Below are 57,671 nucleotides of genomic sequence, written 5' to 3' on the forward strand. Positions count from 1 at the left end.
CCCATGATGCCCATGATGCCCATGATGCCCATGATGCCCATGATGCCCATGATGCCCATGATGCTGCAGCGTCGGGTGTCGTAGAGTATGAAGAGCGCTTGGCGCGTTTAACGTCCGAAAACTTGACGCTTAAAAGCGAGTTGGGCGAAGTTTTGGAAGAGTTACGGCGTTTAAGAAAACTTTTGCCGGTTTGAGTAAATCTGCCCCATTGCGCAATGGGGCAGACACTGCTACATAACCGCCACCGCAGGACGGGCAGTAGCGCAGCCTGGTAGCGCATCAGTCTGGGGGACTGGGGGTCGTGGGTTCGAATCCCGCCTGCCCGACCAGTCCTGCGGTAATTTTCTTACAAGTTATGCATTGTCAGAGACCTCATCGGGTGTACCGATGATCGTTTCTGTTTTGTCGCTGGTCCAGAGCATCCACAACAGATGCAGTGAGGCCATGATGGCTGGGCCAAGGAATAGGCCGAGCAGCCCCCAAGTTTCTGCGCCGCCGAGAATGCCGAGCAAGACCCAAAGGAAGGGTAGTTGTGTGCTGCCGCCAATAAGGGCAGGGCGAATGAAGTGATCGGCTACGAAGATAACAATTGAGCCTAATGCAGCGACGATGATTGCGCTGACCATTCCGCTTTTGATGAGCAGCAGAAGAACGACGATACCAACTGTAGGCCATGCCAGAAGAGGGATCATGGCAGCGACTGCGGTAATCATAGCAAAAATCAGAGGCTGTGGTGCGCCTGTGAGTGCGTACGCAATGCCCATGATCACGCCTTCGCCGAGGCCGACAAGAACAAGCCCGGATACAGTGCCGTGAACGGATGAGACGATTTGACGCGCGATGGTTTCGCCTTGTTTCCCGAAGAGGCGCTGTGAGCCTAGCAGGGCTTTGCGGATGACGTAGTCACCGTCTTTCAAAAGGAAAAAGAGCGTCAGCATCGAGAAGCTGAAGACCATACCGCGTTGGGCGAGTTGTGAACCTACCTGACGCGTGACCTGCATACTATGGCCGACATCCACGGAATGCATAAAATTAGAGACGCGTTCTGGACTTGTGAGATGTGCCTGCCACCAATTGGATGCTTGGGTGGAGAGGAAAGGTAGGCGGCCGAGCCATTCTGGGGCGGGAATGCCATTATGGCGTACATCATCGACCCATAGGAGAACGCTATGGGCTTCATCCGCGATTTTAACGCCGAGGAGTGACAAGGGGGCTAGGAAAATCAGCGCAACAGCAACGGTAAACAGCAGTGGAAGCCACTCGCCGGTACCGAATTTGCGTTCTAGATTTTTGTATAGTGGCCATAGGGCGATGGCAAAAACGCTGCCCCATAAGAGGGCCGGGAGGAAGTTGTGAAGAGTGTATAAAGCGATGGCGACGAAGAACAGAGCAAGAAAGCCGCGTGCTCGTCGCTGCAATACGCTTTTGGATACATCCTCGTTGATGGTCGAAGGTGTTTCGGTCATTGAAGCCTCATGTCAGTAAGCGCGCTATCAGCACTATCACAAAAGATAAGAACGCCTAAGAGTGGCTAGAGGCTGCAATGATATTCAGGTTGGATTAGAAAGAAGCGCACTCGTTTTCGATGGTTAAGCCAACGGATTGTTGATCAAAATCTTGCTTATAGCGCTCTCGAATGAGCGTGATGTCGTGCTGAAGATTGGGGCGATCAGGTGTTGCGATCCATAAGACGCGGGATGGTTCATGTGTGATGGCACCGGTCTGGGTATCGCGCCATTGTCCATCGGCCGAAAGAATAGAGTAACCCGCTGGGAAAAGGGGGGTGATGACATTTTGCGTAAAGCCTTGCCATTCTGCGTCTGAGATGGGCTGGCCATTAGGCTTTGTGAGGCCGAACATCATGTGAATATCCAGCATTTTGGTGGCCCTCATGGAGAGGCAAAGGCTGGGCACAACGTTTACAGGAGCAATGCAGCCGCCGAGGGTAAGGGGGAGAAGGCAGGCGGTGAGCAGGGAGCGTAATGTCATCATGATGCAATCGGATGTAGAGCGTTATGGATGAGGGTGTGATCTTGTGGTGAAAATAGGCCGCGGCGTAAAAAGAGATCAATCAGCACAAGATTAACGTTGAATTTGAAATCATGCGTGCTGCGTACGCGTTCGAAAACCTCCATCAGAGGGAGGAGGTGGAAGCTTTCAACTTCACCATCATTGGGGGTCGGGCGGAATGTTTCGGGCAAGATGAGGTCGTAGCAGTGGAGAACATCCCGTCTAAGCCCCTCAGGGCGCTCCATAGCGTATTGGATGCGACTAACGGGTTTAGCCTGCTGAGCTAAGCTGGGAGGGATGCCTGCCTCTTCTTCGGCTTCTTTGATGACGGTTGTCGAAGGGGTAAGGCCCGCACTCATTCCCCCGGCAACGAGATGATCCAGTTTTCCAGGGTCGAGCTTTTTGTCCATACTCCGGCGCGCAACCCAGAGATGAGGGCCACGATTGGTTTCTACGAGGCCGTTGAGGTGAATACCTTCTGCCGCGAGGCCAAGAATAGGGATGGCGCCGCGATCAACCTGCCCGATGATGTCACCCGCCTTATTGCGAATATCAAAATCTTCATGGTGCAGTTTATAGAGGCCACGCTGCGCAAGAGTGAGTGCTAGGGGGCGTAAGGCACCTGTGTCTTGAATGCCGAGAATATTGCCCGTGTTGGCATTTAGGCTACGGAGTTCATGTGCAATATCGGGGGAGACCCATCCGATTTGTTCATCACGCCAGAAAAAGGGGGCGCGTTGTCCGGGCAGTTGGGCCTGATTACAGGCATGAATATGTTCAAGGAAGGGGGTGATGTGTGAGGTCATCGTTGGGTTGGTACTCGTAGCGCCAAATGGCGTCATGTTTGCAAAGACGGGATAGGCTACGGCATTATATCGCTCATGCCCAAAACATTCGATGCCCCTAAGGCTCTTTCCCTCGTTCAGTTATGGCCTTTGATCCGTCCCGAGCGACTGAGGGGATGTGCGCTCCGTGTGGCTAGTGCCATTATATTGCTGGTTGTGGAGAGTGCGCTCACGGTTTGGGCACCGGTGGTGCTGAGTCGTATTGTTGGGGTGTTATCTGTGCGCCCTGAGATGAGAGCTGTATTGTGGCTTGTCGCAGAGTTTGCGGTGCTACGATGTGTGATCGCTTTAGCAACGCCTCTGCGGAATATCGTGTTTAAGCCGGTAGAATCAGAATTACAGCGCCGTTTGGCCTTGTTAGGTTTGCGGCATTTGCACGGCATGAGTGTGCGTTACCATTTGGACCGGCAGACGGGGGCTATTACACGAATTTTGGATCGTGGGGTTTCGGCTGTGGAGAGCGTATTGAACTTATTCTTGTTCAATGTGCTGCCCAATGTCTTAGAATTATTGATGACATTTGTGGTGATTATACGATTTTTTCACGCACGGTATTTGTTGGTTCTGTTGGCGGCTATCGCGGTGTATTCGAGCATTTCTTATGCTTTTACCCGTGCGCGTATGGCGGCGCGGCGGCGGCGCAATGTGTGTAGTGGTGCAGCGCAGCACCGTTTATTGGACAGTATTCTAAATTTTGAGACGGTACGCAGCTTCGGTAACGCGGATTATGAAATTCAGCGCTATGATAAGGCGCAAAAAGTCTTTCGTGATGCTGACATACGGCTTAACTGGTTGGTTAATCTGTCGCAGGCAACGCGGGGGCTTTTGATTGCGCTGACAACGGCAATTTTGTTCGTTTTTGCGGCGCAAGACGTGATGCACCATCATCTCGGTGTCGCGCAGTTTGTTTTGATTGGGGCGTATTTACGCAGTCTGTATTCGGCTGTCGGTTCATTAAATTATGTCAGTGCGGGTTGGCAAAATGCGCGCGTAGATTTGGAAAATTATTTGGAGTTGTTGGCGCAACGTTCTGAAATTGCCCCCCCCCAAAACCCTATTCATATTCCTGCGAGATTGAAGGATGGGGGGGCGGCGTCTGTCGTGTTTGATGATGTTGCGTTTGGATATGATACTGATCGGCAAATTTTGAAGGGTGTTACATTACGGGTGCCCGCAGGCTCGTCTTTAGCTGTGGTGGGGCATACGGGGTCGGGGAAGTCGACCTTAGGGCGTCTTTTGACGCGTGCGTTTGATGTATCTTCTGGGGTAGTGCAGGTCGATGGGCATGATGTGCGAGCGTTTGCAGAAGCGGATTTACAGCGCGTTATAGGAATCGTTCCGCAAGACACGGTTTTGTTCAATGCGGGGATTGGCGAAAATATTGCGTATGGTTTTCCCGGTGCGGCTCAAAGTGCCATCGAGGATGCGGCAAGGCGGGCGCAAATCCATGATTTTATCTGCACCTTACCTCAGGGCTATGAAACGGTTGTGGGAGAGCGTGGTTTAAAGCTCTCGGGTGGAGAGAAGCAGCGTGTGGCCATTGCGCGTGTATTGCTTAAAGACCCGCGTATTCTGCTGTTGGATGAGGCAACAAGCGCTTTGGATACGCAGACAGAGGCTGCCATACAACATGAGTTGGACGCTCTTTCACGGACGAGAACCACCGTGATTATCGCGCATCGTTTGTCCACGGTGGCCGGGGTTGATCAGATTATTGTTATGGATGAAGGGCGCATTATAGAGCGCGGAACCCATGCAGAATTATTGGATTTGGATGGGCAATATGCCAAAATGTGGCGAGCGCAGGGCGGCCAATTTACGATAAGGGCTTGACGGAAGGGCTATCTTTCGCCATAAGCCGCGCCTGATTTACGGAACGCGCCGGGCACAGACGTCCAGCGTCATCCAGCATCGAGGAAAGTTCTCATATGTCTCGCCGTTGCCAAGTCACGGGCAAGGGCGTGCTGACGGGCAATAACGTCAGCCACGCCAATAACAAGTCCCGCCGTCGTTTCCTTCCGAATCTGCAAGAAGCCACGCTGGTTTCTGACATTCTCGGAGCATCAGTTCGTATGCGTTTGTCAACAAACGGCATTCGTACCATCGAACACAACGGTGGTTTGGATTCGTTCCTGCTTGGTACGCCTGATCGCAAGCTTCCTGTCGAAGCTAAGGTTATTAAGCGTCGTATTCTGCGTGTGCAGGAGCGCAAGGCCGTCCAGTCCGCCTGAAGGCTCTCAATGCCTGATGGCGTGTCAAGCTGAAAAATTTTCAGTTATCGGCATTTTGGTATAGAGATTGCACTTGAAAACCGTGGCGGTCTGGGTCATTCCACCGCCACTGGGATATGTCAGGTTCAGCCCCTACGGGCTGCGGCGGAGGTGTTTCAGTTGAGGCTGAAGCACCTTTTATTGTATTTTGGAGGTTATCCGTGTCCGAAACCGTTCAGGAAGCCAAATCGGCTCTCTCGAAGATCCGCAATATCGGTATTACCGCGCATATTGACGCCGGCAAGACCACAACAACCGAGCGTATCCTGTACTACACGGGCGTGTCTCACCGTATTGGTGAAGTGCATGACGGTAACACCACCACCGATTACATGGCGCAAGAACGTGAGCGTGGCATCACGATTACGTCCGCTGCTGTGACGTGTGAGTGGAACGGTAACCGCATCAACATCATTGATACGCCGGGCCATATTGACTTCAACATTGAAGTGAACCGTTCGCTCCGCGTGCTTGACGGCGCTATCTTCGTGATTGAAGGCGTGGCCGGTGTTCAGCCGCAGTCTGAAACGAACTGGCGCTTGGCAGATCGTTACAACGTTCCGCGTATCATCTTCATCAACAAGCTCGACCGTACGGGTGCGAACTTCGACTACGCTTTCAGCACGCTGAAAGAAAAGCTCGATATCGTTGCTATCCCGCTGCAGCTGCCGATTGGTGCTGAAGAAAACTTCGTCGGCGTAGTCGATCTGGTTGAAATGCGTGCGATCGTATGGGAAGGCGGCGAACTCGGCGCTAAGTTCCATTACGAAGAAATCCCAGCTGACCTGAAGGAAAAGGCTGAGGAAGCTCGCCAGAACCTGCTCGACACAGCTCTGGCTGTTGATGATGCAGCTATGGAAGAGTACTTCGAAAAGGGTGAAGTGGACATCGCTACCCTGAAGAAGTGCATCAAGAAGGGTGCTGTCAGCGGCGAATTCCGTCCGGTCATGTGTGGTACGGCGTTTAAGAACAAGGGCGTTCAGCCTTTGCTTGACGCAGTAATCGACTACCTGCCAGCTCCGGATGAAGTTGAAGGTATTCGTATTGCTCCACCGGAAGACGAAGAAGTTGACGAAAACTTCCTGCCGATCGTTCCGGTTGACCCAGATGGTAAGTTCGCAGGTCTTGCGTTCAAGATCATCTCTGACAAATACGGTACGCTGACCTTCGTTCGCGTCTATCGTGGTGTTCTGAGCGTTGGTGATACAGTGCTGAACACGACGAAGGGCCACAAGGAACGTGTTGGCCGTATGTTCCAAATGCATGCTGACAAGCGTCAGGAAGTGAAGTCGGTTGGTGCCGGTGACATTGCTGCGTTCGTTGGTCTGAAGGACACGGTTACGGGTGATACGCTGGCAGACGCAGCTGACCCAGTTGTTCTGGAGCGTATGCAGTTCCCGGTTCCGGTGATCGACATTTCTGTTGAGCCGAAGACCAAGGATGCTGTTGAAAAGATGACGCTGGCTCTGCAGAAGCTGACGGCGGAAGATCCTTCCCTGCAGCTGAAGACAGACCAAGAAACGGGCCAGACCATTCTGTCCGGTATGGGTGAGCTTCACCTCGACATCATCGTTGACCGTCTGCGTCGTGAATACAACGTTGACGCGAACATTGGTGCGCCGCAGGTGGCATATCGTGAGACGATCACGAAGCCATATGTTCACACCTACACCCACAAGAAGCAGTCTGGTGGTTCGGGTCAGTACGCTGAAGTCAAGATTGAGTTCGCTCCTTCTGACAAGCCGGACGAAGTCATCTTCGAAAACAAGATTGTTGGTGGTGCGGTTCCTCGTGAATACATCCCGGCTGTTGAGAAGGGTATTCGTAACCAGTCCTCAACGGGTGTGATGGCAGGCTTCCCAACGGTGGACTTCAAGTTCACGTTGCTTGACGGTAAGTACCATGACGTTGACTCGTCGGCTCTGGCCTTCGAAATCGCGGCTAAGGCTTGCTTCCGTGAAGGTATGAAGCTGGCTGGTCCGGTTATTCTTGAGCCGATCATGGATGTGGAAATCACCACGCCGAACGATCACGTTGGTGACGTTGTAGGTGACTTGAACCGTCGTCGTGGTATCATTCAGAGCCAAGAAACGTCAGGTTCAACGGTTATGATCCGTGCGCAGGTTCCGCTGAAGGAAATGTTTGGTTACATTTCACATCTGCGTTCTGCAACGAAGGGTCGTGCATCCTTCACCATGCAGTTCCATCACTACGATCCAGTGCCGCGCAACGTGGCAGAAGAGATCATGGCGCAGTCTTCCTGATTGCTCCATCCTCTTTAGGATACGAAAAAACCCCGTCAGTACTGCTGGCGGGGTTTTTTTATGCAATGTGCTGTGGTCGCGTTATGTGCTGGCAGGTGAGAGGGCCTCACCTGCCATGATTGTTGCGTTAGTGTAGGTTATCCGTTTTGCGGATGAAGGTTGCGACATTGTCGTGCAGTTGCTGCAGAGATTTCGGGTCCACATACACCATATGGCCGGAATCATACTGAGCGTATTCGATGTTCTTTTGCAGTGCAGCCGGAATGGGTAGGTGTTTCATCTCATACATACCCTCAAAATATGGGGTTGCGAGATCGTAATAGCCCGCGTTGAGCATAACATGCAGGTTGGGGTTGGTTTTCATCGCCATGGCGAGGTCAGCCATAACATTCGGGACGCCTTCGGAGGGATAGCCGCTTGGTTGTGTGTGTTTGTTGTCCCAGTGTCCTGCTGCGGTATTGAACAGATGATATGCTTCATCTGAGCCATATTTGAGTGTTGTGCGGACATAGTCATTAAACAACGTGACGTAAGCAGAGCTAATGGCGCTAGATTGTGGATCGTATTCCACTTCCTTGCTCATGGGGTCGATTGTTGGGCTAGAATAGCGCGTGTCCAGACGGCCTGTTGCAGTGCCAGTCGTGGCTTGGAGTTGCTGCTCGAACTGGCCACCATTTACGCGCAGGTTAGATTTGAGAATATAATCTACAGGAAGGCCAGTATAATCGTGCAGTTTCTGAGCAATGGCTGTACGTTGTTGCTCTGACAGATCGCTGCCTTGTGCAAGTGCGAGTGTGTAGTCATTCAGAGCAAAGTGTTCGACTTCGGCAAGGAAGGTTTTGAGGTCCGGATGTGTGGCCGGGAGGGCCTTATGATACCATGCCGTGGCGGCATATGTTGGTAATGCTAGGACGTAAGGATTATCGATGCCGGGGTTGAATTGTGGTGTATCTGCGCTGTTGTCGTAATTAAGAATTTGGGACAGCAGGATAACCCCGTTGAAGTCGATATTCTGTTCTTGTTCTAAGTTATTGATGACCACAGCAGAACGCATTGTGCCGTAGCTCTCACCGAAAAGATATTTGGGTGAGTTGAAGCGGTCATATTTCCCTAAGAATTGCGCGATGAAATGCGTAAAGGCTTCGGCATCGCCATCAACGCCGAGGAAGGTTTTCGCAGCGTCTTTTCCGCCAATGCGTGAGAAACCTGTTCCGGGCGCATCAACAAAAACAACGTCTGATACATCGAGTAGAGATTGTGGGTTGTTGATGAGCTGGTATGGGGCAGCCGGAAGGTGTGTGTCACCTGGGGTATTCACGCGGCGTGGGCCAAATGTGCCCATATGTACCCATACAGAGGCTGATCCGGGGCCGCCATTATACAAGAACGTAATGGGGCGGCGTGCGGAAGGGGCGCCATCTTTGAAATATGCTGTGTAGAACATGGATGCGACGGGTGGGTTTTTCGCATCATCATCTTTTGGCTCAGGCAGTTTTACGCCGCGCTTGCTCAGTATGTCAGATGAGTCATCATATGAGGTGCCGTGGACGAGGATGGTCCCGGCAACGGCACGATAGGCAATGGTTGTCCCGTCCACCACAACAGTGCCGTGGGTTACGCTATCAGCGTTGGCGCTAACTGTTGATGCTGGCTGCTCAGGTGTAGCAGCCAGTACGGTGGAGGAAAGCATTGAAAATGCAAGACTAGAAAGAAGAGCTTTACGAAACATGGAGGTACTTCCGTGCTGACGTTAAGCTCTTTTCCTAGCAGACGTTACGCTGTCGACAAGATAGGTTGTGTGTCTTTATCTTAGCCGAAGGCACGGTTTGCATGCATGATAGCGATGCCAATTTCGCGCAGGAGTTCAAAATGGCGTGCTAGAGGGCGGAAAAGCTCTTCATGTTCTGCCGTAAATCCCTCCGTTGTTTCTTGATCCCGTGGCTCACCAAAATTGATATGGGCAATGCTTGGGGCCGCAAGAGGGAAGAGTTCTTCCAGAATATGCAGCATACGTGGGACATCAAGGCATAGAGCTAATTGAGTAATGCCATCGCGGGTTAGGTTGGAGCGTGGTCCGAAATAAGGAATTTGGGACGCTAAGAGCCAAATGCGGTTAATAAGAGCAAAGCGTAGAGCGTGCAGAAGCTTTTCACGTGCAGCCATACGTGGGGCTTCTGGCCATACACTGCGCAGGGCAATATTGTCGGCTTGAATCCGGCGGAACATGGCGGGGGCGCTGGTCCAGAAGCGTAGCGCTTCGAGACCATCTGAGATGGTCAGGTAGGATTGTCGTTTTTCTTCATCTTCAGCTTGTGTGGCACGGTCGAGCCATGTGCCTGGGTCAAGCTGGCGGATGGTGGCACGCAGTACATCCAGATCGGAATGTGCAAGGGCTTGGCGCGCAAAATCCATGGCTCCTTGGAAGCGTGGGGAGGCTTGGAGTAACTCTTCGAAGGTTTCCGGGTGGCGTTGGGCTGCATTGCCTAAACCGTGGAGTACGTTTGCCCACCAGCCGAGCTGCTGCAAAATGGCGTTGTTCGGGATAGCGCGGAGTTGGCTGGGGTGGGTGATTTGTGTCACCGTTGCCGCGTCTGATTGCCGTGCGGAGGGGCGTGATCCGGTTTTATCCACGAGGGATGGGCCGAATGCACTGAGCAAGGCTGCGTAACCGGGGTCATCAACCAATGCGGCCATATCAAGGGCGATGGTTGAGAAGAAGTCGGCGGCAAAATCAGGGCGCGTGTAGATGGGATCTTCGTGCGCTTCGGGGATGTCTGTGATGTGCTCGGCAAGCGTTGCGAGGGTTGATGATGCGAGCTCATGTGTTCCGAACAAGGTGTAGCCATCACCACCTTGAAAGGCTGTTTCGACGCGATGGCGGATGCCTGCCTGATGTAGGGCCGCGCGTGTTCGTGCAGGAGAGAAGTAGTTCAGGCGCTGGCTGAGTGAGAAGGGGTGTGCGCCGCGGCCAATGCTTTCTCCGTGTGTGTCAAACAAGGTGAGAGAGACGTCCTCAAGGTCATGTTCCTTGAGAAGGGCCAGGGTCCGCATACGGAGGCGCTCGACCAAGTTGGTAGCCGCGAGTTGCCCGACATAGCGACCGGAATCGGAATAGCCGAATTGTAAGGAAAGGCGACCATTGGCACGAAGGTAGTTCCGCCAATGTGGTGAGTGGAAGGCCTCTTCCAGAATGGTTTCACCGTTTTCGAGTGCGCTTTCCGTCTCGAATAGTGGAGAAATTTCGATTTGGTGGTCTTGGATGCCCATGAGGCGTGCCAGCCACAACGTAGCGAGCAGCGTGTAGCCACTTTCGGTCTCTGCAATGAGGAAGCGAATGGGGGAGCCGCTATCCACATGTTTGAGGATTTGCGCCATAGTCATCATTAGGCGCGCAGCAGAGGCTGTTTCTGTCAGAAGGGCGCCGAAATCAACGGGGCGTGGTGTAAGTTCATCCAGCGCCGTGTTGATTTTTGACATAAGGACACGGCGGCGGCGTGGCAGGGCTGGGTCATCTGACAGGCCTAAGCGTGAACGGGCGACGTTATAGATCTGTGCTGCGTTGAGGCGTGTGTGGATGTGCGCAATGCCAAGCCCGTGGCTCATAAAGCCAGCGCGCAGCGTGTGCAGTCTTAGGGTTTGCTCTTCGTTTAGGCCGGATGCAGCATCACGGAAGAGTGGTGCTAGGGCTTGGGCGTGATCGAGAGCGGCTTCGTGATGGGCAATCAGCGTGAGGGCAAAGTGTTGGATTTGCTCAACGCTCGCATCGCGGCCTGTAGGGCAAGCTTCGTGCTGTGTGCGTACTGCTTGAATGGCGCGGCGAACACGCATGGCGAGAGCTGTGTGCTCAAGGCCGAGTGCGGAGAGGCTGCTGTCTAAACGTGAAAGTTGTGCGAGTTTTAATTCCAAGCGGATGCGGAGCGTATCCCACCAGCCGATATCGGTACGGCCATCGGTATCAAACCCGACCCAGCTTGCCAAAATAATTGGAGATGGGTCTATGGCGGCGATAGCGTCAGCGCCCCATCGTTCTTTCATGGCTTGGAGAAGGGATGTTGTGAATTCATCCAAAGCATCACGGCCACGCAAGATAGCGTCAAGGGCTAGGCCTTGTTCATGGCTAAGTGTTGGGGGAGTGGCGCGGCGATGCGTGGTAAACTGTTCTACTGCTTTTGTTGGTGATGTCGCGCATTCTGCTAAATGAGCATAAACATCATCGGCCAAAGCAAAAGTAGGGTGGGCTGTAAAGACTGCGGCGATCCCCGGGCGAGCCAAGTCTTCGGCTGTTTGTGCCTGCTGCACTAGTTTTTGAGAGACATTGGTCAGGCGCTCTGCTGGTGGGGCGTCTTGCAGACCGACATAGCGGCGTAAATTCTCTGCGCGCTCGACAAAAAGTTCATCACGAAGGGTACGGACGATATCTGTGAGCTCAGGCAGGGTGTCTGCGTTCGTACTTGTAGGGAACTGGGTTTCAATACGCTGAATTGCGCTGGCGAGGCCGTCATGTTCCTGTTCAAGAGAGGCTACGAGTTCCTCAATACGAGCAGAGAGGGTGGGATCGAGCCGGGAACTAAGTTGGGACATCGGACGGTCTCACTTGAAACAAAATTGCGTTGAGATAACGCGCGGAGCCGTTTGTGGCTGCACGTTATGTGTTTGACGGTTGTTTCATGACCTGCGCGGCTGTGCAACACCCCTGCCCATAAAGCTGCCTTTTCCGAGGGAGAAGGGCGCGACAGAAAAAACGGATGATGGTAACGGGAGAGTATGGAAACATCTCGCTTATCCGCCGTAAAGCCTCTCTCTCAAGAGGGAGGAGTATCCCCTAAGCGTAAAGCTGAGGCGCTTTTGGTTATTATGGGCGTGGCGTCTGGTGTGACGACATGGCTAAGCACGCGGGCCGCCGGAGAACACCATTTTTGGTTGGATACTCTTAGGGCGGGAACACGTTCTGGTGTCGTTGGTGGTTTGGCGGATTGGTTTGCCGTTACGGCGTTGTTTCGGCATCCGCTGGGCATTCCAATCCCGCATACGGCCATATTGCCCCGGCAGAAGGATCGGCTTGGGCGTGCTTTAGGGCGCTTTGTTGGCGATCAGCTTTTTGCGGATGATGAAATACGGCGTGTTTTGCGCAAAGTTGATGTGCCGGGTCTTGTTGCGAAAGTTCTGGAAGACCCACAGACACGAGAAAGTTTAATTTTCGCTCTGCAGGGGAGTTTGCCTGATCTGTTCGCACGTATTGAGGACGGACGGGCAGGGACTGCGATGGCAAACATCATGGCTGTTGCGCTGAACGGTGAAGAAATGGCGCCGTTGGTGGCGCGTGTGCTGCGCGCAATGGTTGAGAGCGAGATGCATCAGGAGGTGATTTCTTTCCTGATCAGTAAGCTTCAAGAGGCTTTAGCGGCACGAGAAGATGAACTGCGTGATTTCGTTGAAGATCGCGTGCGTGAGCAGGGTGGGCGTTTTGTTGGGTGGGCGCTGGGGAGTTCAGTGGCAAGCCGGGTGTTTCAGTCGCTGCAAACAGAAATTGAGCGGATTGACCCAATGGATTCGGCCCTGCGGCAGGGGTTTACGCGCTGGGTGTGCCGCGAAATTGAGAAGTTGGAGTGTGGTGAGGGGTACCATAACGAATTTGTGAAAGGTGTGTCCTCTGTGCTGCAACACGATGTGTTGCGTGCGTGGTGCCAAGAGCTTTGGCTAAAGTTTCGGCGTATGGCGGAAGATGATAGTCGGCGTACGGATGGGTGGAGTGCTGCTGTACTGGCTAGTTCGGTCGATGGTCTTGCAAGTATGTTGCGGAGCAATGAGGGGATACGTCAGAAGGCAAATACGTTGATAGAACGTGGGGTTTTCGCCTTTTTGCCGCAACTGCGGGAAAAAATGAAAACCTTTATGATGTCGGTCATTGCGCGGTGGGATGGTGAGGCGCTTTCTGCACAGTTAGAGGCGGGTGTCGGGCGTGATCTCGCTTATGTGCGTGTGAACGGTACGGTGGTTGGCTTCTTGGTGGGGGCTGTGTTGGAAGGGTTCTTCCGTGTTGTAGCGGGGCTTTGAGCGGCATGGTGTACGTCAATTATCTTGACCGGCCAGAAGATATGGGGCAATCCCAACTCCAATTAGGACTCAATGAGTCTTAAATGTGAATTCAATGTTTGAGTGGGTGTGATGCTCAGGCTTTCCAAACTTGCTGATTACGCCACAGTTATTCTCGTACGGTTAGGCCGTTATGAAGAACTGGTTACGGCGTCGGCACTGGCCCATGAAACGGGCGTGCCTGAGCCAACTGTAGCAAAACTGTTAAAGGGACTGGCCGGGCACCAACTGGTTATTTCCCATCGTGGAGCGCGGGGCGGTTACCGTTTGGCACGTTCCTTAGAGGATGTCAGTATCGCAACGGTGATTGCCGCTGTGGATGGACCAATCTCAATCACAGCATGCTGTGATGGGCGTGAGTGTGAACACAGTGCGCTATGCGGCCTCTCAGGTCAGTGGGATATGGTAAATGATGCCATTCTTGAAACGCTTAACCGTATCACACTTGCCGATATGCAAGGGCCTAACGATGTTTCATCAAGTGCCCGTGGCGGTTCAACGAGAGAGGATGCAGATTTTGCCTCTTCTGTTGTGGAACCGGTGAAGTAAGGACGAAGATCATGCCAGCCGTTACCGAAACTCGTGAGGCCGTCGAAAAGCTTGCTAAGTCCAGCTATGAATGGGGCTTTGAAACCGATATCGAGATGGAAATCGCCCCGAAAGGGTTGAATGAAGATACCATCCGTTTGATTTCGGAGCGTAAAGGTGAGCCCGCATGGATGTTAGAGTGGCGCTTGCAAGCTTATAGTGCGTGGCTGGAGATGAAAGAGCCTGAATGGGCGAAAGTCAGCCATCCGCCGATTGACTATCAAGACGCGCATTATTTCGCTCAGCCGAAGAAAAAGCCGGGCCCTAAGAGCCTTGATGAAGTTGATCCACAGTTGCTGCGTACGTATGAGCGTCTGGGCATTCCATTGCATGAGCAAGCACTATTGGCCGGTGTGGAAGGCGCTGAAGAAGCGCGCCCGCCTGTTGCTGTGGACGCGGTGTTTGATAGTGTTTCGGTTGCGACGACCTTCCGCAAAACGTTGGAAGAAGCCGGGGTTATTTTCTGTCCAATATCAGAAGCTATTCGTGAGCACTCTGAATTGGTGAAGAAGTATCTTGGTACGGTTGTGCCTGTTGGTGATAACTTTTTCGCGGCCTTGAATTCTGCGGTCTTTACGGATGGTTCGTTCGTTTATGTACCGAAGGGCGTACGCTGCCCGATGGAACTGTCTACCTATTTCCGTATTAATGCGCGGAATACAGGGCAGTTTGAGCGGACGCTGATTATTGCAGAAGAGCGTGCGAGTGTATCGTACCTTGAAGGATGCACAGCGCCTCAACGTGATGAAAATCAGCTTCATGCAGCGGTGGTTGAATTGGTAGCGATGGATGATGCATCCATTAAATATTCGACCGTTCAGAACTGGTATCCCGGCGATGAAAATGGTCGTGGCGGTATTTATAACTTTGTGACCAAGCGTGGTATTTGTCGTGGTGCACGTGCAAAAATCTCGTGGACGCAGGTTGAAACCGGTTCGGCCATTACGTGGAAATATCCGTCGTGCATTTTGGCTGGTGAAGGTTCCGTTGGGGAGTTCTACTCTGTTGCGGTGACGAATGGTCATCAGCAAGCGGATACCGGCACTAAGATGATTCATTTGGGGGCGAATACGCGCTCAACAATTATCGCGAAGACGATTTCTGCTGGTGAGTCGGATAGTACGTATCGTGGATTGGTGCGGATGCAACCGCGTGCGCGCCATGCACGCAACTTCACGCAATGCGATAGTCTTTTGATTGGTGACCGTTGTGGGGCGCATACAGTGCCCTATATTGAAAGCCGGAATATGACAGCGCGTGTGGAGCATGAAGCCACCACGTCTAAGATATCAGAAGATCAACTCTTTTATTGCCGCTCACGCGGGTTGTCGGAAGAAGATTCGGTAGGGCTTATTGTCAACGGCTTCTGCCGTGAGGTTCTTAAAGAACTGCCGATGGAATTTGCGGTTGAAGCACAGAAGTTGCTTCAGATCAGCCTCGAGGGAAGTGTAGGTTAACAATGTCTGAATTTCTTGAAATCCGGGGCCTCGAGGCTCGTATCGATGCCGATGGTACGCCAAAGGACATTCTCAAAGGGATTGATCTGACCATCCCTAAGGGTGAAGTCCACGCGATTATGGGGCCGAATGGATCGGGTAAATCGACCCTGTCCTATGTTCTGTCTGGCCGCGATGATTATGAAGTGACAGGTGGTTCAGCGCTGTTTAAGGGCGAAGACCTACTGGCTTTAGAGCCGGAAGAGCGTGCTGCGCTGGGCGTCTTCTTGGCGTTCCAAGCCCCGGTTGAACTGCCGGGCGTCAACAATGCGAACTTCCTGCGTACAGCGGTGAATGCCGTGCGCCGGGCTCGTGAGCAAGATGAGTTGGATGCAGTCGCATTTTTGAAGGCTGTACGTGCGGAAACGAAGCGTTTGTCTATGTCAGACGAAATGTTGAAGCGTGCAGTGAATGTTGGCTTCTCTGGCGGTGAGAAAAAACGCAACGAAGTTCTCCAAATGCGTCTTTTGCAGCCTTCTTTGGCGATTTTGGATGAGACAGATAGCGGGCTCGATATTGATGCTCTGCGCATCGTCGCAGAAGGCGTGAATTCACTGCGTGGCCCTGATTTCTCCGCTTTGGTGATTACGCATCATCAGCGCCTGTTGGATCATTTGGTGCCTGATCGTGTGCATGTGATGGCCAAGGGGCGCATTATCCATAGCGGTGGTCCAGAAGTCGCGAAGACACTGGAAAAACAAGGCTATGCTCAGTTTCTTGAGGCCGCAGTATGACACAAGCAACCTTGCCGGCAGCCCCAGCGCTTGACGCGTTTGTTGCGCGAGCCGCTGAGGCAGGGCATGTATCGATCGATGCACTGAAGCAAGTCGGGGTACCTACACGCCGGGTTGAAGCATGGCGCTATACGCCGCTGCGTGCCGTGTCCGCCATTGCGTGGTCGGCTGCGCCAGTGGTGACGCAGGCTGATGTGGAGGCCGTACTTGCGACATTGCCGCTGCCTGAAACCGGACATCGTGCAGTCTTTGGGAATGGACGTGTTGTGCAGGCGGATTTGCCGCCTTGCGCGCAAGCACTTCCTGCCTTGTCTGAAGCGGCTTCAGAGGCAGGCCGTTTTTCGGTATTGCTGAATGATGTTCTGGCGTCTGACGGTGTGGCGCTGCGTGTGCCTGCGGGGCAGGATGCGGGCTTTTTAACCCTTGCGAATATCACGAAGGGTACAGATGTCTCCGCTCATCTGCACCATCGTATTGTGTTGGAGGACGGTGCTTCTCTAACGCTGTATGAAGTGAATGCTGGTGAAGGGCGTTATCTGACGAACCCGCGTTTGAGCATCGAAGTTGGCCGTGGTGCACGTTTGCAGCATGTAAAAATCCAACGTGATAGCGCGGATGCGTTCCATCTGGCATTTGTGTCGGCCAAGGTTTCAGGTGAGGGTGTTTATAACAGCTTTACGCTAAATCAAGGCAGTGCACTGGCACGTCATGAAGTGGCGGCAACGCTCGCAGAAAGTCATGCGGAAGTGCATATCAATGGCGTGCAACGTGTGGATGGAGAGCGTTTGAATGATCTGACGTCATTCATTCATCACGCCGCACCGGATTGTAATTCACGCCAGACGGTGAAGACGGTTCTGTCCGAAAATGGCCAAGGTGTTTTCCAGGGTAAGATCCTTGTGGATCGTATTGCCCAGAAAACGGATGGCTATCAGATGAACCAAGCTTTGCTACTGTCTGAGAAAGCACAGATTAACAGCAAGCCTGAGCTCGAAATCTACGCAGATGACGTGAAGTGCAGTCATGGTGCAACGGTTGGTGCGCTGGATGATGAGCAGCTTTTTTATCTGCGCTCACGTGGTGTTCCAGCCGCAGAAGCGCGTGATATTTTGGTTCAGGCATTCTTGCTGGATGCTGTTGAATTGGTTGAAGATGTCACGTTGCGCGATCTGCTGTTGCGGAGTTTTGTATCGTGACGCCGGAACTGCGCGCTCAATTTCCTATTCTTGAGGAAAAAGTGCACGGGAAGCCGCTTGTCTTTTTAGACAGCGCGGCTTCTGCGCAGAAGCCGATATGTGTGATGGACGCTATGCAAAAAGCGGCTTATCACCAATACGCGAATATTCATCGCGGTTTACACTGGATGAGTGAGCGCACGACGGAAGCTTATGAAGCGACCCGTGATGTTGTTGCTGCGTTTTTAAACGCGCCAGATCGCCATGAGATTGTTTTTACACGGAACAGTACAGAGGCGATTAACCTCGTCGCGCATAGCTTTGGTGGGCTTTTAAAGCCTGGCCAAGCGGTGCTTATTTCTGAGTTGGAGCACCATGCGAATATTGTTCCGTGGCTGATGCTGCGGGATCGTATCGGTATTGAATTGCGGGTTGTTCCCATTCTGGACAATGGGGATATCGACCTGAATGCGTATGAGGCATTGTTGGCTGATGGCAAGGTCGCTCTCGTAGCGATTACGCAGATGTCCAATGTCTTGGGGACCGTAACGCCGGCAAAAAAACTGGCAGAATTGGCCCATGCGCATGGCGCGAAGATTTTGTTTGATGGTTCGCAGTCGGTGGTGCATAGCGCCGTTGATGTGCAGGCTATTGGTGCCGATTTCTTTACGTTTACGGGGCATAAATTATACGGACCAACGGGCATCGGTGTGCTTTGGGGACGTATGGAACTTCTCGATTCTATGCCGCCTTTTATGGGCGGTGGCGAGATGATTCAGAGTGTCTCGTTCGAAGGTGCAACGTGGGCGAGTGTGCCGCATCGTTTTGAAGCGGGTACGCCTGCGATTTTGGAAACGATTGGGCTTGCGGAAGCAATTCGTTTTGTTGAGCGGATTGGTTATGACGCGATTGAAGCGCATGAGAAAGCCCTGACGGATTATGCCGTTGAGCGCCTTAATGCGCTTGAGGGTGTACGTGTTTTGGGTGCGCCTGCTCAGCGTGGTGGTGTGGTGTCTTTCGTAATGGAGAAAGCGCACCCACATGATTTAGCAACGTTGCTTGATCAGATGGGTATTGCCATTCGTGCAGGGCAACATTGTGCGGAACCTTTGGTGCGTAAATTAGGGCTTCATGCAACGGCGCGTGCGAGCTTTGGTGTGTATTCTGTCAAAGAAGACATCGATGCTCTGTGCGTGGGCCTTGAGCGCGCCCATATGATGTTAAGTTGAGAGAGTGATGAGCGATCAACCGCAAGAGACTGTTGATGTGCCGGCTACTCAGGGATCTGCACCAGATCAGGATGCCGTGATTGCGGCGATTGCTACGGTGTATGACCCGGAAATTCCGGTCAATATTTATGAGCTGGGTCTGATTTATGCCATTGATTTGCATGATGACGGCCGAGTTCATGTCGAAATGACCCTTACGGCCCCTAATTGCCCAAGTGCGCAAGAGTTGCCTGAGATGGTTCGTGAGGCGATTGCTCAATTGCCAGAGGCGACGACTGTCACGGTGGAAATTGTTTGGGATCCGCCGTGGGATATTAGTCGTATGAGTGACGATGCGCGTCTTGCGCTAAATATGTTCTGATTGATCGGAAGTTTATAGCATGTCTGAAACAGCTTCCCGCCGCCCGCTTCCTGCAATGATGACACTGACTGAGCGTGCAGCAACGCGCTTACAGGCTTTGTATCAAGGGGCGCATAAAGGTGAATTGCTGCGTGTGCGTGTGGGCACGCGAGGCTGTTCTGGTTTGTCGTATGAAATGGAATTCGTGTCGGAAGCTGCGCCGACTGATGAACGCGTTGAAGATCAAGGCGTAACCTTATTGGTAGACCATAAGGCTACGCTCTTTTTGATCGGTAGCGTGATGGATTACGAGGTCAAGGACCTCGAATCCGGCTTCACATTCAAGAATCCGAATGAGAAGGGGCGCTGCGGTTGCGGCGAGAGTTTTCACGTTTGATCCGTTTCGGATCGCGTGAAAGCACCAAAACAGTTTCAATTTCAGTGGACCATAAGAATTGGTCCACAACCGTGCTGCTGATGAGTTCAAACCCTGCCTTATGGAGGGTTTGAAGATCTTTTTTCAGGGCCGCTGGGTTGCAGCTTACGTAAATAATATCGCGCACGGCTGACCGTGCGAGCGGCTCGATCTGTGGTCCTGCGCCCGTATAGGGCGGATCAAGAACGACGACGCGTGCAGTCTTGAGGTCATGCGGTAAAAGAGGCTGCCGCACGAGGTCACGCATATGCGCATCAATACGTCGTCCGCCAGAGGCTGTGCGTAGACTTGCTGCTGCCTCAGCATCCCCTTCATATGCGATGACACGCCCTTTATCCGACATGGGCAGGGTTAAGGTGCCACAACCGGCATAGAGCTCAACAATAATATCTTTTTTGTTGAGTGCTGGTAGGCCTGCCAGAACGGCATCTTGAATCGCTTTTTCAGATTCTTTTGATGCTTGTAAAAAAGCGGCGGGCGGAGGCGTTACTTCAGCTGAGCCAAAGCGAATATAAGGGGCACGAGATTGGGCGACTGTTTCGATCTCACGTTTACCGAGTGGCGTCCATGCGATACGACGAATCGTGTGTTCACGTGCAAAGATGGCCAGTTTGGTACGATCTGCCGTGGTTAAGGGGGCTGGTGTGGAGAGGGTTAAATCTGGCCCGGTATCCAAAAGGTTGATTTGCAGGTCAGCCCGTCCGGTGATAGCGCCGATACCTGAAAGAACGTCACGCAGAGGCGTTAACAGCTCAAACAGCTCAGGCACCAGCACGTCGCAAGCCGTCATATCAATAGGATCGCCCGCACGTGCGTGGAGGCCAATATGCACACCGCCTGTTACGCGCTGAATGGCAAGGTCCATGCGGCGGCGTGTGCGTGGGGGTGTTTGGTATTGCTCTGGTGCGGGTGGGTTAACGAAGACACTGTCCAAGAGACGAGTGATACGATCTGCTTTCCACTCCAAAAGCGCTGGCAAGGTCATGTGTTGCACAGAGCAACCGCCGCACTCATCAAAAAGGGTGCAAGGCGGTGTGACACGACTATTGGATGTTTCGATAATCTCGATGAGTTCAGGCGTGTCCCCGGTGAAGCGGAATGAAACTGTTTCACCAGGAAGCGTGTTCGGTAGAAAATAGGTTTTACCATCATGGTAAAACACGCCATCTCCCGTTGTGCCGAGGCCTTCGATTTTGGCGTTTAAAACGCCATTTGCCATATTATTCATCGCCGTAATGCCGTCCGTCATGTTGGATTGGTGCGTTACGGTCAGAATCTTGAGTTGGAACAGCACTGCGGCGGCGGCGTGGAATCAGCATGAATGCAGGGGTATCGCCACCGAAACCGGTACGCGGCACATCGTTCTCAAATGCTGGAGCAAGCTCAATGGAAACACCATGTGCACGGACGGGCTCTTCCTGGCGAGGAATGCTGGTCGGTACGACATCAGGTGTGGCGTCTTGCGGCGTGTCTTGACCGTTGCGTTTGTTACGCCCGCCACGACGACGTTTGCGCTTTTTGCCTTCGCTAGCGTTTTGGGAGTGCTCTTCTTCTTGTTGAAGAATCGGCTCGGCTTGAGGTGTGGACGTAGCTTCGACAGCAGGAACGTGGTCCCAATTGATGGTTTCGATGCTGGGGAAGGTTGTTGGCTCAATCGTTTTACCGATGAGAGCTTCAATGGCTTCTACCAATTCCCGATCTTTTGGCGCAGCAATGCTGATGGCATGTCCTTGCTTGCCTGCGCGGCCTGTACGTCCGATTCGGTGTACATAGTCTTCAGCATTGAAGGGAAGGTCATAGTTGAAGACGTAAGAGAGGCCACCGATATCGATGCCGCGTGCGGCAACGTCAGAGCAAACGAGGATTTGCAGGTCACCAGCTTTGAAGCGTTCCAGCGTGGCAAACCGTAAGGACTGAGCAAGGTCACCGTGTAAGTGGCCTGCAGCAAAGCCGTGCTTTGTCAGATAACGTTGAAGCATATCAACGTCACGTTTGCGGTTACAAAAGACAATCGCATTTTGTGCTGTCAGGGATTGCAGCATTTTGCGCAGAGCGCGGCGTTTAGCATCTTCTTCAACAATGATCAGCTTTTCTTCGATGGTGGAAGCCACAGAGGAAGGGCGTGATACAGTGATCTCAACAGGTTGGCGCAAGAAGGCATCGGCCAAGCGGCGGATTTCTGGTGCCATTGTTGCAGAGAAGAAAAGCGTCTGCCGATGTTGTGGCAGAAGAGTTACGATCTTCTCAATATCAGGGATGAAGCCCATATCGAGCATACGGTCTGCTTCATCGATGACGAACAGACTTGTTTGCGTCATTAACAAGCCGCCACGTGCAAACATGTCTAGCAAACGACCTGGTGTTGCGATGAGAACGTCAACGCCCCGGTTTAGCACTTCGCGCTGCTCTGCCATGCTTTCACCGCCAATAAGCAGAGCGTGGGAGAGGCGTAAATACTTGCCGTATAGCTTAAAGTTATCAGCAACTTGGAGAGCGAGTTCACGAGTAGGCTCTAAGATCAATGAACGCGGCATCCGTGCGCGTGCGCGTGATCCAGAGAGCTTTTCGAGCATTGGCAGCGTGAAAGAGGCGGTTTTTCCTGTGCCTGTTTGCGCAACGCCCAGAACATCGTGCCCCTTTAAGACTTCGGGGATGGCCTGTGCTTGAATTGGAGTGGGGTGTAGATACCCCAACTCTTGGATGGCCCGCATAATGGGTTCACCCAAGGGGAGTGAAGTAAAGAGCGGGCGGTCATCTTCAGCGGTGGGGTGGGGGATTACCGCGTCTGGGAGAGTTTCAGGCTGCGCGCTTTCCACGTTTTGTGTGGTGTTAGCTGGTTCCGTCTTGGCGGTTTCTGCCGTTGGGGCGGCAGTAATGGCATCTTCGTATTGAGTTTGTTCAACTGATGCTTCTTCTGGCACGACAGAGGCTACAGTTTTGCGCGGACGTCGTGTTTTCTTTGTAGGCTTGGCTTCGGTAATATCGGTCTGTGTCGTCTCGTCGACAGTTTCTTGCACTTTTTTGGGACGGCCACGACGACGTGGGGTAGAAGGCGCCTCAGTTATCGCGGGCTCAACTTCAACTGGTGCCACGGGCTGTTCTGAAACTGTGTCTTCCACAAGGGCGTTGAGAGTGTCAGCCTTTTTCGGGCGGCCGCGGCGACGTACCGGTTTGATGACTGCGGCATCGTCTGTTTCAACCCCATCAGTTGGGGCTGTTTTCATGCGTGTCGTCCGGCGACGTTTAGGGGCTGTGGTAGCCTCTGGTTCAGCAGAAATTTCTACTGTGGATTCGGTGGAATTTTCGTCAACAGAAATAGGAGCGGTTTTGCGGGGGCGCCCACGACGTTTGGGGGGTGCCACGCCTTCTGGAGCAGAAATGCTCTCTGTGGTGCTGATTTCTGCGGGAAGAGTTTCGCTCTCTGCTTTTTTGCGGCGTGGTGCGCGCTTACGAGCAGGCTTCTCTGCATCAGCAGTAAGGCTGAGGGAGGAGGTAACGTCCGCTGGTGCGTCGCTAATCGGGGCCTCATCGGAGACTGATGGCGCATCCAGAGCAGGAGTCGCAGCAGTATCCTGTGCAACCTTGCGCCCTCTTGTGCGGGGAGTGGTTGTGCGGGGCTTGGAGGGACCGGAGGTCGTTTTCGCGTTCAAATGACTCTCGAAATTCTCGTTGGCGGAGTTGACCCGAAGGGATCGTTACCGGTTTTGAGGGTCAGGCTGCCCCATGCAGCCTTACTGTGCTCCGTTATCGGCTCTGGAGCGAATTGGCAAGCAATAGCACCATGTTCACGCTGTGAAACGCAGAATGAAGGGCTGATAAGGAGCATCTGGGTGAAGAAATTAATGGGTGCCAGCGAAGGCGGCAGTGACGATGGTAAGAATGCCGCACAGAGCCATGATTGCTGTTCGGCGCCGCAGGGTTGCAAACATTTCAGGAGATGGGCGTAAAGCGCGGCGGGCGCGGCGGAAAGGGCCTTGAACGGTTGTGACGAAAATAATCGCCATGATGAGTGCCAAGCCTTGCATGATGTTGATGGCCATTGGGACCGCGCCGAAGCCGCCATCATGGAAAATCATAGCCCAACCACTAATGAGTGTTGCGCCCATAACATGCCATAAGCCACGGAAAAAACGAGCGTAGCTTTGTAGAAGTACTGTTGCTCGGGGGGTGGGGTCGAGCAGATTGACGGTGCTGCGCGTAACGAGTGTGGTATAAAGAGAGCCGCCAACCCAGTAAGCAATGCCTAAAAGATGAACGGCGAGTACGAGGCTCCAAATAATATAGGCGCTCATGAATTGCTCCAGTACGACGGCGATTTTCGCATGTTTTTTGTATTTTGGATGGGTTGTACCGGGAGAGGCCGTTGAATGCCAGAGGCAACCGCTCGTGTCATGAGCCTTTAAAATGTGAGTGTGTTGTTTGGGGTAGCCTTTTGATGAAAGGAAGCGGCATGGCGTTGCACCCGTTGGCATTGTTAGATCCTGCTGAGAGCCGCCTTATGGACGAAGTGGCTGATCAGAACGGTACATTAGCCGATGCCATGGAGCGGGCCGGTTGGGCTGTGGCGATGGCGATTCGAACGCGCAGTAAGCCTTGCCGCGTTGTTGTGGTGTGTGGTGCGGGGAATAATGGCGGAGATGGGTATGTTGCTGCGCGTTGGCTAGCTTTATGGGGCTGGTCTGTTTCTGTTTTGGCCATATGGCCTCCGCGTGAAGGGAGTTTGGCGGAGAAGGCTGCGCAGGCGTGGTGTGGGCCAATATATGTCGAGGATGAAGGGCGTGTTGTTGCGGCGGATTTGGTTGTCGACGCTGTGCTGGGAGCGGGGTTATCACGCCTTGTAGCACCGGAAATTTTGGAATTATTGCACTCGGCGCGTCGTGTCGTGGCGATTGACGTGCCGAGTGGTGTGTGTGGTGCGACGGGACGTCTCTTGGGAGCTGTGCGGGCTGTAGATTTTTCGGTGTGTTTTGTACGGCCGCGTCCGGCGCATTTTTTGCAGCCCTCTGCGTCTTTCTGCGGGGAAGTTGTGTGTGCAGATATCGGCATGACTTCTGTATGCGAGGATGCCGTGCGCAGTCAGGTCTTTCTGAATGAGCCGGGGTTGTGGTTTTTGCCGCGTGCCGGGAGTGGTGATCACAAATATCGTCGTGGTGTCGTGAGTATTTGCGGTGGCTTGCATATGACTGGCGCTACACGCTTATCCGCTCAAGCGGCGCGTTCTGCTGGGGCAGGGCTGGTACGTATTCTTGGTGGTGATCTGGCTGTTTATAGAAATGGGGAGCCGGGCCTTATTGTCGATGCATGTTCTTTAGGTGAAGCGTTGGTCGATCAGCGGCGACGTGTGTGGTTGTGTGGTGTCGGTCTTTGTGAGGATGAAGTATCGACGACTTTGCCCGTATTGCTGCGTGCGGGTCGCAGTGTTGTGGCAGATGCTGGCGCCTTTGGTGAAGGAGCGAATCGTTTGAACGATTTGCGAGGCGTTACGGTCATTACGCCGCATGAAGGTGAATTTAAGCGGTTGTTTGGCAATCTTCTTGAAAAAACGCGGATTGTTGCTGTGAGGGAGGCGGCCCAGAATCTAGGTGCGATTGTTGTGTTGAAGGGAAGCGATACGTTGATTGCGGCCCCTGATGGGCGGGTAGCGATTAATGCTCATGCCTCCCCAGCACTGGCGACGGCCGGGTCTGGTGATACGTTGAGTGGTATTATTGCGGCTTTACTGGCGGCAGGGATGGATGCGTGGGAAGCGAGCTGTGCTGCGGTGTGGATGCATGGTGAGGCGGGCAAAAAGGCTGGTGATGCCTATGGTAGGTGGCCTGTTGTTGAAGTGTTGGCGGGGTACTTAGGTGGTGCCCGTGCAGAGGCAGAAAAACGACAGAATGCAATCAATTGTAAAAACTTTCCCTTTGCCCGGTTGTGAAAAAAAGAAAGATGCGCTAAATCCGGCGCTTCACAGGGTTCTCTTCAGGACGAACCCTTGAAAAACGGTTGTATGCGCGGGCGTGGTGAAATTGGTAGACACGCCAGATTTAGGTTCTGGTGGCGAAAGCTGTGGGGGTTCAAGTCCCTCCGCCCGCACCAACCCGTTTTTCCCTAACTCATTTATACCCGACCTGAGAGGATCGCCTGGCTCATGCAGGTTACGCCTACGCTTAACGAAGGACTTAAGCGCGCCTTCACCGTCGTTGTTCCGTCTGCTGATCTGCAGGCTGACCGGAAAGCTCGTTTGGCTGAAGTTGCTAAGACAGTTAGCCTGCCGGGTTTCCGTCCGGGTAAGGTTCCTGTTTCATTGGTTAAGCAGCGTTATGGCGCTTCCGTGAATGCTGAACTGCTCGAAAAAGCTGTAAACGACGCAACTGGTCGCGTGATGCAAGAGCAGAACATTCGCCCGGCTACGCAGCCGAAGGTGGATCTGGTATCTGCGCCGGACAGCGAAGGTGACCTTGAGTTCAAGGTTGAAGTTGAAATTCTGCCGGAAATTACGGTTCCAGACTTGGCGGGTCTTAAGCTGACGCGTCTGACCGCTAAGGTTGACGAGTCTGTTGTTGATAAGGCTCTGGGTGAGTTGGCACGTCGTAGCCGCACCTTTGAGACGATCGAAGAAGATCGTGCTGCCGTGAAGGGTGACGTTGTTAACGTTGACTTCGTCGGTAAGGTCAATGGTGAAGCATTTGACGGCGGTACCGCTCAAGATGTGAATGTTGAGATCGGTGGCGAAGGCTTTATTCCCGGTTTCGCTGAGCAAATCGAAGGTCTGAAAGTCGGCGAAGAAAAAGTCATTACGGTGACATTCCCGGAAGATTATCAGGCTGCTGAGCTGGCTGGTAAAGAAGCAACCTTTGACATCAAGGCAAATGCCCTGAAGAAGGCGATTGATCCGGCGATTGATGACGAACTGGCAAAGACGGTTGGTCTCGAAAGCATTGATCAAGCACGTAAGATTGTAACGGAACAGGCTGAGGGTGAGTACATCCAGTTGTCTCGTTTGCGTATCAAGCGTGAGCTGCTCGATATTCTGGCTGAAAAGACAGACTTCGATGCGCCAGAAAGCATGGTTGACGCTGAGTTCGGTCAGATTTGGGCGCGTGTTGAGCAAGACCGCCAAGCTGGCAACATGGACGAAGAAGATGCCGGTAAGGACGAAGAAACACTTCGTGCAGATTACCGCCGCATTGCAGAACGTCGCGTGAAGCTGGGTCTTCTTTTGGCTGAAATCGGTCGTAAGCAGGACATTCAGGTAAGCCGTGAAGAGCTTATCGGCGCGATGCAGCAAGAAGCTCAGCGTTACCCAGGTCAAGAAAAGGCTGTCTTCGAGTTCTTCTCCAAGAACCCGCAAGCTGTTGAAGGCCTGCGTGGCCCGATCTTGGAAAACAAGGTTGTTGACTACTTGATCGAGCTGTCTGACGTCACAGAAAAAGAAGTGACGCCGGAAGAGCTTTCAGAGATCCCAGCTGCTGATCTTTGATTGATTAGACCTTGTGAGGCGAAGAAAAGTACATTCTTCGCCTCATATGGCATGTTTGTGTGATTTTCCTGCGTCGAGCCCTTTGACGGCGCAACGTTGTGGGGCCATGTTAGGAAGCTGATAGCCCGAGGGCAACGAGGAAGAGACAGCATGGCCATTGGGAACCACGATCCCGTCGAGGTGTTCGGTAACGCGCTTGTACCTATGGTGGTCGAGCAGACTGCACGCGGTGAGCGAGCCTTCGATATTTACTCCCGACTGCTTCAGGAACGTATTATTTTCCTGACGGGACCTGTTTATGATCAAGTGGCATCACTGATCAGTGCGCAGCTCTTGTATCTTGAGAGCGTGAATCCGACGAAAGAAATTTCCTTTTACATCAACAGCCCCGGTGGCGTTGTTTCGGCTGGTCTCGCGATTTACGATACCATGCAGTACATCCGTTGCCCGGTCAGTACGGTGTGCATCGGTCAGGCGGCCTCTATGGGGTCTTTGTTGTTGGCTGGTGGTGAAAAGGGACGTCGTTACTGCCTCCCAAATGCACGCGTCATGGTGCATCAGCCATCTGGTGGGGCGCAGGGGCAGGCTTCTGATATTGAAATTCAGGCGCGTGAGATTCTTGTAATCCGTCAGCGTCTTAACGAAATCTATCGCGAACATACCGGGCAGACGCTTGAGGATATCGAGCAAAAGCTGGAGCGTGATAGTTACTTATCAGCAGAAGAAGCGCAAGCTTTTGGTCTGGTTGATGAGGTGGTGCGCCGTCATCCGAGTGCGGGTGATGCGGTTTGAGCGCAGGCGTTGTCGGCAGTAGAATGCTGAGTGTGCATTGAAACGGTAAAGCGGCATCGTCTTATGCCGCTTTTCGTGTCTCTAGGGCTTGGGCTTCGGTCTTGCCGAGGTGGGAAAGCTTAGCTTAAAGTTAAAGGCTTGCGCGAAGCAGGTGTCAGTAAGATTGTCTCGTGAGCGTGCGTAAGCGGAGAGAGGAACAGAGATGAGCAACAAGTCGGACGAGTCCAAAAATACATTATATTGCTCGTTCTGTGGCAAATCTCAGCATGAAGTTCGGAAGCTGATCGCAGGGCCGACCGTATTCATCTGTGATGAGTGCGTTGAATTGTGCATGGATATCATCCGAGAAGAGCACAAAACGCACTTGGTTAAGTCCAATGATGGTGTGCCAACGCCGAAAGAGATTTGTAAGGTTCTGGATGATTATGTCATCGGGCAGGTAGAGGCCAAGCGTGCTCTCTCCGTTGCGGTGCATAACCACTACAAGCGCTTGGCACACGCTCAGAAGAGCAATGATGTTGAAATCGCGAAATCTAACATTCTGCTCATTGGGCCGACGGGGTCTGGTAAGACGCTGTTAGCGCAGACGTTGGCACGCATTTTGGACGTGCCATTTACAATGGCCGATGCGACGACCCTCACAGAAGCAGGTTATGTTGGTGAGGATGTTGAAAACATTATTCTGAAGCTGCTTCAGGCATCGGATTACAATGTTGAGCGTGCGCAGCGTGGCATCGTGTATATTGATGAAATTGATAAGATTTCACGCAAGTCTGAAAACCCTTCCATCACACGAGATGTGTCCGGTGAAGGTGTGCAGCAGGCGCTGCTGAAGCTGATGGAAGGCACGGTTGCGTCAGTGCCTCCGCAGGGCGGCCGCAAGCATCCGCAGCAAGAATTCTTGCAGGTTGATACGACAAACATGTTGTTCATCTGTGGTGGTGCGTTTGCTGGTTTGGACAAGATTATTGCAGCGCGCGGTAAGGGCTCAGCGATTGGCTTTGGAGCGGATGTACGTTCTGACGATGAGCGTCGCTTGGGTGCGATTCTGCAGAGTGTTGAGCCGGAAGACCTGCTGAAGTTTGGTTTGATCCCTGAGTTTATTGGACGTCTTCCTGTTATTGCAGCGCTGAATGACTTGGATGAAGATGCTTTGGTGCAGATTCTATCTCAGCCGAAAAATGCGCTTGTGAAACAATATGGCCGTCTTTTTGACATGGAAGGCGTTAAACTGACCTTCACGGACGATGCTCTGAAAGCAATTGCTAACCGCGCAATTGAACGGAAAACGGGTGCTCGTGGTTTGCGTTCTATTATGGAAAGCATGCTGATGGAGACGATGTTTGATCTTCCAGGGCTGGAGAGCGTGGAAGAGGTGGTCATTAATCGAGATGTCGCTGAGAAAAAGGCAAGTCCGGTTTATGTCCATGGTGAAGGGAAGGCAGAGCCAGCGGAGCAGTCCGCTTAACCATTTGGTTATTTCTGCTTTCTTTGCTTGTGGCTGGCCTATTCAGGCCCAATATTAACTGCGGTTGGCGCGCGCATCGTGAGGTGCGCGCCAGAGTTCACGGAGGTTGCGCTGCTGGGCAGGCGACGCCGTGGGATCGTCCGAATTGGAGATCGACAGAATGACTGATGATACGACCCCTAAGCCAAAACGCCGCCGTGCTGCTAAAGCAACGGAGACAGCCAAGGCTGATAGTGTAAAGAAAAAGAGCGCGCCGCGCACGCGTAAGGCAAGCTCTAAAAAAGAAGCAGCCGAGCCAACGGTCCGTGTGATGCCGGTTCTGCCGCTGCGGAATATTGTCGTATTTCCGCATATGATTGTACCGCTCTTTGTAGGGCGTGAAAAATCCGTCAAATCTCTTGAGACTGTGACGCAGGATAGCAAGCAGATCTTGTTGGTGGCACAAAAAGATGTGTCGCTCGATGATCCGGCTGTGGATGATATTTATCGTTGCGGCACAGTTTCAACGATTTTGCAGCTTTTGAAGCTTCCTGATGGTACGGTGAAGGTGCTGGTCGAGGGCGAGCGTCGTGTTCGTATTAAGCGTCTTTTTGACGTTGATGGGCATTTCGAAGCCGAGATCGAAGAATTCCCAGAAGAAGCGGTTGATGCGACGCCAGGCAGTGAGCTTGAAGCTCTGGGTCGTTCAGCGGTGTCTCATTTCGAGCAGTATATTAAGCTGAATAAAAAGATTCCGTCAGAAGTGATGGTGTCAATTAATCAGATTGATGATCTGTCGAAGCTTGCAGATACTATTGCAGGCCATTTGAATCTGAAAATTGCTGAGAAGCAAGAAATCCTCGAAACGTCTTCTGCAGCGCAACGCTTGGAACAAGTGTTCACGCATATTGAGACGGAGATTGGGGTTCTTCAGGTCGAGAAGCGTATTCGGAACCGCGTGAAGCGTCAGATGGAAAAGACGCAGCGTGAGTATTATCTGAATGAACAGTTGAAGGCGATTCAGAAGGAATTGGGCGAGGGCGAGGACGGCAAAGACGAACTCGCTGAGCTTGAAGAAAAAATTGCCAAGACACGTCTCTCTAAAGAAGCGCGCGAAAAAGCTCTGGGTGAGCTGAAAAAACTGCGTGGCATGAGCCCGATGTCTGCGGAAGGTACGGTGGTTCGGAATTATCTGGACTGGTTGCTGAGTATTCCGTGGAAGAAGCGCTCAAAAATTCTGCGTGATTTGAAGCGTGCTGAAGAGACGCTTGAAGCGGAACATTACGGCTTAGAGAAGGTCAAGGAGCGTATTCTTGAATATCTGGCCGTTCAGACGCGTTCTCAGAAGGTTAAAGGGCCGATTCTGTGTCTCGTAGGGCCGCCAGGTGTTGGTAAAACATCTCTGGCACGTTCTATCGCTAAGGCGACGGGGCGGACTTATGTACGTATGTCTTTAGGTGGTGTGCGTGACGAATCTGAGATTCGTGGTCATCGCCGGACGTATATCGGCTCTATGCCGGGTAAGGTCGTGCAGGGCATGAAGAAGGCGAAGAGCTCTAATCCGCTCTTCTTGCTGGATGAGATTGATAAGCTTGGGTCTGACTGGCGTGGCGATCCGTCTTCTGCGTTGTTGGAAGTGTTGGATCCAGAGCAAAATGACACGTTTGGCGATCACTATTTGGAGGTCGATTACGATCTGTCCGATGTGATGTTTGTGACGACGGCGAATAGCTTGAACATGCCGCAGCCTTTGTTGGACCGTATGGAGATCATTTCTCTGTCTGGTTATACGGAGGATGAGAAGCTGGCGATTGTTCGTCGTCATCTGCTGAACAAGCAAGCGGAAGCGCATAATCTGAAGCCGCATGAATGGTCGGTGACGGATGATGCGATTCGTGAGCTGATCCGCTCTTACACGCGTGAAGCCGGTGTTCGTAATCTAGAAAGAGCGATTGCGAAGCTGGCACGTAAGGTTGTGAAGGAAATTATTTCGACGGGTGTGACCTCTGTGGCGATCACGGCGGAAAACCTAGAGAAATATGCGGGTGTTCGCCGTTACCGTCATGGTGAGACGGAAGGTGAGGATATGGTTGGTGTTGTCACCGGGCTTGCGTGGACGCAGGTTGGCGGTGAAATTCTGACCATTGAAAGTGTGAGTTCACCCGGAAAAGGCCAGATTAAGCATACGGGTAAGCTGGGCGATGTGATGCAAGAGAGCATTGCAGCTGCGCTGTCCTTTGTGCGTTCTCGTGCAGAGAGCTTTGGTATTTCGGCAGATGCTTTTGCAAAGAAAGATTTGCATGTGCATTTGCCTGAAGGGGCAACGCCAAAAGATGGGCCGTCTGCGGGTATTGCGCTTGTGACGTCATTGGTCAGTGTGTTGACGGATATTCCGATCCGACATGACGTGGCGATGACGGGTGAGGTGACGCTGCGTGGGCGTGTGCTTGAGATTGGCGGGCTGAAAGAAAAGCTGCTTGCTGCTGTGCGTGCGGGGATCAAGACTGTGCTGATTCCCAAGGATAATGAAAAAGATCTGGTCGAAGTGCCGGAGAATGTGCGCCATGCTTTGGAGATCATTCCAGTGGCGCATGTGGGTGATGTTTTGAAGATTGCTTTGTCACGCGAGCCTGAACCGTTGGTTCCAAGCGATAAAAATGCGCTTGAAAGCAGAATTGTAGAGGATAATTCAGGAACATCGTCGCTTGCGCATTGACGCTGGCAATCTTCTGTTCTTCTTAGAGTTGACGCGGCCGGAAAGCGCTTCAATAGTGCGGCCACGAACAAAATTAGCTTCTGCCGTCTAGGGCTTTTGGTCTAGGACGGCAGAACTCAACACCAGAAAGGCACACCATGGAGAAGCCCCTTAACAAGCAAGAACTGATTGCTGCTGTTGCTGATGCCGCTGAGCTTCCCAAAGCTAAGGCGAGCGAAGTCGTTGACGCAGTGTTCGGTACGATTGAAAACGCACTTTCCAACAAGCAGGAAGTTCGTTTGGTCGGTTTTGGTAGCTTTGTGACTGCGACGCGTAAGGCTGCTAAGGGCCGTAACCCGCGCACGGGCGAAGAGATCGATATTCCGGCATCTACCTCTGTCCGTTTCAAGCCTGGTAAGGGCCTGAAGGATGCGGTGAGCTAATTTTTTTCAAAAAAGTTTAGTTTCCGGGTTGGCAAGTGCCAGCCCGGGTGCTAAACACCCTCTCACTGCTTCAGGGCATGGAAACTTTGAGGGCGATTAGCTCAGCGGTAGAGCGTCTCGTTTACACCGAGAGGGTCGGCGGTTCAATCCCGTCATCGCCCACCATTTTCTTAAAGTTACCATGTTATGAGCTGGACATTTGAAATCCATGAAGAGCTGAGCTCTACATCGGATTTGTGCAAGGCTTACGCCGAAAAGAAATCCCTTAACAATATAGCAGTTCAGGCTCTTCGCCAAACGCAAGGGCGAGGGACACGTGGCCGCCATTGGGATGATCCGGGCGGAAATGTTGCGATTTCTTTTTTATTGCGTCCAAAGAATTTTTCAGAATTTTTGACGGCTGTTCCATTTTTAACGGCTGTGGCTGTGCACGATGCTATTTCAGCATTATGTGGCACGCTGTTGGCTCCAGCGGCCCTTCAGTTGAAGTGGCCTAATGACGTATTGCTGCAGCAGCGTAAAGTTTCCGGCATATTAATCGAAACAAGTGGTCCACAAGAGGGATGTGATGACGCTTGGGTCGTAATCGGGGTTGGGGTGAATGTGCGTTCTGCTCCAGTTATTCCGGGTCGTGTCTTGGCAGCTTTGTCGGAATTGGGGGCGGTGTTTGATCCGTGCGTGTTAGGGCGGCATATCGGGGCGTGTTTAGAGGCGCAATATGCGGCTTGGGAGCAGGGTGGTTTTGCTCTTATTCGGGATGCTTGGCTGAAACTTGCTCACCCGGTTGGCCACCGACTTGCAGTTCGGCGCGGTGAAAACTATATTGAGGGTGAATTCTCTGGCCTCGATATGATGGGCCGCTTGTTATTGACCCGTTCGAACGGTGAAACCATTCCGGTGGTGACCGGCGAAATCTTGCTGGGCTGAAGGGCCGGACTGCATAGTGCTTCTCGTCATTGATTCTGGCAATACAAACGTCGTGTTCGCCTTGCATGATGGTGATCAATGGTGTGGGCAATGGCGCATTTCTGCGAATGATAGCCGAACAGCGGATGAGTATGCTGTTTGGTTTTATGGTCTTTTAGAGCGTGTTGGGCTGGATGCTGCAGATGTTGCGCGTGCGATAATTGGCACGGTTGTTCCTGCGGCATTGTATGATCTCCGACGTTTTTGCCGTAAGTGGTTGAAAGTAGAACCCTTGGTTGCGCATTCGCGTTTAAACTGGGGAATCGAAGTGTTGGTTGATAACCCCGATGAATTAGGGGCGGACCGACGCTTGAACGGATTGGCTGCTAAGCATTTTTTTGGCGGCCCTGCTGTGGTTGTCGATTTCGGTACTGCGACGACTTTTGATGTGATTAATGCTCAAGGACAGTATTGCGGCGGTGCCATTGCGCCGGGTGTAAATTTGTCGAGTGAAGCACTACACCGGGCTGCGGCACGGTTGCCTCGTATGAGCATTGGGCGGCCTATTGCAGTTATTGGGCGCAATACCAGCATTGCGATGCGCTCGGGTCTGTTCTGGGGGTATGTGGGGCTTGTCGAAGGTATTATTCGACGCATTGCCGATGAAATGGATGCGCGCCCTAAAGTGGTGGCGACGGGCGGTTTAGCGCCGCTTTTTTCTGAAGGTACAGATCTTTTTGACGTGATGGCACCAGATTTGACGCTGGATGGTCTCCGTCTGTTGGCAGACCGTAATGCGGCTGTTGAACAAGAACATTCTTCCGGTCGCACAGAAAAGTGATCGGCCATGGATACACTCTCTCATTGATGACAAAAGTAAGGATTTATGATGACGGATATGCCTGACGGTTTGTCCTTCCTGCCCATGGGTGGGACGGGCGAGATTGGCATGAATTTCAATCTCTATCGTCTCACGAAAGATGGGCGCGAACATTGGTTGGCTATTGATTGCGGTATTGGGTTTTCGGGCAATGATACGCCGGAAGCTGAAGTGCTTATGCCGGATCCATCTTTCATTGCGGAGCGTAGAAGAGATCTGCATGGGTTGGTGATTACGCATGCGCATGAAGACCACTTGGGTGCTGTGGCACATTTGTGGCCGTATTTGCAGTGCCCGGTTTACGTGACGCCTTTTGCCGCGGCTGTATTGCGCCGTAAATTGTATGAAGCTGGTCTTTTAAACCAAGTGCCGGTCAATATTATTCTGCCTGCGTCTCGTTTTGATGTTGGACCGTTTGACCTGCAATTTGTGCCGGTGACCCATTCTGTTGCTGAGGCACAGGCAATTGCGCTGCGCACGCCGCATGGTTTGATCGTGCATACGGGTGACTGGAAGTTGGATGAAAATCCGCTAGTCGGCCCTAAAACAGATCTTGAGACCTTTGAACGCCTTGGCAAAGAAGGTGTTCTGGCCATGGTGGGCGACAGCACCAACGTCATGAAGGAAGGTCGCTCTGAGTCCGAAGCAGATGTGCGCATTGGACTGACGGAACTCGTGGCCGGTTTGAGCGGACGTATTGCGGTGACGTGCTTTGCCAGTAACGTTGCCCGTGTTGAGAGCATTGCGAAGGCAGCACGTGCTTCTGGCCGCGAAGTGATGATTGTTGGTCGTTCGCTGCGTAATCTTGAAACGGCTGCGCGTGAATGTGGTTATTTCTCTGATCTGCCACCGTTCCTGACGGAGCAGGATGCTCGTGATATTGAAGATGATCGTTTGCTGATGATCATTACAGGCAGCCAAGGTGAGGCGCGTTCTGCTCTGTCGCGCATTGCTGGTGATACGCATCCAAATATTTCTTTGGGTGAGGGCGATACGGTTATTTACAGCTCCCGCGTTATTCCGGGGAATGAGCAAGCTGTGATGGGGGTGCAGGATAATCTGTCCCGTCGTGGCGTGCGTGTGCTGACGGACAAGGATGGGAAAGTGCATACCTCTGGTCATGCGACGGGCGGTGATGTGCGCGTTCTGTATGACTTGGTAAAGCCAAAATACAGCATCCCGACCCATGGTGAATGGCGTCATCTAACGGCGCATGCGGCTCTGGCACGTGAGGCTGGGGCTGAGCCAATTCTGTTGGAAGATGGTGATATTTTGAACCTGTCTCCAGGAGCGGTTGGAGTTGTGGATACAGCGCCAACGGGACGCTTGGCACTGGATGGCGGTCGTTTGCTGCCAATGACGGGTGGTGTTTTGGCTGCGCGTCGTAAGATGTTGTTCAATGGTATCGTTCTGGCCAGCTTCGCGGTGGATGATGAAGGTTACGTTATTGGTAACCCGAAGATCAGCGCACCGGGTCTGCTGGAGGTTGAAGATCCAGAAACGCTGCGTATCCGTGAAGAATTTGCTGATGCGATTGACGCTATTCCGGATGAACTGCGTGAAGATGATCTGATGTTCCGTGACGCTGCGCGTACAGCGTTGCGTCGGGCATTGGGACGTAAGTTGCAGAAGCGTCCGTTGGTTGATGTTCACCTGTTGCGTGTTTGAGGATAGTTAAAAATCATGCGTTTAAGTAAAGCATTTCAGCCAACGCTGAAGGAAGTTCCAGCGGAAGCGCAAATTGCGTCACATCGTCTGATGTTGCGGGCAGGTCTGATTCGTCAGACTGCCTCAGGCATTTATGCGTGGTTGCCAGCAGGGTTGCGTGTTCTGCGCCGTATTGAAGACATTGTGCGTGAAGAGCAGGATGCGATTGGGGCGCAGGAACTGCTGATGCCGACGTTGCAATCCGCTGAATTGTGGAAGCGCTCCGGCCGTTATGATGCGTATGGCCCGGAAATGCTGCGTATTCAGGACCGTCAGGGGCGTGATCTGCTCTACGGGCCGACCAATGAAGAAATGGTCACGGATATTTTTGGCGCGGCGATCAAGTCCTACAAGGATTTGCCAAAGGCGCTGTATCATATTCAGTGGAAGTTCCGTGATGAGGTGCGCCCACGTTTTGGTGTGATGCGTGGACGTGAGTTCTTGATGAAGGACGCGTACTCCTTCGACGTATCATATGAAGACGCTGTGGCCAGCTACCGTCGTATGATGCTGTCGTATCTGCGTATTTTCCAACGTCTGGGTGTGCGCGCAGTCCCAATGGTGGCAGATACGGGGCCGATCGGTGGTGATTTGAGCCATGAGTTCTTGGTTCTGGCACCAACTGGCGAAAGTGGTGTGTTCTTTGATGCCGCTTTGGAAGAGCAAGATTGGCTGAGCCGTCCGGTCGATTGTGATGACCATGCAAGCTTGGGAGAATTCTTCCAAACGGTGACGGGCCATTATGCTGCGACTGACGAAAAACATGATGAAGCCGCTTGGGCAGAAGTGCCGGAAGCGCGCCGTCGTGAAGGGCGCGGCATTGAAGTGGGGCATATCTTCTACTTCGGCACCAAGTACACGGCGTCTATGGGCGTTGAAGTCGTGGGGCCAGATGGGGCGAAGCTTGCGCCGCATATGGGGTCCTATGGTGTTGGTGTTTCGCGTTTGATGGGGGCTATTATTGAAGCCTCTCATGATGATGGCGGGATTATCTGGCCGGATTCTGTTGCACCATATCGTGCGGCGATCTTGAATTTGCGTCCGGGTGATGAGGCGTGTGACCGTCTTTGCGCTGAGATCTATGATCGTGAGCCAAACAACCTGATGTATGATGACCGTGATGAGCGGGCAGGTGTGAAGTTCAATGATGCGGACTTGATGGGGCATCCGTGGCAGGTCGTTGTTGGCCCGCGTGGTGCTAAGAATGGTCTGGTTGAATTGAAGCGTCGTGCTACCGGTGAACGGGTTGAGGTCACGGTGCAAGAGGCCCTAGAGCGTATCGGAATCGTCTGATGTTTGGCCGCTTTGAGCGTATGGTTGCGGGGCGTTATTTGCGTGCCCGCAAAGGTGAACGGTTTGCGTCCATTATTGCCATTTTCTCGTTAATCGGGATTGCGCTCGGAGTGGCTACGCTCATCATCGTGATGTCGGTGATGAATGGGTTTAAGTCAGATTTGATGGGGCGGATTTTGGGGCTGCATGGTGATTTGACCGTGTTTGGCTATGGCCGTTCCATTGATGATTACCCGAATGATGTTGCGGCGATCCGCCAAGTGCCGGGGGTACGGTCCGCTATTGCGATGACCCAAGGTACAGTTTTGGTGGAAGCCGGGCGTTATTCGACGGGTGCGCAACTTCAGGGGATTGCGCAGGATGATCTGCGGAATTGGAAAGCGTTAAGTAGCGGGGTTATTGCCGGTAGTCTTGATCGATTTACAGGCGATGATGCTGTTGCGATTGGGATTACGCTGGCGGAGCGTGCGGGCTTAACGGTTGGTTCGCCACTGACGCTGCTGTCAGCCGATGGGCAAGCGACGCCGTTTGGGACGATGCCACGGGCCAAAGTGTACCATGTGGCGGTCGTGTTCGATGCGAACTGGAACGACTACAACGCGAATGTTGTTCTGGCCCCGATTGGGGCGGCGCAGAAGTTTCAGATGCTGGGTAATGCGGCGTCTTTGATCCAAGTCTCGACCGATGACCCGACGCATGTGCAGCCTATTCGTCAAGCGATTGCGACGCGTTTGGATGATCCACGTTTGCGGGTGCTGGACTGGACGCAAAGCGCCAATGGTTTTTTGGATGCTGTGACGGTTGAGCAGAATGTGATGTTCCTCATTCTGACACTGATTATTCTGGTTGCCGCGTTCAATGTCATTTCATCGTTGATTATGATGGTGAAGGACAAGACGCGCGACATTGCGGTGCTGCGGACATTAGGGGCTAGTCGCGGCGCGATTATGCGAATTTTTCTGATGTGTGGTGCTTTTGTTGGTGTTGCGGGGACATTCGCAGGCTCTGTGCTTGGGATTGCGTTTGCGTTGAATATTGAGCGTATTCGGCAGGCGTTGCAGTCTTTGACAGGAACGAATTTATTCAACCCAGAAGTGTATTTTCTGGAGCGTTTGCCGGCCAAGCTTGTGTGGTCGCAGGTTATCGAAGTGATTGTTATGTCGTTAGTGCTGTCGCTGTTGGCGACGATTTATCCGGCATGGCGTGCTGCAAAAACAGACCCGATTGAGGCCTTGCGTCATGAATAATGCGGTTTTGCAGTTAAAGAACGTTGTCCGTCGTTTTCGGTCTGGTGATGAAACGTTAGAAATTTTGTCGGGTGCGGATTTTGCGCTCATGCCTGGTGAAATTGTGGCGCTGGTTGCGCCGAGCGGCACGGGGAAATCGACGCTGCTGCATTTGGCGGGGTTATTGGAAACGCCGACGGAAGGTGAAGTCTGCGTTGCAGGGCGTGTCATGGGCCGTAAAGAGGCGGCACGTACGGCGATGCGGCGTGATGAGATTGGGTTTGTCTATCAATTCCATCATCTGTTGGGTGAGTTTTCGGCCTTAGAAAATGTGATGTTGCCGCAGCTTGTTGCTGGGGTGTCTAAGGCTGATGCGAAGGCGCGGGCTGTGTCTTTGTTAGAGCGTTTTGGTCTTGGGCATCGTTTGCATGCCGCACCGGGGCGTATGTCTGGGGGGGAACAGCAGCGTACGGCGATTGCACGGGCTTTGGCTAATCACCCTAAAGTCATTTTGGCAGATGAACCGACGGGTAATCTTGATTCGGGGACGTCGGATCAGGTTTTTGCCGAGCTTTTGCGTGTGGTGCGTGAAGAAGGTTCAGCTGCTTTAATCGCGACGCATAATGCAGAACTGGCGGCACGTATGGACCGTACGGTGACGTTGCGTGGCGGTAAAATTGTTTCTTATGAAGGCTAGGTCGATAGGGACGAGCTTTGGTTCGTGGGGTGGCTTCTTTTTCTGAAGAAAAAGAAGCAAAAAGACTTTTGAAAATTTGGGGCTGGTGTGGGGCGTGGACGTCAAGCCTAAGCGTTTGCATTTTTGCGGGGCTTAAAAGCCGCTCGGCCCTTGTAGCGGGTCGGATGGTTTGGAACTGGGGGACATATAAAATGGAACCCCTTCGCTCGCCTAAAACCACCCAGAACCACTACGGATTAAGAGGTTTTAATTGCTAATTAAAACCTCTTTAAAGCGCTCTTTATCGAGCCTATCTCGCATCAATGAATACCTAACTTCGACGTGTTCAATGTTAAACTGCGAGAATATTTTTCTGACTTCCGGCGTATCATTCAAAGACAGCACGAAACGCCCTTTAATGGTTTGCAACAGCACAGCCATCTCTTCAAACTGATCCCGTGTGAACGACGCATTATAATAGTTTTCACAGCCATAATACGGAGGGTCCAGATAGAAGAGTGTCCCAGCGCTATCATACCGCTTAATCACATCTTGCCAGCGTAGACACTCAATGACGACACGCGATAGGCGTGCATGAACATCTTCCAACATGGGCGCTAATTTCGTGACGTCAAAACGAGCACTCGTTGTTTTAGACGTCCCAAATGTGGGCCTGACTGGCTGCCCGCCAAAGGCGGTACGTTGCAAATATAAGAACCTGCACGCACGCTCTAAATCCGTCAGAGTATCAGGCTGAGCGTTCCGCAGACGTTCAAAATCCGCCCGACTGGTGACCTGCCATCGCAACATATCCATCAGAGGAACATAATGCCGCTGCAAAACGCGAAAGAGATTTGAGACATCTCGGTTTAGGTCATTGATGACTTCGCATCGCGTCATCACTGGACGTCTAAAAAAGACGCCCCCCATTCCGACAAACGGCTCGACATATGCGTTATGATCAATGGCCTTCATGCGCTCCATAATGCGTTTAGCTAATAAACGCTTGCCTCCTACGTAGGGGGCGATCGGCGATACCGGTTCAACCGGCGTTAATGTTTCCTTCATTTTTTTGAACCATAGTGTGCTCTGCCACTGCAGTGGTGGGCGGAGCGAGTTTACTCGTGGGTGTTTGTGCACCCGGATCAGCTGGTGAGACAGCTTGATCCACCGCCTCATGAGCAGCGGTAGAATTCTGTTGTGGCGGATAGCCCGGTAACGGCTCGAAGGACGTCGGTTTGCGGCCTGATCGCATTTCCCATTCATGGACACTCAGGCGCGCGCCAATCGCGGCTGCATGATACTGGATCAGAACCGCCTCACGTTCGTATAATAAGCGCCAATTATCACGTGCCTCACGCATAGCCTCTGCAAGCCGTCCAGTTAAAACCTTCTCACGCTCCAGCATTAACTGTGTCTTTTGATTTTCGGCATTTTGCCCGTCAACAGCCGAACGCTGCGCCGTGACACGTGCTTGAACACGACTTCCAAACCAGCCGAAAATGCCGGTGACAATGGGCGTGATGACCTCAATCCATGACCGGACGGACGTCAGTATCTCCATCATGGCGCTCATTGATTAACGAGACCGTTGTTTTGGCTGTCCGTCCACTTCCCGGCATTTGCATGCCAGTAAACCTCAACACCGGATATCCCATTGAGACGACAATCTACACACCATACATGCGCCCCATCAACGATTTGCGGGCCATTCGTAGGGAGGCTAGCCAAGTCGTAAGATTGATCTGACGTAGAGCCGCCGCGAATTTGTAGAGGAGCCGTAATTGTTAGAAAATTAGCGTTACTGGGAGCGATACCATTTGTTTTGATATAGGATGCAGCAAGGCCTGATGCCGCCGTAAAAAAGTCCGTTGCCGTAATGCCTTTCCCAGATTTGCTGCCAATACCATCTGCCAGAACGTACGGCATGGTAGCACCTTGAGGCATGATCGCAGGCCCGCTAGGTGTAACGATCAACCCATAGACCGGGCTACGGTAAGAGCCGCCAGCACCTAGACCGATCCCAAAGCGATAACCTGCGGGGTCATACACTAACTGACCGCCCGCAATCGCATTTGTGTCGTTGCGTGGGTCTTGGTTGTAGTCGTATTTGTAAGCGAGATGAACGCTCGTCGTTGATGTGTCAGGCGTTACACTTCCTGTTGTGTCGACATCTCGGAACTGCACCAAACGAAGCGTTGATGTATCGCCGCCAGATGCACCTGAGCTTGAGAACTGCCACGCTTGAGACGTCCACTCATCACCGAGCGCTCGCGTTACAGCGTCAGGTTGGTAGATATTTGTCGCTTGTGTGCTGCTATTCGACATTGCCTGATAAGCAATCGATCCGGGTAGCAGACCCCACACACGCATACCAAGTGGTAGCGCCCCGCCACCTGCAACACCTACGCCATAGCTGTCACGTGTCAACTTGCCGCCACCGCCATTGTTTAGGGTGTATGTTACGCCGTGAATGGAGTTCATGTAGTCGCGCGGGTCCCAGTTCCAAAGATCATGCTCGTCATCACACTCATGCACGAGGCTGTTGATCGTGCCTGACGGATTGGCGCTATCGGTTCCGGGCTGGCGCGTCAGGGCGCATAATTCGTATTCCGGGAAGGCTTTGGTAAAGACGCCGAAGAATACGGCGGGTGCGCTGATGTTCGTGAATTGCGTGTCCAGCGTTCCTGCAGGACTGCCATCAAACGTATCACGCATAGGCACGAGACCCGTTTTTGTCCCAAAGCCAGCTTGCGTCTGCTGTGGAAGGTACCACGCCGTATCAATGTTGATGCCCGTGATGTTCCCGAAAGCATCTTGATTTACGGATGCGATGGTGCCGAAGAAAGTATTGAAGGCTTTGCGGAAATACGCATCAGACAACCACGGCTCATTCCAGTTATTTCCCGCAACGTGCGCCGCTGCGATCACATTTGTTGCAATGTTCATGCCTGGTCGAATTTGCCGCCCCCAATATGCCGGAAGCGCAGGAGAAAAATCCGCACCATCGGCACGGAACGTTACCGCATGACCGTTGCCGTCTGGATCGTTAATTGCGCTTGATGCGATGAAGAGCGGTGGTGTTGACCCTGTTTCTGTAGCGCGGGCTGCGGCATCGTCGTTCAGGTTGCCGCCGTTATAGTGTGGATCACTTGGTGGAAGGCCATTGCCGACCATCCCCGTCCAAGTACCAGCTGAGATACCGGTACCCTGCGCCATGGATTTTCCGTTCATGAAGACGCCATCAATAACGCCATCCATGCCCCCGGCATATGGTCGCCCATACGTGAAAATATGCCCCCATGACCCTGTCCGTTGTCCGCCAATTTGCAGCGTTCGGTCTAATTCGAAGTTCAAGCCCTGCATATCGCCAGGTAATTGTGGTGTGCGGCCGTAAATATCTTGCTTTGCGGCAATGCTGATGATCGGGGATGGCGGTTCAACGCCAGCACTTGATTTCCCCCCGACATACACGCCAGCAGTTGCGCCTACAGCCGTTACGGCTCCACTATTAACATCTGCCGTCACGCGCAGGTTCGCATCAAGGCCCGCCACACCATCCGATGTGTTGACTTGGGTTTGTTGCACCGCTCCGGCTGAATTTGCAGCGACAGAGGCGGCAGATTGCCCAGCAATCTGCGTCGTTCCATCAATATTCGCAAAATGCGCAATGCCATCTGGACGTACTGCCCATGTAGGGTTCACAGCGCTGGATGCAATGGCACCGCCACGCCCCATCACCGGAGCGGCATGCAGATAGGAAACACTAAGCCCCAAAAACCAAGACGCTATTAAAAGCCGTTTAAGCATCGTTTAAGCCTCCTGAATTGGGCCAGATCCGTTTTGATACAACTCGCCACTGCCCGTCGCAGGCGCATAGCCATTTGACGTATCGGGCAGCGGCGTAGGCACCGTTAAATTCCCAGCCGAAGACACGCCAAAGCGCGGCTTTCCACCCAGAATCAAGGCCCCATTGCTATCCAATACGGCCAATGAGATGCCGCCTAAAGATTGAGCCAGCGCGGCCGCAAACCCTGCAATCGGCACTTGCGATCCATCGCTCATCGTCAACACGAGTTGTGCAGTCTGCGGATTAAACGCGGCAGAGACGATGGTTGGCGCTGTATCCGGAGTAGCCCCATTTTGCACCGTGACGGCTGCTGGCGCCGCTGTATTTTGAATTGAGAGACTCACGTTACACTCCCATATGCGTCACCGACGCGCTCACCACGATGGAAAAGGTTTCTGAAAACTGGATCACTCCATCAGGGCGGACAAACTGCAGGTCACAGAAAAATCGCCCCAGTGGCCATGACTTGGTATCCGCCCAAACATTCACTATGCCCACCGCATTGGCTGGTTTGCGCGTGGAGAGTTGGGTAACCAAATTGCCTAAAGCATCACGGATTTGCGCGTTGATGGCATAATCCGACAGGTCAATGAGGGCACCGTCATTACCCGTAACCGTGCAGGACACTTGAAAGGTCTGACCAGCTTTAACCTGCACTGCGCTCATTACGCGTACTCCCAGACCAGAACACGCCCAGGGGCACCGTTACCGCCCGTAATCGTGCCCGTACCCACTGAGCCGCATCCACCACCACCGGCACCAAACCCCGTGGCTGGGTCATTCGTAGAATTATCATTGGAGGTGTTTACGTTCTGACCCCCACTGCCCATTTGTGATGCTGGACCAATGGGGCACATAGGCGCGCTCGGAGACTTGCCGTCCGCATTCGGAATTAAGAAGCCTGTATCCCCATTTTGCCCTTTCAGGGCAGCGGTGAACTGCAAACCTTGGGGAATGGGGTTTATGGGGAATACGTCCCCGCCAAAACCTTGCGACGTCCACACCGGTTTACCCGCAGCAACAGGCCCATTAACTGTGCCACCATAACCACCCTTGCAGGTTACGAATGAACCGAATGAGCTATCCGTGCCATTGCCACCATTCTGCCCGGGGAGGCCCGCGCCTGCTAACCCAGTCTGTACGGTCACATTGGACAGTGTAATCAGCGACAGATCAAAGTGTAAGCAGGCATATCCACCACACCCACCAGCCCCACCAACAGAGGCTGTGCCGCTTCCACTTTGATTTCCCGGCGCACCTCCGCCAGCCCCACCGGCTCCGATCACTTCGACAATACAGGATCGTGCGTCTGTTCCCGGCGTATAGGATTGGGCTGATTGGATATCGATAATGCGTAAAAGGCGGCCGATTTTCAGAGCGCTTATAGCCTGTTGGAACTGATTATTTAAAGCCTGCAAGGCGTTGGCATCAGTCTCGGCTACGGCGTTCGCTGCGATACTCGCACTGCGCTGCATCGCCTGCCATATCTGTGTTTCATCGGATGCGTTGGCTGTGAGACCGGCCGCTTGCTGAGCATAGATCAACGAGTTGAACAGCGCATTCATATCGACATCAGAGATAGTCGTCCCGCTAACGCCATTTTGACGGTCACGTGCGACAAACTGACGCCGCCCATTGATGACAATATTTCCCGGGGATGTCGTGTAGTCCATTAGCTCATCGCCTTTAAAACGGCATTCGTCACCATGACGGCTCCCCCACCGCAGGAGAGCAAGAGGTCACGCGCTGCCATCGGTGCCGCATCCAGCGCCGTCACTGCGACCGCACCATCATTCACAAAAAACTCAACGGAGTGCGCATCAACGATAGCGGTGACACTCACTCGCCCATTGGGCATGGCAAGCGGAAAATTGCGTTCTGCACTCCACGCCTGATCTGTCGTTGGTACGCTTCCTGATGAGCCACGATTTAAAAATCCGTAGCTTCCAGACGGGATTAAAGCCAATTGGGTGAAATTCTCACCAATGTCCCGCACAGACAGATACACACCACCAGCAGGCCACGCCCCATTGACCGGCTCAAGGTCAAAATCAAGGCGGAAAAAATCAACGCGATGCGTCCGAAAATCAAAGGGCGTAGCATCATTAATCACAGCCGAGGGGTACGATGTCTCGCGCAGATAGACGGTCCCCTGATTGTGTACCGGTGCATTCCGCACAATGGGATAACCGCCTGAACCGATCTCTAAGCGCAGCACACGCGGCAAGGTCTGCTGGCCGTTGAACCCCGGCTGTGCCAACGCATCAGCATAAGCCCAATTATTCATCCATGCGATCGCAATGGCCTGAACTTGTGGGTCGTTACTGGATGTGTCGTTGGTAATGGCACAGGCATAAAAATCGGGGCCATTATCCAACCACTGACCACCTGCAGCATCTGGTGTAAAGGTCGTACCGTCAAACTCGCCCACCCAATAATGGGTGCCTGTTGTGAAGCCTGCCTCATACCCATTACAGCCACAAAACATCACCCATTTATCTTGGGTCGTCGTGCCATCCATATTGTAGAGATGCAGCTTAATAAGCTGCGGGCATTCCAAGGTACCGAGTGCGCCTTGTATAAAACCACTCTGATACACCCATGATTTTAGATCCGTGCTCGCATAAATCCCCACTTTCCCAATTTCGGCCAGGACCATGTTCCAACGGCCTGTTGGAGCATGCCAAAACACTGAAGGGTCACGAAACACTGGGTCGGACATGCCCTTATTCGCATTCGGGTTTGTCTGGACAATCTGATCAAATGTGAAGCTCTCCCCACCATCATGGGACACCCATCGGGCAGTGCCTTGGCCGCCTAAAGGATTACACGGCATCGTACACAGTGCGATGACGGCACCGGCCCCCAAACCGGCTGTATTCTGTGTGTCCACCACCGTCGATCCCGTCCACGGATCGCCATATTCCGTTGTGTATTTGGGGATCGAAACACCAAGGTCCGTCCAAAAGACCAGATCGGGTGACACAAAATGACGCCATTCTGTACCATTTCCGTTTGGATAATCCTTGTTCCATAGACACCAAAAATGCCATTGTCCGCCCAACCACAGCGGACGTTGCGCATCATTGATACGCCCACCCGGGACCATCATATGCTGACGTGGCCATGCAATATCGCGCCCATTGATCTCGAAGGAGATACTCGTGTGGGGCTGGCGGTTGCTGTAAATGGCACGTTGTAAGCCAATGTTTTGCGCAGGCAGTTGTACCACCCACGTATAAACATCCTGCCCGTCCGTCACGACATCCCCCGCGACAGCCTCACCGCACACGGTTTGCTCTTGCTCGATAATCGCCAGATTGACGCCAAAATTCTGGCCCAGCTGCTGATAATACGACACGGACTGTCCGCCACGCGCGGTCCAACGGCCATACAAAAGTTGTTGCAGTTGCGCTGTGGCTAAAACCCCTTCATCACGCCCATACGGATCTGGACCGAGCAAATCGGCGTAATCATTGAGCAAGAGTTGACTGTTGAGTGGGCTGATCTCATTGCGCAGCGCTCCAATATCTGCCTCTAGCTGGGCACGCGGCATGGCCACGGCCATCAGATAACTGCCAATATTACTCTCAGGCACTGGCCATGCCTCACTCTTTGGCATGAGTGAGAGATATTCATCGCGGATTTGCTCAGCTGTGCGGGTCATGTCGTCCCCCACGTGATCGTACCGAGCACCGGCATCTGATTTGCGGCAAATTGCACATCACTGTTGGGCTGACTGATATCCGTCTGCACACCGGCCACTTGCACCACAGCGCTTTCCAACGCGGAGAGATACAGACGGCCACCAATGCCAACCGAGAGGCAGTAGGGTTGTAGCGCCGCCGTGACGGCTGAACGCAGCGCCTGCGTATCTGGGTTCAGCGTAATCGTCAGGTTCTGCGGCACAATCTCCGCTGCCATCACGGTCACACTGCCTTGCACAGGCCGAGCCGCATCAATGGCGCTTTGAATCTGTGCCACTTGTGCGGAGGACAACACCGCTCCCCCCGACGCCGCCACAAAAATGCCGACCGTACCGGGGCCATACCATCCGGGCTGGACCCCCACATACGCTGCGCCCGCCGCGCGTGCCCAACGCTGATAATCCGCCGTATTGCCTGCACCCGGTGGGTTACGCACGGATGCGATAATCCGTGAGCGCCAGCTCTCCACGGCTTCAATTTCAGCACCACCCGTGAAACCACTTTGATCCGCCACAACATTGGTGATGCCAAGGATCGGGGTCACAAAATTGAGCGTGGCATTAGGTGCTAAATTACCAATGGTGCCAGCCGTCACACAGGTCACAGCCACAGAGACACTGCTGCCCGCTGCTATAGAGATACCCGTATTCACGGCCCATTGCACGGTGCCGTCTGCCGTCACGAGGCTCCCCGCCAAGACCGTCACGGCTTGAGATGCTGTCACAACAATCGTACCTGTGGCGGCCGTCGCACCGAGGCGCGGCGTGTCCCACATTATCGCATGATCAGGCAGTAATCCGCTGCCGGGGGTCACCGTGGCCGTCGTCGGCATCAACTCCAGCAGTTGATCTCGTAACGCGAGATACACCTCGTAATCACTGAGCCCAGACAGCACGGCTAACGCGTTTTCCAGCGTAGCCGGTGCCGTTGCATCAAGCGTGACCACCGTGCCGTCCGTCGCTACAAAACTCTGTGCGGCCAACGCCGTCACAAAGCGCTGCGCCAAAGCTGATGGCGTTGGAATAGGCGCGCTCATAGGCTGGCCTCATAGGTCAACGCCATAGTGCCCTCGACAGAAATTTGCGTCATCAGCTGCCCTTGAGCACCCCATGCCGTAGCCGCATCAATCGTGACACCATGATAATCCGCAATGTCATTGACGGCATCCAAAACAGCGGCATTTACCGCTTGTCGCGTCTCCTCCGTGCGCTTCGCACGCGCAAAGAGCCAGAGCCTTGACCCTAAACGCTGATCGTCGGGCAACAACACGTCCCCAACATAGCCGCGCCGATCAAACACACCGGGCGTTACGCCATTCAGCTGTGCAGGGGTGATATCATCTGGCTCAGCACGGCGATCCGTTGATAATGCCACCAGCAACGGACTGGCCAATGTCATATCCAACGCAATCCGCCCCCGGCCATTACCAGTAGGGACGATTTTCAGGTCCGTCAGGCCCTGCGCATTAGGCGCGGCTGCAATGGTGGCGCGTGAAATCATGCCATAAGCATGCACAATGCGCTCAAAGCCCTTAAGGGCCGCACTTGCTACCCCGTCTTATTGGGGGGCAGAGGTTTTCGCGCCGCCACTTTGCACACCACCATGGACATGATTTTGCAGTGAGACAGTTCCGGCCGTCACATCACCTTGTGCGTTTATTGGCCCTGTCACCGTTAAGCTGCCCGTAATGGCAACGCCACTGGTCGTGACATCCAACACGGTCTGGCCTGCAATGGCGACCGTCATTTCCTTGGCCGCATCCACGCGTATGAGCTGGCCAGCACTAAAATACAATCGCTGCCCTGCGCTGTCATACACCACAGTTTCCCCCTCACTCAAACCACCCATCCGGGCGGCTGACGGGTTTGCCGGTGGAAACGCCACACTATCCGAAGGGTCATTCCCCGTTTGCAACACATGTACGATCGCACCATCTAAAGGTGCAAAACTCGACAGGCCAAAGGGCTGCAACACCGGGACGCGTGAGCGCTGCTGCCCATAATGCAACTGTACATCCACACATTGCTCCGGGCCCGTATCATCCACTGCTTCCACAACGCCACGCAATATGAGCGAGCGCATGGCGTTGGAGAGTTCATTCCAGATTGTCATCGCCCAAACGCCCGTCCTGTGCTGGTGCGACGTCCACCCGACCGGCTCGGAGCATCCGCATCGCCCGTTAAATCATACGCGTCCGGCGGTACGACCGAGATCCGCGTCTCAAACCGCGTGCCCGTTGCCACCCAGGTCACAGCCCCAATGAGCATATCGCCATCCAACTGATTATACGCATCCTGCACACTCACGAGGCTGTTGGGTTGCCACAAATCACCCGCTTTATTGAGCAGACCCGGCACGGTGTAGACGAACGCAGTGGCATGCGCGCGCGCCGTCCGCATCCGCCAATCAGCCTGATCTTGTAAAGTCCACGGCGTTGCATCTGTACGCGGTTTGCGTGCTTTGCGGCGACGATGGTGAACCGTTGCTGAACGATACGCGCCCTGCGCTGGCGCCGTCGGCGTTTGCCCCAAAGCCGTGGCGTCAAGCGACGGGTTCGCGCTGTTTTGTGCTGCAGCGGAGCCGCCGCTTTGTGTTTTCGCAAGGTGCACAACCGGGCGGTAACGTCGCACGCCCGGATCAATGGCGTGCCCAAAGCGCGCAGAGGCTGCCAATTCCCCGGCTCGGCGATGGCCCGTTGCTGGCGGGGACTGCGGTGCACCACTAATATTAAGAACTGCTTTTGAGCCTCTTAAAACACTATTAAACTGGCCTTTGACCCACGTATCCGAATGGCGCTGCATCAAACGCGTTTGCATGGAGGACACATTCCCACCCGGCCAAATCAAACGATCGGTTGCTCGAGTTGTCCCAGCTTTTGTCAGCACAATCCCACCAATGCCATCTGAGGTGACAAGAATTCCGCGCTGACGTGATAAGCGCTCAACTGCTGCCAGAACCGTATCCTGCGGCTCTAATGCGACCAGCGTGAAAGGCGCACCTGTTTCCACCTGTCGTTGCAGGGTCACACCATAGGGCTGAATTAAACTGCCAATGACCGTTTCCAGTAATATCTTCCGGTATTCAGCTGGACCATTTGGATTGACGCTGCAATCGACAAGATCCCCCGTCGTATCGCGCCCGGAAATGGTGACATGGAAACTATGCTCATCCCCTGAGGTATTCACGGCCTCCACAAAACCGCGCAACACGACCTGATTCTCAATCTCGATTTCCACCCGATCATGAATACGAGCCGTTGGCTGAAAGCCATCTGGGAAAGGAAAGGGCTCCGCAATATCTACCCGAAAGGTGCCCGCGATATCCGCCAGATCACGACCCACCTCGCATGACACCCAGTTGTGAATAGAATGGCCATTAATCCGCACAATCCACGGCCGCGCATGGCTAACAACGGTTTCCACTCCGGAGGAAGGCACAGCGCTCATAAGTCCAGCACCTCAACCACAGCAGGCCCCAAAACCCCCGGATGCGCCACCGCATTGCGCGTCACCAGATCATCAAAGACGGTTTCCACATTCGATTTTGTGTCACCGGCTACTGCATAGGCTAACACCCATGATGACATACCGTTCGGGACATCAATGGCGCGCACAGCCGGTAGGCGACCCACCTGCACCGTAGCATCCGCAATCAGCGCCACTTTGAGATCACGCCCCGCCTGCCATAACCCTGTTAAAGACTGAGCGGCACCAGAGGATGCCGTATTCTCAATCGTAATAATCAGTGCATCCAGTGCGGCGAGATAACGATCTCGAGCAGTCAATGCGTCATCACCAGACACAAACGTCAAACCCACCCATGCGGACATCAGCTGCGAGACAATCAAAGCACGCGCCGCGACACCCAAGGTCAAAACCGATGCGGCAGTGGGTGAAATATCTGACAATGCCCCCGATAATGTCCCAATCTTCTCAGCCGCAGACAACAGCAGATCACCACACTGCGCCGCCGTAATCACCTGCGTATCATCACCCATGACAACATCGGCAGGTGCCACAATGGATTGCGCAGGGTCAGTAATCGCGTTGGCAATCGCCACCGGCATCCCCGCCAGAACACCCGTCACAGCGTTGGCGTAAGTCGTATCATCATTCACAGCCGGGACACTCACCCCCGCTGCCAGAGCCGCTCTGGGGGCAGAAATTGCCGTCTGAATAGGCTGAGGAGTTGAGCCTGTAATGCTATCCCACACACCACCGGACTGCGAAAGAAAAGAACGGACACTCCCCGCCAACGCCAGCGGGATAGAGAGTGGTGCTAGAACGCCCTGAACTGCCAGCGTGGCTTCATCCACTAACGCATCCGCTTTCTCCAAAACGTTGGACACCGTATCCGTAATACGCTGCAGGAGATTGCCCGTTTTCGGCACGCCAGGATCGCGCACCACCGACACGCTAAAGGTCGCCATGCGCATATTATGCACATCAAAAGCCACTTCACCGGGCTCAGTGATCCTTACCCGCAATCGGCCCCACCATGGATGCACTAACGTGGTGGTGCCCGCTTTTTTAAGGACGGCGACCATACGTTTGGCGCGGATGACATAATCATCGCCGACGATCACGCCCGTCAGGCGCAACGGGGTTTCAAGATTGCCGAAATCCTGAAAAACCTGCTGATTAACCGCCAGGTTAGGGAACAAGACCCGCACCACGCGCCGTCCAGCGGCCTCACGGGAGTTGATCATGTCAAATGTCACGCCACCCAAAGCGGCTGTATTCAACAAGCCCGACAACGCACTAGATGCTAAACCGCCGACACTTGGTATGGACGATAAAATGCTGGCTGATGATCCCAGACCAAAAGAGGACAGCGCACCCGACATGATGGTTATGGCCTTTGCGTCATGCGCCCTGCATTGGGCGTAATATGAACTGGGATTGGTGTATTCGGGCCAACGGAGGCTTGTAGGCCGGGCGCGAGCGAAACTTCCAATTTAATGGTCTGGCCATCGCCCGAACCGGCAGGCTGACCAGAATGATGATAGTGCCGCCACAGTGCATAACCGCCAGCACCCGCAGCGGCTATTCCAGCTCCCGCCAGCAAAACGGGCCACGACACGCCAGCCAATAATGCTCCGCCACCAACTTCTGCAGCCGTCAGCGCTGTGGCTTCCGTAGCAGCAAGCCCAGCCCCCTCCGCAACAGCAGCCTCACCAGCTCCTGCCGCCACCGCTTCACCAGCACCCGCCGTAGCAGCGCGCCCGACGATGCGCCGTTTTAGGGATTTCATTACGCCCCAACCGGCTTTCACGGGGCCTGAAATCGCACCGATAGCCGCAATGCCTGCCGTACCAGCCAGAGTTGCACCACCAAGGCCAAGCACCGTAGCATTTGCATAAGGGACATGTTTATCCACGGCCTCCATCGCGGCCGAGAGGTGTTGAAACCCATACGTCACACCGCGCAAAATAGGCAGGAACCCAGTGCCCACCTCTTGCATGAGCTCGTGCCAAGATTCATCAAATGCTTTCATAGCAATCAGCTGGGTATTGCGCCCGGTATCATAATCTTCTTTGATTACGCTCTGATTGGCTCCAGCCGTCCGGCGATGAATCTCTTCATATTGATCCATATGCATCAATATGGCCTGAACGAACCCACGATCCTGCTCATTATTAAACAGTGTCCCCAGCGCCCGCCGATCTTCCCCACGATGCGTGATCCTATCAACCGCCTGTAAAACAGCGAGCATCGGGTCTCGCCCCGAGCGGCGAGCACGATCCTCGATACCAAAAAGATCAACTCCGTATTTCTCAAACCGATGTGCCGTGTGTGGACTTGTGATGGCTTGGATAAAGGCCCGCGTATCGGTGGTCGCTTCGCCTTCTGTACCCGTGGATTTTCGCACAACCGCCAATGCCGCCGCGAGGTCATCCACACCAGATCGCCCCGTTACACCTAGGGCCCCTGCAGCGGCAGCAACTTGCGGCAAAAGAGGCGCTAATTTTTCGAAGGGCAGAGCAGCAGATTTTCCTGCCAACGCTACAGATGCCAAAGCCCCCGGCAAGTTAGCATCCGTGATATGCATATTTTCTTGCAGCGCAAATGTAGATCGGGCCACAGCATCTGGGTTCGCATTATAGGCCGTAGAAATGCGCGCCACTGTTGGCAGCACAGCATTCAAACGGGTGCGATTATAACCTTCACTTGAGAAAAACCCGGCAGCCTCAGCCAACTCTTCACCACTCTGCCCGGTATCTCGCGCCAGTTGATGGATCTGTCGCTTAAAATCGGCCGCAAAGCGATCATTCTCTGCTCCATGCAGATTTAATCCAATGCCGATATGGCGGATCGTATTGTCAAAATTAGCGGACTCTCGAACCGGCTCCACAAGTCCAAAGCCCGCAGCTGCAGCGCCAAAAGCCTTATTAATCCCACGCTCACTCTCCTCGTGGAGATGCCCTAAAGAACCGATGACCCCATGATTGCCACCACCAGAAATCCCACCGTTAGCAGAACGGTTCACGGAATCATGCGCCCGGTTTGCCGCCTCCGTAACGGCATTCAACCCTTCAACCGCTGAACTTGTCCCTACTCGTGTGCGCTCCATAGCCGTATTAAGAGATGTCGCTCCTTCAGCAGCGCGCCCTAGAGCGTTTCCCGCGCTTCCCGCGCTAGCAGCTGTTTCACCCAAGCCTTCGCTCAAGCCATGCGCTGTCGCTGTTGTCCGCTCAATCGCTTCACTCAGCGTATTCGTCTGTTCAACACAGCGCGGTACCGGCTCCCACGCTTCATCAAAGCCACGATTTTGGCCAATACGTTCGAGCGCGGAGCTTAATTTCGTAACGAGCTGATCAATGCGCTCAATAGGACCGGAGAGTTTATCCTCTAACGTCAGTTCAAATTGTGCCGTCAGATTAGACACTCAACTCTCCGGTTCATCTATTATGAGGTTCTCGCGGAACTCACCGTATGAAACCTCCCAAAAAGATAGTTCATGCGGGAACATGGCGCGCAGATCTCCACGCCCAAAATGTAATATGCGTGCAAGCCCGGCTAAGCGTCCTCGCCAGTCTCCGGGCCATCGTTCGTAAAAAGATCAACGATTTTCGTCGCTTTCACATAATCCCGCACGGACAAAGCACGTAAAATGCGCTCACCAGCAGGTCCGGTATGACCTGTAGAAGCCCCCACCAAATACAGCGTGCGTTCGGAGCCAGTTTTCCGGCTTCCACTATCAATCAAATCGCCCGCCGTAAGGTCGTTGAATGTCAGTTCCCGCACCTCAACTTGATTAGGGCCATTCTCATTGCGTCCTGCCAAAGTCACAGCTTTGCTCAAAGTCAACAAAACAGAGCCATCAGCATTTTCAACAGCTCCCTTCGGAAGGGCTTTTTGATCAAACATCATGAAATCTCCTGATAGGTATTAAAGGACCAATTAACCGAAGCAGCACCGCTGTCTTGCACTTCGGGAAAGGTCATCACGTAGGCATCGGGGATCGTCCATGTCTGGCCGGTATCCGCCTGTAATTGCAGTTCACCCTCACCAAGAGAGGGATCGAAATCTGCAATCGCCATATCCGACGTAATCTGGATCGTGGCCTGCGCTGTGCCCACATTGTAACTCTGAGAGCGCAGCGCACGACCTGCCACCATTACGTTCGCATTTTGCAAGCCAGGGGGTTTAAACCGCACACCCTTTTGCACATCATATTTCTTACCGCGCCACCACAGGCGGATAATACCAATCGTTGTTGCCATGGTTTTACACCTGCATCTGAAGAACGTTTGCCAGCACGATCAGAGAACCCATCGGCTTAATCGGCAGGTAGGAATTCACACGCGAGCGGTCACTCGGATCACGCACGAAGGAGGCGGTGGTCACCATCGTGCCGACATCGTCAATCCACCCCATATTTTCATAGAGTTTGCATTGCGCAGCCCATGATCCCAGCAACGTCCGACATGTCACAACACCGGACAGGTTGGACATCGTCGATCCGTCATCCGCCAGTTTGGCGTTGTAATATGTGGCCTCGACATAGGCGTTCCACTCATACCGCACCCGCGCACCAACTGCTGGGATCATGACATCCCAAATGCCGCTGGCCTGCTGCGTTTCTGGGTCCGTCACGCGTGTCGTCACAGCACGCTCAAAACTGACGGTCCCATCGCGCGCCATCGTTAATGTCGTACAGCCATTCGTCAGCAATGCCTGGCGCTGTGTCCGGCTGTATTGATTTAACGGTGATGGTCCCAACCCTGCGAGTGTGTTGAGCGGCAAGCCGCGCAATTGCCGTGCAGGGTCAGCATTCAACGAGGCAGATCCCTGCGCTGCAGCTGCTGCCGCTAATTGCCACGGGCTCCAACTCGGCGAGGTCGCGCTCAGCAACACCAGTTCTTCTGCCGTGCTGAACTGAGACTGCAGTTGCAAAACAGCACCTTGCGTTCCGCTTACAGCCACCCATACGCGTGCGTCTTGGGCAACCATAGCGCCGCAACGCCGCCGAGCTTCGAGTACAGCAGACTGAATATTGGCCTGATCATTCAGCACCAACACAATATCGGTGTACCATGTATTGCCGAGAGCTTGCAGCGCAGGCGTAATATCCGGCGCGCCCACGCCATTCGCGAAACCACTGGCCACAACCGTGAGGTTGGGTACTTGATCTCCGGCCGCGGCAGAAACCGTCAACCCGGTTTGATTGCCCGCAGCCCCCCAATCCATCATTGTTAATTGGACAGCGACCCCATTATTGATGAGTTCAGCTGTAACACCCACTTGTGCCGTCAATTGAGACGCTTGTACTGCTGACAATAACGACGCAGCCAATTGAAAGACCGTCGCTCCAGCAGAAACCGCAAATGCCACACGATATCCACTCACCACGATAGCGGCAGTGCCTGAAGCGCTCGGCGTTCCATTAAACGTAATCTGCGCAGTCGGTAATACCATCCCAGCGGTCGGAGCAACACCAACGGCGTCTACCGGCACATCGGGCCGCTCCGTTACAAAAGAAGTAATGGCCTGTGTCATCATCATTCCTGTCCCAAATAATGGAGCAGGGTTAGCTACGTTTTCATACACAACATTGGGAGCTGCAGCGCCACTAGAACGCTGACCAATGATCACGGCCCGCAAGGGCATGCTTGACAGTGATCCCGCAGCTGGTACCGACTGGATTTCGGTATAGGACCCAGGAACAGCCCACTCTCCGGGGATTTGCTGAAACACCGGCTGTACAGAATTATTCGTGCTCATGGGCTGGCTCCTCATGGCCACTCGCTGCCTGCGTTACAGACGTGTCCTCGCTCACCAAGTCACCTTCCCGGAGCATGCGTGCCCAATAGGGATCTGCCGGATTAACCTGAAATTTTTCAGGGACAGGTGTACCATCAGGTGCCACCACACGTCGTCCAGCTGCTGCACTGACCGTTTTCATCTCCGTCACGTGTTTTCTCCTCGCGCTACTGGCGTGATCGTTTTTAAGGTGTCGAGTTGTGCCACTAGATCGCGGCTATCAAAGGAAACGGACGGGATCGTTACTTGAAGTTGCACCGATGCCACGCCATTCGGGAGCCACTCTTGTTCGCCTGCTGTGGCCAAGTGCTCAACGCGGCACGACCCAACGGATGGAATGTCAAATCCGTGCAAACCAAGGGCAGCGATAGAAGCCAGCCCCAAAACTCCCGGCAGTGTGCCATCTCCAAAATATGCGCTTTCCGGGTCATTCTGTCGCGTCATTAAAATGACGGCGAATTGCATATCACCATGGAACAAACCGCCCGTATGCGCACTGGTTGGCATTCCCATCCATCCAACAGCAACCATCGGCATACGCTTTGTCAGATGCTCCCACTCCCGTGCTGATGCACGCGGAGGAATGATGCTGTGCGTGTAGGTCTCTGGATTAAATAAGGCTTCTAATTGGCTTCTCAGCGCACGCAGAGCGTACGATAATGGACCGCCCGTGATTAGCTGATCGGGATATTGATTATCCGAATACGGTCTCACCATAACCGCTCACCACCTTGCTGCACCGGCCGTGTCCTGATCCGTGACCATGATGCGGACGTGTTCGGTGTTTCTTGACCATCCAGCGTTACGGTCCCACGCGCGATTTCACTCAGCCACTTCACAGCATCCTGCCTGTCCGTACGCATATTATCGGTTGGCTGTGTTGCGCCGGTCTGGGCAAGATCAAACCGTGCAATACGGCAACAGGCATTCACGATACTGGCTGGAGTATTTGTCAGCGGCACCACAAAGCGGCGGTTAAGGTAGCTGTCGATCAACGCCGATGCATCGGTCAAAACCTGTGCCACGCGCGCCTGATCAATCCCCGAGCGGGCTTGCCCCTCAGGCGTCGTATTATTGATCAGCTCGCGCTCACCAAAACGTTGGATCAGGTCTTGGACGGATGCATACGCCATCACTTCACCTCAATCACTTCCAGCAAAGGCTCGTTGACCAAAAGAGCAAATTGCTCTGGTGTGAAAGCATCGCGCTCATAGAGCGTTACAGCACCATGCTCTTGACCACCCCGGCGCAAACCGGGTTGGCGGCTCACCACAATGATATGGCCAGAAACAATGTCCTGATCCGGTGTCGCCACGGAACGAAACACGGCCCGAACAGGCGGTTTCTTCTTGGGCTCGGAGCCTTTGTCTTCAATCGTGCCCGGCACAGCTCACCCCCCTCACAGATACGGGCAGGTCACGGGCTTCGCCGTACCTTTCCATGGGTTGCTGACTGTGGCGTATGTCTTGCCATCACTCTGAAGCTGCGCCACCAAGTCGGATGACATCAGCCCATTAGCCGCCCCCTCCAAAGCAGATGGCACCATCAAAATATTCGGCTTAATGCCATAAGGGACACCATCCGCACGGTGCTGAGAGGCCATTGCCGCACGAGCTTGACCATACGTATCGGCATTCAAAGGGCGCGTAGAGGCAAACGCCAGCTGCCACAGACCAAACCCCGCGTTACAACGGCCATCCGTCCCCCAAATATATTCCTTTGTGCGGAACACATTATCATCATCCAGCGCCGTTTTAGACGTAATGGAAAAAGGTCGACGGTTTTGGAAAATCATCGGCTTCAGTGGGCGCGTCGTATCAAACAAGAACCACATTGGC

General features: G+C 53.5%; 53 protein-coding genes and 3 tRNA genes (1 of these 56 running past the window's edge). 27 read left to right on the forward strand and 29 right to left on the reverse strand.

Annotation, left to right across the window (positions count from 1 at the left end; translation table 11 throughout):
- On the forward strand, positions 1-194 hold a 194-nt coding region (locus KB213_RS05190), incomplete at its 5' end, for a hypothetical protein (RefSeq protein ID WP_408903722.1).
- 58 nt (positions 195-252) lie between these two features.
- Positions 253-329 (forward strand) — tRNA-Pro (locus KB213_RS05195).
- A gap of 24 nt (positions 330-353) precedes the next feature.
- On the opposite strand, the gene KB213_RS05200 is transcribed toward KB213_RS05195, so the two are convergent.
- The 3 genes from KB213_RS05200 to KB213_RS05210 form a co-directional block, all read right to left on the reverse strand.
- The gene (locus KB213_RS05200) at positions 354-1,466 is read right to left on the reverse strand and encodes an AI-2E family transporter (RefSeq protein ID WP_211680998.1); all 1,113 of its coding nucleotides are present in this window, start codon (positions 1,464-1,466) and stop codon (positions 354-356) included.
- 94 nt (positions 1,467-1,560) lie between these two features.
- Positions 1,561-1,992, reverse strand: coding sequence for a DUF3574 domain-containing protein (locus KB213_RS05205; RefSeq protein WP_249110285.1), 432 nt, complete (start codon positions 1,990-1,992; stop codon positions 1,561-1,563).
- Positions 1,989-2,852, reverse strand: coding sequence for an NUDIX hydrolase (locus KB213_RS05210; protein WP_211681000.1), 864 nt, complete (start codon positions 2,850-2,852; stop codon positions 1,989-1,991). The genes KB213_RS05205 and KB213_RS05210 overlap by 4 nt, the downstream gene beginning before the upstream one ends.
- A 39-nt stretch (positions 2,853-2,891) precedes the next feature.
- On the opposite strand from KB213_RS05210, the gene KB213_RS05215 reads away from it, so the two are divergent.
- From KB213_RS05215 to fusA, 3 genes are all read left to right on the forward strand, one after another.
- Entirely contained in the window at positions 2,892-4,688 is a 1,797-nt protein-coding gene (locus KB213_RS05215; RefSeq protein ID WP_211681002.1) for an ABCB family ABC transporter ATP-binding protein/permease, read from the forward strand.
- Between the two features lie 95 nt (positions 4,689-4,783).
- Positions 4,784-5,086: a 50S ribosomal protein L28 gene (gene rpmB, locus KB213_RS05220; protein ID WP_068172235.1), complete on the forward strand. Its 303-nt coding sequence runs from the start codon at positions 4,784-4,786 to the stop codon at positions 5,084-5,086.
- A 200-nt stretch (positions 5,087-5,286) separates the two neighbouring features.
- A complete protein-coding gene (gene fusA / locus KB213_RS05225) occupies positions 5,287-7,389 on the forward strand; it encodes an elongation factor G (protein ID WP_211681004.1) in 2,103 nt (700 codons plus the stop codon).
- Between the two features lie 127 nt (positions 7,390-7,516).
- On the opposite strand, the gene KB213_RS05230 is transcribed toward fusA, so the two are convergent.
- Both KB213_RS05230 and KB213_RS05235 read right to left on the reverse strand, forming a co-directional pair.
- The gene (locus tag KB213_RS05230; protein WP_211681006.1) at positions 7,517-9,118 is read right to left on the reverse strand and encodes a S10 family peptidase; all 1,602 of its coding nucleotides are present in this window, start codon (positions 9,116-9,118) and stop codon (positions 7,517-7,519) included.
- A gap of 80 nt (positions 9,119-9,198) precedes the next feature.
- Positions 9,199-11,970 (reverse strand): phosphoenolpyruvate carboxylase, encoded by a 2,772-nt coding sequence (locus KB213_RS05235; protein ID WP_211681008.1) that lies wholly within the window; start codon positions 11,968-11,970, stop codon positions 9,199-9,201.
- 183 nt (positions 11,971-12,153) lie between these two features.
- Between KB213_RS05235 and KB213_RS05240 the strand changes: the two genes are divergently transcribed.
- From KB213_RS05240 to KB213_RS05275, 8 genes are all read left to right on the forward strand, one after another.
- Positions 12,154-13,443 carry a DUF445 domain-containing protein gene (locus tag KB213_RS05240; RefSeq protein WP_211681010.1) on the forward strand — a complete coding sequence of 430 codons (1,290 nt, stop codon included), beginning with the start codon at positions 12,154-12,156 and terminating at the stop codon, positions 13,441-13,443.
- A 111-nt stretch (positions 13,444-13,554) separates the two neighbouring features.
- Positions 13,555-14,031, forward strand: a complete 477-nt coding sequence (locus KB213_RS05245; protein ID WP_211681012.1) for an SUF system Fe-S cluster assembly regulator — start codon at positions 13,555-13,557, stop codon at positions 14,029-14,031.
- Between the two features lie 11 nt (positions 14,032-14,042).
- Positions 14,043-15,527, forward strand: coding sequence for a Fe-S cluster assembly protein SufB (gene sufB, locus KB213_RS05250; protein ID WP_211681014.1), 1,485 nt, complete (start codon positions 14,043-14,045; stop codon positions 15,525-15,527).
- Between the two features lie 2 nt (positions 15,528-15,529).
- Entirely contained in the window at positions 15,530-16,300 is a 771-nt protein-coding gene (sufC, locus tag KB213_RS05255) for a Fe-S cluster assembly ATPase SufC (protein ID WP_068172271.1), read from the forward strand.
- Entirely contained in the window at positions 16,297-17,496 is a 1,200-nt protein-coding gene (gene sufD / locus KB213_RS05260) for a Fe-S cluster assembly protein SufD (protein WP_211681016.1), read from the forward strand. The genes sufC and sufD overlap by 4 nt, the downstream gene beginning before the upstream one ends.
- Entirely contained in the window at positions 17,493-18,704 is a 1,212-nt protein-coding gene (locus KB213_RS05265) for an aminotransferase class V-fold PLP-dependent enzyme (RefSeq protein ID WP_211681018.1), read from the forward strand. Before sufD ends, KB213_RS05265 begins: the two co-directional genes overlap by 4 nt.
- 7 nt (positions 18,705-18,711) lie before the next feature.
- A complete protein-coding gene (locus tag KB213_RS05270) occupies positions 18,712-19,065 on the forward strand; it encodes an SUF system Fe-S cluster assembly protein (RefSeq protein WP_068172278.1) in 354 nt (117 codons plus the stop codon).
- A gap of 19 nt (positions 19,066-19,084) precedes the next feature.
- Entirely contained in the window at positions 19,085-19,441 is a 357-nt protein-coding gene (locus KB213_RS05275) for a HesB/IscA family protein (protein ID WP_068172281.1), read from the forward strand.
- Here the strand turns inward: KB213_RS05275 and KB213_RS05280 are convergent.
- The 3 genes from KB213_RS05280 to KB213_RS05290 all read right to left on the reverse strand — a co-directional run bounded on the left by KB213_RS05280 (position 19,386) and on the right by KB213_RS05290 (position 23,772).
- Positions 19,386-20,774, reverse strand: a complete 1,389-nt coding sequence (locus tag KB213_RS05280) for a class I SAM-dependent RNA methyltransferase (protein ID WP_346266671.1) — start codon at positions 20,772-20,774, stop codon at positions 19,386-19,388. The genes KB213_RS05275 and KB213_RS05280 overlap by 56 nt on opposite strands.
- Positions 20,701-22,704 (reverse strand): DEAD/DEAH box helicase, encoded by a 2,004-nt coding sequence (locus KB213_RS05285; RefSeq protein WP_211681645.1) that lies wholly within the window; start codon positions 22,702-22,704, stop codon positions 20,701-20,703. Before KB213_RS05285 ends, KB213_RS05280 begins: the two co-directional genes overlap by 74 nt.
- Before the next feature lie 615 nt (positions 22,705-23,319).
- Complete coding sequence (locus tag KB213_RS05290) at positions 23,320-23,772, reverse strand: hypothetical protein (protein WP_211681021.1); 453 nt, start codon at positions 23,770-23,772, stop codon at positions 23,320-23,322.
- A 158-nt stretch (positions 23,773-23,930) separates the two neighbouring features.
- On the opposite strand from KB213_RS05290, the gene KB213_RS05295 reads away from it, so the two are divergent.
- From KB213_RS05295 to KB213_RS05360, 14 genes are all read left to right on the forward strand, one after another.
- Entirely contained in the window at positions 23,931-25,400 is a 1,470-nt protein-coding gene (locus KB213_RS05295) for an NAD(P)H-hydrate dehydratase (RefSeq protein WP_211681023.1), read from the forward strand.
- A 76-nt stretch (positions 25,401-25,476) separates the two neighbouring features.
- A tRNA-Leu gene (locus KB213_RS05300) sits at positions 25,477-25,561 on the forward strand.
- Between the two features lie 52 nt (positions 25,562-25,613).
- Positions 25,614-26,945, forward strand: coding sequence for a trigger factor (tig, locus tag KB213_RS05305; protein ID WP_211681025.1), 1,332 nt, complete (start codon positions 25,614-25,616; stop codon positions 26,943-26,945).
- A gap of 150 nt (positions 26,946-27,095) precedes the next feature.
- Positions 27,096-27,737 (forward strand): ATP-dependent Clp protease proteolytic subunit, encoded by a 642-nt coding sequence (locus tag KB213_RS05310; protein ID WP_211681027.1) that lies wholly within the window; start codon positions 27,096-27,098, stop codon positions 27,735-27,737.
- A 202-nt stretch (positions 27,738-27,939) separates the two neighbouring features.
- A complete protein-coding gene (gene clpX / locus KB213_RS05315; RefSeq protein ID WP_211681029.1) occupies positions 27,940-29,205 on the forward strand; it encodes an ATP-dependent Clp protease ATP-binding subunit ClpX in 1,266 nt (421 codons plus the stop codon).
- Between the two features lie 310 nt (positions 29,206-29,515).
- Positions 29,516-31,900, forward strand: coding sequence for an endopeptidase La (lon, locus tag KB213_RS05320; protein ID WP_408903727.1), 2,385 nt, complete (start codon positions 29,516-29,518; stop codon positions 31,898-31,900).
- Between the two features lie 137 nt (positions 31,901-32,037).
- Positions 32,038-32,322, forward strand: a complete 285-nt coding sequence (locus KB213_RS05325; RefSeq protein ID WP_068172295.1) for an HU family DNA-binding protein — start codon at positions 32,038-32,040, stop codon at positions 32,320-32,322.
- A gap of 90 nt (positions 32,323-32,412) precedes the next feature.
- Positions 32,413-32,487: transfer RNA gene (locus KB213_RS05330), tRNA-Val, on the forward strand.
- 21 nt (positions 32,488-32,508) lie between these two features.
- The gene (locus tag KB213_RS05335; protein WP_211681033.1) at positions 32,509-33,249 is read left to right on the forward strand and encodes a biotin--[acetyl-CoA-carboxylase] ligase; all 741 of its coding nucleotides are present in this window, start codon (positions 32,509-32,511) and stop codon (positions 33,247-33,249) included.
- A gap of 16 nt (positions 33,250-33,265) precedes the next feature.
- Complete coding sequence (locus KB213_RS05340; protein ID WP_211681035.1) at positions 33,266-34,069, forward strand: type III pantothenate kinase; 804 nt, start codon at positions 33,266-33,268, stop codon at positions 34,067-34,069.
- Positions 34,070-34,117: 48 nt separating this feature from the next.
- Positions 34,118-35,776 (forward strand): ribonuclease J, encoded by a 1,659-nt coding sequence (locus KB213_RS05345; RefSeq protein WP_211681648.1) that lies wholly within the window; start codon positions 34,118-34,120, stop codon positions 35,774-35,776.
- Between the two features lie 15 nt (positions 35,777-35,791).
- Entirely contained in the window at positions 35,792-37,108 is a 1,317-nt protein-coding gene (gene proS, locus KB213_RS05350; protein WP_211681037.1) for a proline--tRNA ligase, read from the forward strand.
- Complete coding sequence (locus tag KB213_RS05355; protein WP_211681039.1) at positions 37,108-38,355, forward strand: lipoprotein-releasing ABC transporter permease subunit; 1,248 nt, start codon at positions 37,108-37,110, stop codon at positions 38,353-38,355. Before proS ends, KB213_RS05355 begins: the two co-directional genes overlap by 1 nt.
- Entirely contained in the window at positions 38,348-39,031 is a 684-nt protein-coding gene (locus KB213_RS05360; protein WP_068170715.1) for an ABC transporter ATP-binding protein, read from the forward strand. Before KB213_RS05355 ends, KB213_RS05360 begins: the two co-directional genes overlap by 8 nt.
- Positions 39,032-39,277: 246 nt before the next feature.
- Here the strand turns inward: KB213_RS05360 and KB213_RS05365 are convergent, their stop codons facing one another.
- The 21 genes from KB213_RS05365 to KB213_RS05465 all read right to left on the reverse strand — a co-directional run.
- Positions 39,278-40,078: a DNA adenine methylase gene (locus tag KB213_RS05365; protein ID WP_211681041.1), complete on the reverse strand. Its 801-nt coding sequence runs from the start codon at positions 40,076-40,078 to the stop codon at positions 39,278-39,280.
- A complete protein-coding gene (locus KB213_RS05370) occupies positions 40,053-40,577 on the reverse strand; it encodes a hypothetical protein (RefSeq protein ID WP_211681043.1) in 525 nt (174 codons plus the stop codon). The genes KB213_RS05365 and KB213_RS05370 overlap by 26 nt, the downstream gene beginning before the upstream one ends.
- A 5-nt stretch (positions 40,578-40,582) precedes the next feature.
- Positions 40,583-42,820 carry a hypothetical protein gene (locus KB213_RS05375; protein WP_211681045.1) on the reverse strand — a complete coding sequence of 746 codons (2,238 nt, stop codon included), beginning with the start codon at positions 42,818-42,820 and terminating at the stop codon, positions 40,583-40,585.
- Positions 42,821-42,823: 3 nt separating this feature from the next.
- Positions 42,824-43,204 carry a hypothetical protein gene (locus tag KB213_RS05380; protein ID WP_211681047.1) on the reverse strand — a complete coding sequence of 127 codons (381 nt, stop codon included), beginning with the start codon at positions 43,202-43,204 and terminating at the stop codon, positions 42,824-42,826.
- A 1-nt stretch (position 43,205) separates the two neighbouring features.
- Positions 43,206-43,526: a hypothetical protein gene (locus KB213_RS05385; RefSeq protein ID WP_211681049.1), complete on the reverse strand. Its 321-nt coding sequence runs from the start codon at positions 43,524-43,526 to the stop codon at positions 43,206-43,208.
- Positions 43,526-44,533 carry a glycine-rich domain-containing protein gene (locus KB213_RS05390; RefSeq protein ID WP_211681051.1) on the reverse strand — a complete coding sequence of 336 codons (1,008 nt, stop codon included), beginning with the start codon at positions 44,531-44,533 and terminating at the stop codon, positions 43,526-43,528. The genes KB213_RS05385 and KB213_RS05390 overlap by 1 nt, the downstream gene beginning before the upstream one ends.
- Positions 44,533-46,527, reverse strand: coding sequence for a GH32 C-terminal domain-containing protein (locus KB213_RS05395; protein ID WP_211681053.1), 1,995 nt, complete (start codon positions 46,525-46,527; stop codon positions 44,533-44,535). Before KB213_RS05395 ends, KB213_RS05390 begins: the two co-directional genes overlap by 1 nt.
- Positions 46,524-47,603, reverse strand: a complete 1,080-nt coding sequence (locus KB213_RS05400) for a baseplate J/gp47 family protein (RefSeq protein ID WP_211681055.1) — start codon at positions 47,601-47,603, stop codon at positions 46,524-46,526. Before KB213_RS05400 ends, KB213_RS05395 begins: the two co-directional genes overlap by 4 nt.
- A complete protein-coding gene (locus KB213_RS05405; RefSeq protein ID WP_249110287.1) occupies positions 47,600-48,067 on the reverse strand; it encodes a phage GP46 family protein in 468 nt (155 codons plus the stop codon). The genes KB213_RS05400 and KB213_RS05405 overlap by 4 nt, the downstream gene beginning before the upstream one ends.
- Before the next feature lie 57 nt (positions 48,068-48,124).
- Positions 48,125-48,679, reverse strand: a complete 555-nt coding sequence (locus KB213_RS05410) for a phage baseplate assembly protein V (RefSeq protein WP_211681057.1) — start codon at positions 48,677-48,679, stop codon at positions 48,125-48,127.
- On the reverse strand, positions 48,676-50,013 hold the full coding sequence (locus KB213_RS05415; protein WP_211681059.1) for a phage baseplate assembly protein: 1,338 nt from the start codon (positions 50,011-50,013) through the stop codon (positions 48,676-48,678). The genes KB213_RS05410 and KB213_RS05415 overlap by 4 nt, the downstream gene beginning before the upstream one ends.
- Positions 50,010-51,413 (reverse strand): DNA circularization N-terminal domain-containing protein, encoded by a 1,404-nt coding sequence (locus KB213_RS05420; RefSeq protein WP_211681061.1) that lies wholly within the window; start codon positions 51,411-51,413, stop codon positions 50,010-50,012. The genes KB213_RS05415 and KB213_RS05420 overlap by 4 nt, the downstream gene beginning before the upstream one ends.
- Positions 51,414-51,418: 5 nt before the next feature.
- Positions 51,419-53,455: a phage tail tape measure protein gene (locus KB213_RS05425; protein ID WP_211681063.1), complete on the reverse strand. Its 2,037-nt coding sequence runs from the start codon at positions 53,453-53,455 to the stop codon at positions 51,419-51,421.
- Positions 53,456-53,586: 131 nt separating this feature from the next.
- Positions 53,587-53,940 carry a hypothetical protein gene (locus KB213_RS05430; RefSeq protein WP_211681065.1) on the reverse strand — a complete coding sequence of 118 codons (354 nt, stop codon included), beginning with the start codon at positions 53,938-53,940 and terminating at the stop codon, positions 53,587-53,589.
- The gene (locus tag KB213_RS05435; protein WP_211681067.1) at positions 53,937-54,293 is read right to left on the reverse strand and encodes a phage tail tube protein; all 357 of its coding nucleotides are present in this window, start codon (positions 54,291-54,293) and stop codon (positions 53,937-53,939) included. Before KB213_RS05435 ends, KB213_RS05430 begins: the two co-directional genes overlap by 4 nt.
- A gap of 4 nt (positions 54,294-54,297) precedes the next feature.
- A complete protein-coding gene (locus KB213_RS05440; protein WP_211681069.1) occupies positions 54,298-55,794 on the reverse strand; it encodes a phage tail sheath subtilisin-like domain-containing protein in 1,497 nt (498 codons plus the stop codon).
- Positions 55,781-55,975, reverse strand: a complete 195-nt coding sequence (locus KB213_RS05445) for a hypothetical protein (RefSeq protein WP_211681653.1) — start codon at positions 55,973-55,975, stop codon at positions 55,781-55,783. The genes KB213_RS05440 and KB213_RS05445 overlap by 14 nt, the downstream gene beginning before the upstream one ends.
- Positions 55,976-55,980: 5 nt before the next feature.
- Positions 55,981-56,550: a hypothetical protein gene (locus tag KB213_RS05450; protein WP_211681071.1), complete on the reverse strand. Its 570-nt coding sequence runs from the start codon at positions 56,548-56,550 to the stop codon at positions 55,981-55,983.
- Positions 56,544-56,966, reverse strand: coding sequence for a gp436 family protein (locus tag KB213_RS05455; RefSeq protein ID WP_211681073.1), 423 nt, complete (start codon positions 56,964-56,966; stop codon positions 56,544-56,546). Before KB213_RS05455 ends, KB213_RS05450 begins: the two co-directional genes overlap by 7 nt.
- Entirely contained in the window at positions 56,966-57,220 is a 255-nt protein-coding gene (locus KB213_RS05460) for a hypothetical protein (protein WP_211681075.1), read from the reverse strand. The genes KB213_RS05455 and KB213_RS05460 overlap by 1 nt, the downstream gene beginning before the upstream one ends.
- A 12-nt stretch (positions 57,221-57,232) precedes the next feature.
- Positions 57,233-57,671, reverse strand: partial view of a Mu-like prophage major head subunit gpT family protein gene (locus KB213_RS05465; protein ID WP_211681077.1) — the final stretch only. 497 nt of this gene lie beyond the right edge of the window; only the last 439 of its 936 coding nucleotides appear in the window; its start codon lies beyond the right edge, outside the window; its stop codon occupies positions 57,233-57,235.

This window comes from Neokomagataea anthophila (assembly GCF_018122595.1).
In the GTDB taxonomy this organism is placed as follows: domain Bacteria; phylum Pseudomonadota; class Alphaproteobacteria; order Acetobacterales; family Acetobacteraceae; genus Gluconobacter; species Gluconobacter anthophilus.

Coding starts and splice junctions, on each gene's coding strand:
- rpmB (WP_068172235.1), top strand. CDS start 4,784: ATGTCTCGCCGTTGCCAAGTCACGGGCAAGGGCGTGCTGACGGGCAAT.
- lon (WP_408903727.1), top strand. CDS start 29,516: ATGCCGGTTCTGCCGCTGCGGAATATTGTCGTATTTCCGCATATGATT.
- KB213_RS05275 (WP_068172281.1), top strand. CDS start 19,085: ATGTCTGAAACAGCTTCCCGCCGCCCGCTTCCTGCAATGATGACACTG.
- tig (WP_211681025.1), top strand. CDS start 25,614: ATGCAGGTTACGCCTACGCTTAACGAAGGACTTAAGCGCGCCTTCACC.
- KB213_RS05405 (WP_249110287.1), bottom strand. CDS start 48,067: ATGATTTCACGCGCCACCATTGCAGCCGCGCCTAATGCGCAGGGCCTG.
- KB213_RS05290 (WP_211681021.1), bottom strand. CDS start 23,772: ATGAGCGCCTATATTATTTGGAGCCTCGTACTCGCCGTTCATCTTTTA.
- KB213_RS05375 (WP_211681045.1), bottom strand. CDS start 42,820: ATGCTTAAACGGCTTTTAATAGCGTCTTGGTTTTTGGGGCTTAGTGTT.
- KB213_RS05445 (WP_211681653.1), bottom strand. CDS start 55,975: ATGAAAACGGTCAGTGCAGCAGCTGGACGACGTGTGGTGGCACCTGAT.
- KB213_RS05450 (WP_211681071.1), bottom strand. CDS start 56,550: ATGGTGAGACCGTATTCGGATAATCAATATCCCGATCAGCTAATCACG.
- KB213_RS05335 (WP_211681033.1), top strand. CDS start 32,509: ATGAGCTGGACATTTGAAATCCATGAAGAGCTGAGCTCTACATCGGAT.
- KB213_RS05295 (WP_211681023.1), top strand. CDS start 23,931: ATGGCGTTGCACCCGTTGGCATTGTTAGATCCTGCTGAGAGCCGCCTT.
- KB213_RS05210 (WP_211681000.1), bottom strand. CDS start 2,852: ATGACGCCATTTGGCGCTACGAGTACCAACCCAACGATGACCTCACAC.
- KB213_RS05285 (WP_211681645.1), bottom strand. CDS start 22,704: ATGAAAACAGCCCCAACTGATGGGGTTGAAACAGACGATGCCGCAGTC.
- KB213_RS05400 (WP_211681055.1), bottom strand. CDS start 47,603: ATGAGCGCGCCTATTCCAACGCCATCAGCTTTGGCGCAGCGCTTTGTG.
- KB213_RS05455 (WP_211681073.1), bottom strand. CDS start 56,966: ATGGCGTATGCATCCGTCCAAGACCTGATCCAACGTTTTGGTGAGCGC.
- KB213_RS05385 (WP_211681049.1), bottom strand. CDS start 43,526: ATGAGCGCAGTGCAGGTTAAAGCTGGTCAGACCTTTCAAGTGTCCTGC.
- KB213_RS05390 (WP_211681051.1), bottom strand. CDS start 44,533: ATGGACTACACGACATCCCCGGGAAATATTGTCATCAATGGGCGGCGT.
- KB213_RS05200 (WP_211680998.1), bottom strand. CDS start 1,466: ATGACCGAAACACCTTCGACCATCAACGAGGATGTATCCAAAAGCGTA.
- KB213_RS05415 (WP_211681059.1), bottom strand. CDS start 50,013: ATGAGCGCTGTGCCTTCCTCCGGAGTGGAAACCGTTGTTAGCCATGCG.
- KB213_RS05310 (WP_211681027.1), top strand. CDS start 27,096: ATGGCCATTGGGAACCACGATCCCGTCGAGGTGTTCGGTAACGCGCTT.
- KB213_RS05410 (WP_211681057.1), bottom strand. CDS start 48,679: ATGACAATCTGGAATGAACTCTCCAACGCCATGCGCTCGCTCATATTG.
- sufB (WP_211681014.1), top strand. CDS start 14,043: ATGCCAGCCGTTACCGAAACTCGTGAGGCCGTCGAAAAGCTTGCTAAG.
- KB213_RS05230 (WP_211681006.1), bottom strand. CDS start 9,118: ATGTTTCGTAAAGCTCTTCTTTCTAGTCTTGCATTTTCAATGCTTTCC.
- KB213_RS05395 (WP_211681053.1), bottom strand. CDS start 46,527: ATGACCCGCACAGCTGAGCAAATCCGCGATGAATATCTCTCACTCATG.
- proS (WP_211681037.1), top strand. CDS start 35,792: ATGCGTTTAAGTAAAGCATTTCAGCCAACGCTGAAGGAAGTTCCAGCG.
- sufD (WP_211681016.1), top strand. CDS start 16,297: ATGACACAAGCAACCTTGCCGGCAGCCCCAGCGCTTGACGCGTTTGTT.
- KB213_RS05345 (WP_211681648.1), top strand. CDS start 34,118: ATGACGGATATGCCTGACGGTTTGTCCTTCCTGCCCATGGGTGGGACG.
- sufC (WP_068172271.1), top strand. CDS start 15,530: ATGTCTGAATTTCTTGAAATCCGGGGCCTCGAGGCTCGTATCGATGCC.
- KB213_RS05215 (WP_211681002.1), top strand. CDS start 2,892: ATGCCCAAAACATTCGATGCCCCTAAGGCTCTTTCCCTCGTTCAGTTA.
- KB213_RS05365 (WP_211681041.1), bottom strand. CDS start 40,078: ATGAAGGAAACATTAACGCCGGTTGAACCGGTATCGCCGATCGCCCCC.
- KB213_RS05325 (WP_068172295.1), top strand. CDS start 32,038: ATGGAGAAGCCCCTTAACAAGCAAGAACTGATTGCTGCTGTTGCTGAT.
- KB213_RS05435 (WP_211681067.1), bottom strand. CDS start 54,293: ATGGCAACAACGATTGGTATTATCCGCCTGTGGTGGCGCGGTAAGAAA.
- KB213_RS05235 (WP_211681008.1), bottom strand. CDS start 11,970: ATGTCCCAACTTAGTTCCCGGCTCGATCCCACCCTCTCTGCTCGTATT.
- KB213_RS05270 (WP_068172278.1), top strand. CDS start 18,712: ATGAGCGATCAACCGCAAGAGACTGTTGATGTGCCGGCTACTCAGGGA.
- KB213_RS05240 (WP_211681010.1), top strand. CDS start 12,154: ATGGAAACATCTCGCTTATCCGCCGTAAAGCCTCTCTCTCAAGAGGGA.
- KB213_RS05370 (WP_211681043.1), bottom strand. CDS start 40,577: ATGATGGAGATACTGACGTCCGTCCGGTCATGGATTGAGGTCATCACG.
- clpX (WP_211681029.1), top strand. CDS start 27,940: ATGAGCAACAAGTCGGACGAGTCCAAAAATACATTATATTGCTCGTTC.
- KB213_RS05360 (WP_068170715.1), top strand. CDS start 38,348: ATGAATAATGCGGTTTTGCAGTTAAAGAACGTTGTCCGTCGTTTTCGG.
- KB213_RS05205 (WP_249110285.1), bottom strand. CDS start 1,992: ATGATGACATTACGCTCCCTGCTCACCGCCTGCCTTCTCCCCCTTACC.
- KB213_RS05440 (WP_211681069.1), bottom strand. CDS start 55,794: ATGAGCACGAATAATTCTGTACAGCCGGTGTTTCAGCAAATCCCCGGA.
- KB213_RS05355 (WP_211681039.1), top strand. CDS start 37,108: ATGTTTGGCCGCTTTGAGCGTATGGTTGCGGGGCGTTATTTGCGTGCC.
- KB213_RS05430 (WP_211681065.1), bottom strand. CDS start 53,940: ATGATGTTTGATCAAAAAGCCCTTCCGAAGGGAGCTGTTGAAAATGCT.
- KB213_RS05245 (WP_211681012.1), top strand. CDS start 13,555: ATGCTCAGGCTTTCCAAACTTGCTGATTACGCCACAGTTATTCTCGTA.
- KB213_RS05420 (WP_211681061.1), bottom strand. CDS start 51,413: ATGTCGGGTGCGCTGTCCTCTTTTGGTCTGGGATCATCAGCCAGCATT.